Annotated in this window: 56 protein-coding genes and 1 pseudogene (1 of these 57 running past the window's edge); 14 read left to right on the top strand and 43 right to left on the bottom strand. The window is 38.2% G+C overall.

All coding sequences use genetic code 11. The annotated features are described in order from the left end of the window. On the bottom strand, positions 1–968 hold part of the coding region annotated (locus E4661_RS16530; RefSeq protein WP_205728974.1) for a leucine-rich repeat protein (this coding region is incomplete at its 3' end). The annotated region extends 1003 nt beyond the left edge of the window; 968 of 1971 annotated nt are visible. Positions 969–1210: 242 nt separating this feature from the next. On the opposite strand from E4661_RS16530, the pseudogene E4661_RS19675 reads away from it, so the two are divergent. Continuing rightward, positions 1211–1390, top strand: a pseudogene (locus E4661_RS19675) (transposase); the annotation flags it as partial. 56 nt (positions 1391–1446) lie between these two features. Here E4661_RS19675 and E4661_RS16520 read toward each other — a convergent pair. Genes E4661_RS16520 through E4661_RS16490 form a run of 7 tightly spaced genes read right to left on the bottom strand, consistent with a single transcriptional unit; the run spans position 1447 to position 6251 of the window. After that, a complete protein-coding gene (locus tag E4661_RS16520) occupies positions 1447–2562 on the bottom strand; it encodes an alkene reductase (RefSeq protein ID WP_136468570.1) in 1116 nt (371 codons plus the stop codon). Beyond that, positions 2559–2960 carry a cupin domain-containing protein gene (locus E4661_RS16515; protein WP_136468569.1) on the bottom strand — a complete coding sequence of 134 codons (402 nt, stop codon included), beginning with the start codon at positions 2958–2960 and terminating at the stop codon, positions 2559–2561. The genes E4661_RS16520 and E4661_RS16515 overlap by 4 nt, the downstream gene beginning before the upstream one ends. Continuing rightward, the gene (locus E4661_RS16510; RefSeq protein WP_136468568.1) at positions 2960–3973 is read right to left on the bottom strand and encodes a zinc-binding alcohol dehydrogenase family protein; all 1014 of its coding nucleotides are present in this window, start codon (positions 3971–3973) and stop codon (positions 2960–2962) included. Before E4661_RS16510 ends, E4661_RS16515 begins: the two co-directional genes overlap by 1 nt. Positions 3974–3985: 12 nt before the next feature. Next, a complete protein-coding gene (locus E4661_RS16505) occupies positions 3986–4393 on the bottom strand; it encodes a DoxX family membrane protein (protein ID WP_168796396.1) in 408 nt (135 codons plus the stop codon). A gap of 12 nt (positions 4394–4405) precedes the next feature. Further along, complete coding sequence (locus E4661_RS16500; protein ID WP_136468566.1) at positions 4406–5053, bottom strand: SMP-30/gluconolactonase/LRE family protein; 648 nt, start codon at positions 5051–5053, stop codon at positions 4406–4408. Positions 5054–5059: 6 nt separating this feature from the next. Next, positions 5060–5284 carry a hypothetical protein gene (locus E4661_RS16495; protein WP_136468565.1) on the bottom strand — a complete coding sequence of 75 codons (225 nt, stop codon included), beginning with the start codon at positions 5282–5284 and terminating at the stop codon, positions 5060–5062. Positions 5285–5291: 7 nt separating this feature from the next. Further along, a complete protein-coding gene (locus tag E4661_RS16490; protein ID WP_136468564.1) occupies positions 5292–6251 on the bottom strand; it encodes a polysaccharide deacetylase family protein in 960 nt (319 codons plus the stop codon). A 102-nt stretch (positions 6252–6353) separates the two neighbouring features. On the opposite strand from E4661_RS16490, the gene E4661_RS16485 reads away from it, so the two are divergent. Beyond that, entirely contained in the window at positions 6354–7196 is an 843-nt protein-coding gene (locus tag E4661_RS16485; protein WP_136468563.1) for a helix-turn-helix domain-containing protein, read from the top strand. Positions 7197–7205: 9 nt separating this feature from the next. Here E4661_RS16485 and E4661_RS16480 read toward each other — a convergent pair whose 3' ends face one another. From E4661_RS16480 to E4661_RS16445, 8 genes are all read right to left on the bottom strand, one after another. Beyond that, entirely contained in the window at positions 7206–8354 is a 1149-nt protein-coding gene (locus E4661_RS16480; RefSeq protein WP_136468562.1) for a helix-turn-helix domain-containing protein, read from the bottom strand. Between the two features lie 191 nt (positions 8355–8545). Beyond that, positions 8546–9346: a carbonic anhydrase gene (locus tag E4661_RS16475; protein ID WP_136468561.1), complete on the bottom strand. Its 801-nt coding sequence runs from the start codon at positions 9344–9346 to the stop codon at positions 8546–8548. A 64-nt stretch (positions 9347–9410) separates the two neighbouring features. Next, a complete protein-coding gene (locus E4661_RS16470; RefSeq protein WP_136468560.1) occupies positions 9411–10121 on the bottom strand; it encodes a DUF2490 domain-containing protein in 711 nt (236 codons plus the stop codon). A gap of 235 nt (positions 10122–10356) precedes the next feature. Next, positions 10357–11535 carry an IS256 family transposase gene (locus E4661_RS16465; RefSeq protein WP_168796395.1) on the bottom strand — a complete coding sequence of 393 codons (1179 nt, stop codon included), beginning with the start codon at positions 11533–11535 and terminating at the stop codon, positions 10357–10359. Between the two features lie 2452 nt (positions 11536–13987). Further along, complete coding sequence (locus tag E4661_RS16460) at positions 13988–14515, bottom strand: hypothetical protein (RefSeq protein ID WP_136468558.1); 528 nt, start codon at positions 14513–14515, stop codon at positions 13988–13990. Between the two features lie 261 nt (positions 14516–14776). Then, on the bottom strand, positions 14777–16795 hold the full coding sequence (locus E4661_RS19490) for an InlB B-repeat-containing protein (protein WP_417936420.1): 2019 nt from the start codon (positions 16793–16795) through the stop codon (positions 14777–14779). Between the two features lie 345 nt (positions 16796–17140). Then, on the bottom strand, positions 17141–18502 hold the full coding sequence (locus tag E4661_RS16450) for a dihydrolipoyl dehydrogenase family protein (protein ID WP_136468556.1): 1362 nt from the start codon (positions 18500–18502) through the stop codon (positions 17141–17143). Between the two features lie 23 nt (positions 18503–18525). Then, positions 18526–19149 (bottom strand): MarC family protein, encoded by a 624-nt coding sequence (locus E4661_RS16445; protein WP_240751507.1) that lies wholly within the window; start codon positions 19147–19149, stop codon positions 18526–18528. 845 nt (positions 19150–19994) lie between these two features. Between E4661_RS16445 and E4661_RS16440 the strand changes: the two genes are divergently transcribed. Both E4661_RS16440 and E4661_RS16435 read left to right on the top strand, forming a co-directional pair. Further along, positions 19995–23015 carry a sensor histidine kinase gene (locus E4661_RS16440; RefSeq protein ID WP_136468555.1) on the top strand — a complete coding sequence of 1007 codons (3021 nt, stop codon included), beginning with the start codon at positions 19995–19997 and terminating at the stop codon, positions 23013–23015. An 11-nt stretch (positions 23016–23026) separates the two neighbouring features. Next, entirely contained in the window at positions 23027–23788 is a 762-nt protein-coding gene (locus tag E4661_RS16435) for a LytR/AlgR family response regulator transcription factor (protein WP_136468554.1), read from the top strand. A gap of 121 nt (positions 23789–23909) precedes the next feature. Here E4661_RS16435 and E4661_RS16430 read toward each other — a convergent pair whose 3' ends face one another. Next, the gene (locus E4661_RS16430) at positions 23910–24671 is read right to left on the bottom strand and encodes a LytR/AlgR family response regulator transcription factor (protein ID WP_136468553.1); all 762 of its coding nucleotides are present in this window, start codon (positions 24669–24671) and stop codon (positions 23910–23912) included. Positions 24672–25218: 547 nt separating this feature from the next. On the opposite strand from E4661_RS16430, the gene E4661_RS16425 reads away from it, so the two are divergent. Both E4661_RS16425 and E4661_RS16420 read left to right on the top strand, forming a co-directional pair. Then, on the top strand, positions 25219–25488 hold the full coding sequence (locus E4661_RS16425) for a hypothetical protein (protein WP_136468552.1): 270 nt from the start codon (positions 25219–25221) through the stop codon (positions 25486–25488). A gap of 84 nt (positions 25489–25572) precedes the next feature. After that, complete coding sequence (locus E4661_RS16420; RefSeq protein WP_136468551.1) at positions 25573–26340, top strand: LytR/AlgR family response regulator transcription factor; 768 nt, start codon at positions 25573–25575, stop codon at positions 26338–26340. Between the two features lie 458 nt (positions 26341–26798). On the opposite strand, the gene E4661_RS16415 is transcribed toward E4661_RS16420, so the two are convergent. The 8 genes from E4661_RS16415 to E4661_RS16385 form a co-directional block, all read right to left on the bottom strand. Then, complete coding sequence (locus tag E4661_RS16415; protein ID WP_417936419.1) at positions 26799–28388, bottom strand: type IV secretory system conjugative DNA transfer family protein; 1590 nt, start codon at positions 28386–28388, stop codon at positions 26799–26801. 1 nt (position 28389) lies between these two features. After that, entirely contained in the window at positions 28390–29421 is a 1032-nt protein-coding gene (gene mobB, locus E4661_RS16410) for a MobB family relaxase (RefSeq protein ID WP_136468550.1), read from the bottom strand. 2 nt (positions 29422–29423) lie between these two features. Next, positions 29424–29987 carry a BfmA/BtgA family mobilization protein gene (locus E4661_RS16405; RefSeq protein ID WP_136468549.1) on the bottom strand — a complete coding sequence of 188 codons (564 nt, stop codon included), beginning with the start codon at positions 29985–29987 and terminating at the stop codon, positions 29424–29426. Between the two features lie 273 nt (positions 29988–30260). Next, a complete protein-coding gene (locus tag E4661_RS16400) occupies positions 30261–30560 on the bottom strand; it encodes a hypothetical protein (protein ID WP_136468548.1) in 300 nt (99 codons plus the stop codon). 10 nt (positions 30561–30570) lie between these two features. Then, on the bottom strand, positions 30571–31020 hold the full coding sequence (locus tag E4661_RS16395; RefSeq protein ID WP_136468547.1) for a JAB domain-containing protein: 450 nt from the start codon (positions 31018–31020) through the stop codon (positions 30571–30573). An 84-nt stretch (positions 31021–31104) separates the two neighbouring features. Beyond that, positions 31105–31542 carry a single-stranded DNA-binding protein gene (locus E4661_RS16390; protein WP_136468546.1) on the bottom strand — a complete coding sequence of 146 codons (438 nt, stop codon included), beginning with the start codon at positions 31540–31542 and terminating at the stop codon, positions 31105–31107. A gap of 10 nt (positions 31543–31552) precedes the next feature. Next, the gene (locus E4661_RS19130; protein WP_168796394.1) at positions 31553–31690 is read right to left on the bottom strand and encodes a hypothetical protein; all 138 of its coding nucleotides are present in this window, start codon (positions 31688–31690) and stop codon (positions 31553–31555) included. A gap of 365 nt (positions 31691–32055) precedes the next feature. Further along, positions 32056–32298, bottom strand: a complete 243-nt coding sequence (locus tag E4661_RS16385) for a helix-turn-helix domain-containing protein (RefSeq protein WP_168796393.1) — start codon at positions 32296–32298, stop codon at positions 32056–32058. Positions 32299–32416: 118 nt separating this feature from the next. On the opposite strand from E4661_RS16385, the gene E4661_RS16380 reads away from it, so the two are divergent. Then, on the top strand, positions 32417–32656 hold the full coding sequence (locus E4661_RS16380) for a hypothetical protein (RefSeq protein WP_205728973.1): 240 nt from the start codon (positions 32417–32419) through the stop codon (positions 32654–32656). Here the strand turns inward: E4661_RS16380 and E4661_RS16375 are convergent. The 12 genes from E4661_RS16375 to E4661_RS16325 all read right to left on the bottom strand — a co-directional run bounded on the left by E4661_RS16375 (position 32649) and on the right by E4661_RS16325 (position 42196). After that, positions 32649–32951: a hypothetical protein gene (locus E4661_RS16375; protein WP_136468544.1), complete on the bottom strand. Its 303-nt coding sequence runs from the start codon at positions 32949–32951 to the stop codon at positions 32649–32651. The two genes, E4661_RS16380 and E4661_RS16375, sit on opposite strands and share 8 nt — an antisense overlap. Next, positions 32948–33883, bottom strand: a complete 936-nt coding sequence (locus tag E4661_RS16370; protein WP_136468543.1) for a hypothetical protein — start codon at positions 33881–33883, stop codon at positions 32948–32950. The genes E4661_RS16375 and E4661_RS16370 overlap by 4 nt, the downstream gene beginning before the upstream one ends. Further along, complete coding sequence (locus E4661_RS19125) at positions 33828–33986, bottom strand: hypothetical protein (protein WP_168796392.1); 159 nt, start codon at positions 33984–33986, stop codon at positions 33828–33830. The genes E4661_RS16370 and E4661_RS19125 overlap by 56 nt, the downstream gene beginning before the upstream one ends. A 586-nt stretch (positions 33987–34572) precedes the next feature. Continuing rightward, positions 34573–35214, bottom strand: a complete 642-nt coding sequence (locus E4661_RS16365; protein WP_136468542.1) for a porin family protein — start codon at positions 35212–35214, stop codon at positions 34573–34575. 133 nt (positions 35215–35347) lie between these two features. Next, entirely contained in the window at positions 35348–36172 is an 825-nt protein-coding gene (locus tag E4661_RS16360; RefSeq protein ID WP_136468541.1) for a DUF4138 domain-containing protein, read from the bottom strand. Positions 36173–36194: 22 nt separating this feature from the next. Beyond that, positions 36195–37124 (bottom strand): conjugative transposon protein TraM, encoded by a 930-nt coding sequence (traM, locus tag E4661_RS16355; RefSeq protein ID WP_136468540.1) that lies wholly within the window; start codon positions 37122–37124, stop codon positions 36195–36197. Between the two features lie 11 nt (positions 37125–37135). After that, positions 37136–37750, bottom strand: coding sequence for a conjugal transfer protein TraK (locus E4661_RS16350; RefSeq protein ID WP_136468539.1), 615 nt, complete (start codon positions 37748–37750; stop codon positions 37136–37138). A 24-nt stretch (positions 37751–37774) separates the two neighbouring features. Further along, positions 37775–38614, bottom strand: a complete 840-nt coding sequence (locus E4661_RS16345) for a hypothetical protein (protein WP_136468538.1) — start codon at positions 38612–38614, stop codon at positions 37775–37777. Positions 38615–38616: 2 nt separating this feature from the next. Then, the gene (locus E4661_RS16340; RefSeq protein ID WP_136468537.1) at positions 38617–39198 is read right to left on the bottom strand and encodes a conjugal transfer protein; all 582 of its coding nucleotides are present in this window, start codon (positions 39196–39198) and stop codon (positions 38617–38619) included. After that, entirely contained in the window at positions 39195–41612 is a 2418-nt protein-coding gene (locus tag E4661_RS16335; protein ID WP_136468536.1) for a TraG family conjugative transposon ATPase, read from the bottom strand. The genes E4661_RS16340 and E4661_RS16335 overlap by 4 nt, the downstream gene beginning before the upstream one ends. Next, the gene (locus E4661_RS16330) at positions 41599–41883 is read right to left on the bottom strand and encodes a hypothetical protein (RefSeq protein WP_136468535.1); all 285 of its coding nucleotides are present in this window, start codon (positions 41881–41883) and stop codon (positions 41599–41601) included. The genes E4661_RS16335 and E4661_RS16330 overlap by 14 nt, the downstream gene beginning before the upstream one ends. A gap of 25 nt (positions 41884–41908) precedes the next feature. After that, positions 41909–42196 (bottom strand): hypothetical protein, encoded by a 288-nt coding sequence (locus E4661_RS16325; RefSeq protein ID WP_136468534.1) that lies wholly within the window; start codon positions 42194–42196, stop codon positions 41909–41911. Between the two features lie 186 nt (positions 42197–42382). Here E4661_RS16325 and E4661_RS16320 point away from each other — a divergent pair, with 186 nt between their 5' ends. Beyond that, positions 42383–43018, top strand: a complete 636-nt coding sequence (locus tag E4661_RS16320) for an N-acetylmuramoyl-L-alanine amidase family protein (protein WP_136468533.1) — start codon at positions 42383–42385, stop codon at positions 43016–43018. Between the two features lie 87 nt (positions 43019–43105). Here the strand turns inward: E4661_RS16320 and E4661_RS16315 are convergent, their stop codons facing one another. The 4 genes from E4661_RS16315 to E4661_RS16300 all read right to left on the bottom strand — a co-directional run bounded on the left by E4661_RS16315 (position 43106) and on the right by E4661_RS16300 (position 46020). Beyond that, positions 43106–43621: an ORF6N domain-containing protein gene (locus tag E4661_RS16315; RefSeq protein WP_136468532.1), complete on the bottom strand. Its 516-nt coding sequence runs from the start codon at positions 43619–43621 to the stop codon at positions 43106–43108. Positions 43622–43628: 7 nt separating this feature from the next. Beyond that, entirely contained in the window at positions 43629–44756 is a 1128-nt protein-coding gene (locus E4661_RS16310; protein ID WP_136468531.1) for a hypothetical protein, read from the bottom strand. Continuing rightward, entirely contained in the window at positions 44753–45040 is a 288-nt protein-coding gene (locus E4661_RS16305; RefSeq protein WP_136468530.1) for a helix-turn-helix domain-containing protein, read from the bottom strand. Before E4661_RS16305 ends, E4661_RS16310 begins: the two co-directional genes overlap by 4 nt. A 128-nt stretch (positions 45041–45168) precedes the next feature. After that, positions 45169–46020: an RteC domain-containing protein gene (locus tag E4661_RS16300; RefSeq protein ID WP_136468529.1), complete on the bottom strand. Its 852-nt coding sequence runs from the start codon at positions 46018–46020 to the stop codon at positions 45169–45171. Between the two features lie 227 nt (positions 46021–46247). On the opposite strand from E4661_RS16300, the gene E4661_RS16295 reads away from it, so the two are divergent. The 5 genes from E4661_RS16295 (at position 46248) to E4661_RS16280 (ending at position 53349) form a co-directional block, all read left to right on the top strand. Continuing rightward, complete coding sequence (locus tag E4661_RS16295) at positions 46248–47957, top strand: helix-turn-helix domain-containing protein (protein WP_136468528.1); 1710 nt, start codon at positions 46248–46250, stop codon at positions 47955–47957. Between the two features lie 95 nt (positions 47958–48052). Beyond that, positions 48053–48199, top strand: coding sequence for a hypothetical protein (locus tag E4661_RS19120; protein WP_168796391.1), 147 nt, complete (start codon positions 48053–48055; stop codon positions 48197–48199). A 59-nt stretch (positions 48200–48258) separates the two neighbouring features. After that, a complete protein-coding gene (locus E4661_RS16290; RefSeq protein ID WP_136468527.1) occupies positions 48259–49866 on the top strand; it encodes a S8 family serine peptidase in 1608 nt (535 codons plus the stop codon). 8 nt (positions 49867–49874) lie between these two features. Next, positions 49875–52061 carry a peptidase domain-containing ABC transporter gene (locus E4661_RS16285; RefSeq protein ID WP_136468526.1) on the top strand — a complete coding sequence of 729 codons (2187 nt, stop codon included), beginning with the start codon at positions 49875–49877 and terminating at the stop codon, positions 52059–52061. 10 nt (positions 52062–52071) lie between these two features. Then, positions 52072–53349 carry an HlyD family secretion protein gene (locus E4661_RS16280; RefSeq protein WP_136468525.1) on the top strand — a complete coding sequence of 426 codons (1278 nt, stop codon included), beginning with the start codon at positions 52072–52074 and terminating at the stop codon, positions 53347–53349. 168 nt (positions 53350–53517) lie between these two features. Here E4661_RS16280 and E4661_RS16275 read toward each other — a convergent pair whose 3' ends face one another. Both E4661_RS16275 and E4661_RS16270 read right to left on the bottom strand, forming a co-directional pair. Further along, complete coding sequence (locus E4661_RS16275; protein ID WP_136468524.1) at positions 53518–54369, bottom strand: thiopeptide-type bacteriocin biosynthesis protein; 852 nt, start codon at positions 54367–54369, stop codon at positions 53518–53520. Further along, positions 54362–56563, bottom strand: a complete 2202-nt coding sequence (locus E4661_RS16270; RefSeq protein WP_136468523.1) for a lantibiotic dehydratase family protein — start codon at positions 56561–56563, stop codon at positions 54362–54364. Before E4661_RS16270 ends, E4661_RS16275 begins: the two co-directional genes overlap by 8 nt. A 257-nt stretch (positions 56564–56820) precedes the next feature. Between E4661_RS16270 and E4661_RS16265 the strand changes: the two genes are divergently transcribed. Further along, positions 56821–57339: a porin family protein gene (locus tag E4661_RS16265; protein WP_136468522.1), complete on the top strand. Its 519-nt coding sequence runs from the start codon at positions 56821–56823 to the stop codon at positions 57337–57339. Positions 57340–57671 lie beyond the last annotated feature (332 nt).

Below are 57671 nucleotides of genomic sequence, written 5' to 3'. Positions count from 1 at the left end.
GTGACACCATCGGGGATCGTAACGCTCCTCAAGTAGTTGAAAGCAAAAGCAAAACTTCCTATGGAGGTGACACCATCGGGGATCGTAACGCCCGTCAATTGGTTCTCACTAAAAGCACCATCCCCTATGGAGGTGACACCATCGGGGATCGTAACGCCCGTCAATTGGTTCTCACTAAAAGCACCATTCCCTATGGAGGTGACACCATCGGGGATCGTAACGCTCTTCAATTGGTTCTGACTAAAAGCACCATTCCCTATGGAGGTGACACCATCGGGGATCGTAACGCTCTTCAATTGGTTCCGACTAAAAGCAAAACCTCGTATGGAGGTGACACCATCGGGGATCGTAACGCTCGTCAATCGGTTCTCCCTAAAAGCACCATCCCCTATGGAGGTGACACCATCGGGGATCGTAACGCCCGTCAATTGGTTCTCCCTAAAAGCATCACTCCCTATGGAGGTGACACCATCGGGGATCGTAACGCCCGTCAATTGGTTCTGACTAAAAGCACCATCCCCTATGGAGGTGACACCATCGGGGATCGTAACACTCGTCAATCGGTTCTCCCTAAAAGCACCATCCCCTATGGAGGTGACACCATCGGGGATCGTAACGCCCGTCAATCGGTTCTCCCTAAAAGCACCATTCCCTATGGAGGTGACACCATCGGGGATCGTAACGCCCGTCAATTGGTTCTGACTAAAAGCACCATCCCCTATGGAGGTGACACCATCGGGGATCGTAACACTCGTCAATCGGTTGTTAGCAAAAGCATGATTCCCTATGGAGGTGACACTATAGGTAGTGGCGCCTACAACAATCTCGGAGGGAATCACAATGTCAGTGATATCTTTTGCCCTCCCTATTACAGTTGCAGCATCCCCCACTATTCTATACTCCAAATCGCCAACAGTGATTTGGGAAAGGCCCATGACAAGAACACTAATGAGCATTGCTTTTTTCATGATACATCTCTTTAAAAATGATTTGCAAAGGACAGGCCCCGTTTCCAAATCATGGCACAGCACATCCTTCGATGGTCCCATAAAAGTTATATCTGGACTTTAAGTTGTTCTTAAAAGTATTAAATCAGTCAAATGGAGTTGTTACTTTTACTCGGACATAAAATTTAAGATCGTTTGTTACAAAACAAACATCTTAGAAACTTGAAAAAACGAGTTTATAGTGCTGATTAAAGGAACAAGCAGTACGGTTAAGTTATCAACGAGATAACATTAAAGAATTGGCAGATGAATTGGGTATTGATGTCCAAAGGATATATAAATGGCGCAGAGCGTCAAAATCCAACAGTACAACTAAGCCAGAAAAACCAATGGTCCAAGATGCTTTAGAAGTTAAAAGATTACGTAAAGCCCTTATATCTTGAACATTTATTTTCCATATGGCATTATTGAGCTGAATACATATATGATATCATCTTAGCTACTTATCCTCTTTAATAGTCGGGTAGTCCGTATATCCTCTTTTATCACCTCCTCCAAACAAAGTATGGGAGTCAGAAATTTCATTGAGTGGGGCATTCAATTCGACACGCTGCGGGTAATCAGGATTTGTTAAAAAGTTTCTTCCAAAACCAATGAGATCAACCAAATTTTCCTTTAACAGCAATTCGCCTTCATCAGGTGTTTTATTTCCAGTAGCAATAATTGCATTTCCAAATCTTAACCTTAAGGTCTTTCTAAACAGCAATGGGATTTCCGGGGCATCATCCCAATCAGTTTCACATAAATGCAAATAGGCAATATCCAGTGTGTTGAGCTTTTTAGCTGACAACATAATGGTATCTAAAATTTCCGGGTCGTCCATATCCTTAAACTTAATGAACGGGGACAGACGGACCCCCACTTTCTCTTTACCTATAGCTTCAGAAACCAGTTGCGTAATCTCCATGAGCAATCGAACCCTATTTTCTTTGCAGCTACCATATTCATCCGTTCTTTTATTGGCGTTGCTACGTAGGAATTGGTCAATCAAATAACCATTGGCACCATGAATCTCCACACCATCAAACCCAGCTTCTATAGCATTTTTGGCTCCCTCGACAAATTCATTGATGACTTGCTCTATATCTTCATAGGTCATTTCCCTGGGATCTTCCACTGGAACAAATGTGGCATCACCATTGGGCGCTCCATCAAATATGTACACATTGGTTTCTTTTGCAGTAATAGGAGAAGGAGCTATTGGCTGAAGTCCATTTACTTTAGAAGAGGATACCCGCCCTACATGCCATAACTGAAGGAATATCTTTCCTCCTTGCTCATGCACTTCGTTGGTAACCAGTTTCCAGCCTTCAATCTGTTCCGGGGTATAGATTCCAGGTGTTTTGGCATACCCTTTTCCCTGAAGGCTAATCTGAGTTGCTTCGGTTATGATAAGACCTGCCGAAGTACGTTGCCCATAATACTCCGCCATTAACGCATTGGGAATATCACCAGGCTGTGAACTGCGAGACCTGGTCATGGGAGCCATTACAAATCTATTTTTTAAGGTCTTACCCTTTAATCCGTATGTTGAAAATAATCTTTTGTATTTCATGTCTTTAAAATTTGTTTTTTGAATTCTATTGTTGTGAACAGTAAGGTGGTGTTTCCAATATTCTCTAGATTATGGATGAAATAATTTTCTTCATTCAAATCCGGAAAGTGTTTTGTCTCACCTTTACCGTAAATTGTTTCCGTTACCCTGCCATCGTTATAAAATGACCTCGATTTGCCTTCGCTTTGGGCTATGTAGATGTAAGGCTTATCATGCTTGTGAAAAGGAAGGGCTTGTTTCGTTGGCAGGTGAATGGTCCAAACCTTGATATCAACATTTTCAAATACCAGATATTCACCCACATCTGTGTTATTCTTTCCTTTTTTGAGGGCATCCCTGAGCCCATTTGTCCAAGGCTGTGACCAATGGTTTATCGCATTGATTTCTTTTGTCTTCATTAGAATTGTATTGCTATTTTACCAATGGTCTGGTTAGTTTCCAACAGGCTATGAGCTTCTTTTAGGTTTTCAACAGAAAACCCTTTTAGCGTTTTGTTTATGGTAGATACTATGATGCCTTTATCCAATAATTCCGAAACCTTGTTCAGGATATGGTATTGTTGTACCATATCTTCTGTTTGGAACATAGAACGGGTGTACATTAGTTCCCATGAAAAAGACACACTTTTTGATTTGAGCTTATTGAGTACAACAGGTTCGGAACTACCCGTAATGGAAGCAATATGTCCTTGAGGCTTTATAAGTTTCACCATAGTATCCCAATAGCTATTGGTATCCACAAAGTCGACGATGAAGTCAACTTCATTGAATCCAGCTTTATGCATTTCGTTGATTAAATCTTTATGGTTTACCACATAATCTGCTCCCATTTGTTTGCACCATGCCATTGTCTCAGGTCTTGAAGCTGTTGCCAGTACCGTGAGTCCTGCTACCTTTTTTGCCAATTGTATGGCAATGGAGCCGACACCTCCCGCGCCTCCAATTATCAAAATGGATTTGCCCTTATCTTTTTCAGGTGATATCCGAATTCGGTCAAAAAGAATCTCCCAGGCAGTCAATGAAGTCAATGGCATGACAGCTGCCCTTGTATCCGATATGTTTTTTGGTGCATAACCAACGATACGTTCATCTACCAACTGATATTCAGCATTGGTTCCTGGTCGTGTAATATCGCCCGCATAAAACACCTTGTCGCCAACCTTAAAAAGTCCGGTATTGCCTCCAACGGCTTCTACAGTCCCTATGGCATCCCAACCAATAATTTTCGGTTCTTCCAGAATCGTATCCTTAGCACTATTCTGTCGTATTTTAAAATCTACCGGGTTTACCGAAATTGCTGCTACTCTTACCAAAAGGTCACGGCCTGTTGGTTTTGGGGTTTCTGTTTTAAATTCAATAAAGCTTTCTTTATGTGAAATGGGGTGTGATGTTTTAAATCCTATGGTTTTCATACTAATTCTTTTTTAATTGATTTTGAATTTTAAATCCAATGCGTACGCATTGTTTTCTACATTACTGATGATAAAGTAGAAGAACAGGGCATATACCATTTGTCCACCAGCCCATTCCCAATGCCCTGCAAGACACGAGCCCAAAATCAATATCGCTATAAGCAAAGCCCCGGCAATGGCGGCTCGATATGTAAAAATCCCAAGTATCAATAGACCACCAACTAGCAATTCAAGTATTGGAAGTACGCTTCCCCAGGCATAAACACTCCATTGGGGCAGTATGGTGTGTTGGAATTGGGTCATCATCCAATCACGGAACCCTGCAATCTTTGGAAGGCGTACCAGTCCATGGGCAAACAGGTTAATCCCCATGGTAATCCGTAGTAATGCATAAGCTGTTTGCTTATTCGTTGTTTTCATCTGTTTCATTTTTTATTTGCTTAATCTGTATCCCAGTAGTTTTCCATCCAACATCAATGGGATGTACACCATTTTCGTTGCTTTGTCAAAACCAATATCGGCACTGCCTTTAGGTAAGTCCAAAGCTTCCGAAACCTGATTGTTGGCTCCATTGAGATATAATAGTTTTCCTGACAACCAATCGGTTATGAAATGACCATGTATGGTCTTTTCAAGTCCGTCTAGATTACCAATGGATTGGGAAACCGGAGTGATTGATTTATCTTTTACATTGACTTTTAATACGTTGCCCAGTGTTTTTGTAACGTAGGTTTCAGGATTCAAATCAATACCCCAGTTGGCCACGTACAAGTCTTTTTCATCTATCAATAAACCATTGGGCATGTTAAGTTTATCATCTTTCATCCATAGGTAGACCTTTCCTTTTTTTGATAACTTATAAATGCCCGAAAAACCAAAAGTATTGCTCACATAAACATTTCCTCTTTTATCCGCAGTTACATCGTTTAAAAAGGTGGCCTCAGGTGCCTGAAAAGATTGGACTCTTCTTGTTTTAATATTGATTTCTATGATTTCATCAATATCCGCTACGTAGAGCTTCCCCTTGTATATATACATTCCTTTAGGGGCATTTAATCCATCGACCCACTTCTTTTCCACTATTTTTCAGTCCAACCCTACTTTAGATATGTAACCATTACCATCTTTATCCGTAGGGTTTCCATTGATATTGGACACATATAGTACATTGTTCACGGGGTCTTTTACCACACTTTCTGGAGCTTCAAAACCATTGGTCTCAAAAACCTTTGTCAGTTTATATGGAAATTGCTCCTGTGCCTGGGTGAACATTCCAACAAAAGCGACTATTACTACAATTAGATTTTTCATAATCATTTTACTTATTGAATTGGATTTCTGCATTGTCTATTGGTGTATTGGGGTCGTCTTTGACCATATTGGCGATATGGTCCTTTCTCATAAACACTACGCCCTCGTGTTGTTTGGCATATTGGATAAATTCATCCACCACTTTTACCACAGACGGAGCACCACCGATACGGTCGTGAAGGCTTACGGACATCATACGACGCCAGTCGGCACCTTCAGCATACAATTGGTCAAATTCGGCCTTCAACTGTGCCAGAAATTGGTCCGGACTCCAGTTTTTGCCAGCGATATTCACAATGTCATTATTACGCAAAGTATAGGGCATCACTACAAAATTTTTGCCTCGAACCTTGGTAATAAAAGGTTCATCCCTGCTCAGGTCGTCTATATGGTATAGAAAACCCAATTCCTGCAATACCTTTAAGGTATTCGGGCTTCTACGGAGCCAGTTGCTATTATAACCTACGCCGCGCTGTCCTGTAATGGCTTCAACGGTGTCTATTCCTTTTTTCACAAATGCCAATTCATCTTTATAGGACAAATTCCATTGGTCGTCCCAGGCAATACCATGGGCTGCGATTTCATGTCCACCATCAGCTATAGCCTTGGCTACTTCTGGATATTTTATAGCGGCTTCGCCTACCACGTGGGAAGTCACCTTTATGTTGTGTTTGTCCCAAAGACGTAACATACGATAAATGCCTTCTCTGGCACCGTACCTGAACCAGCTCTCTGCAGGCAAATCTGGATTCCCTTTTGGTAACGGATTTCCTGAAAACGGACTTTCCGCCCCTTCAGGCTGTCCTCCTGTTTCGAATTGCATAGAAAAAGAGACTACCAATCTGGCTCCGTTTGGCCAGTGCGATTTACCTTTAGTTCTGTTATTGGACTGCGATATGGCTAAAGTCGTGCTGAGAAGACATAACAGCATCAACAAAGTCTTGAGATTGTTTTTACATTTCTTCATTTGTTATTTTTTAAGATTCATTTACAGGGGCAAAATTATGGGCTGACCACCCCACAGGTATTGTAAAATAAAAGGGTAGTTTTGTAAATAAATTTCATTAGTTTGAAACGGATTTTCAGTAGATATACCCTAAATGTTTTTCAGCTTAAGCTGGATACGTGGCCGTATCCCCAGCATACGCACAACTTTTACGAACTCATCCTTGTCAATGAAGGTTCTGGGAGGCATTTGCTCAACGGGGTTTCTTTTACCTATGACCCGGGACACGTTTTTTTATTGACCCCGGAAGACCATCATTCTTTTGAAATTGATTCCTATACGGTCTTTACCTACATCAAGTTTACCGAACAACTGTTTGCCGAAAAACAAGTTGGTGACCGTACAGCACATTGGATAAAAAAGTTTGAAAACGTGTTGTATAATCCAAACACCGTACCTGAATGCATCATCAAGGACCAAGAGGACAAAAAATTGATTTTTCCACTGGCCGATATGATCTTACAGGAATTTAACGCCCAAAAACCGCACTCCCGAATATTGATGCTCGAACTATTTGGTGCTATTATGGTTTTGATCACCCGAAACCTTTCACAGAAAAACCTGGTTTCGAGCAAGGTGATGCAGAACGAACAGGACAAGGTGCAACGGGTGCTGTCCCATATACGTCAAAACATGGATAAGAAAGCGTTGTTATCCCAAAAGTATATCGCTGAGACCTTTAACCTCTCACCCAAATATATCAGTAGTTACCTGAAAAAGCATACAGGCCTTGGATTGCAAAAAATGATTACCGAAACACGGTTGAAAACTGCTGAACGGTTATTGAAGCAAAGCACCTACACCATTTCACAAATTGCCAATCAAGTGGGATTCAATGACGCCAGTCATATGAATAAGACTTTCCAAAAATATCGGGGTAAAAATCCCATAGAATTTAGACGATAATTTATGCTTCTATCCTTTTAGTTTTCGATAATTAGCTGGAGTATCTCCTTCAAACTTTTTAAAAGCATTGTAAAATGAAGCTTTCGAGTGAAAACCCGCTTCCATTCCGATACCTTCAACAGATAGATTTTCCAGTGAATTATCCTTGAAGAGAGCTTTAGCTTTCTCTACCCTAAATTTGTTGATATAGTTATTAAAGTTTTTCCCTTTTTGCTTGTTCAGTGAAATAGAGATACGTTTGGGATGTACATGAATGGCATTAGCAACATCTATAATGGTAAGGTTATCCTTTAGATAACATTGTGAACTTTTAATATAATCATCAACAATTTTGACTATTTTAAACATTTCGCCAGAGGTCAGCACGTCTGATTTGGTTTTTTCTGCAAAATGTATTGAGTTGGAAGCTGAAGGTTCAGTTATTATGGTTGAATGTGGTTGTGTGTCCAATTGAGAAAAAAGCGAAAAAAGAGATGTGATATTCTCTTGTACTATACCTTTAAATGAAACCCAATAAATTAGAACCACATTGATGATAATCACAAAATAGTACCAATAGCTGTCGTCAATGAAAAAATTGATCATTAATAACAGCTGAAAACCAATGCTGGAATATGTGAACAGTCTGGCCCAATTTAACTGTTTATGAAGAACGAACGAGAATTGATTTTCTATTTCTTTCTTATGATGATGAATCCATTTGATAATTAAAATACCGACCCATATGGAATATCCAAGGCCAATAACAAAGTACACCATTGCATACCAAGAAGCTTTCAATTTTAATTTAAGGTCAATTGGGAGCAAAAAAATCACTATCCCCACTACAACTTCCAAAATACCAGGAGCCAAACTCCAATAGCTTGGAGTGTTGTTCCCGAAAACGGATATTTTTTGAATATAAATATAAAATGAAGGATAGGCTAAAAAATGAAAATGGACTGGTAATAGTTCTAATTGAGGGTATTGATCAAGCAGTCCTAGATTATCCAAAATATTTGGAATCGGCTCTAATGAAAACAATAGGATAAAAATTCCCAAGTATAAAGTAGGCTTGTTCTTTTTAGAATGTAGCAATAAAAGCATGGTTAAAAAAAGCAGTCCTTGTATAACACCAAGAATTTCTATGATACTTATAAAATTGTAATTAATTTCCATGGAAAACCTGTGAATTTTGATCTTGTGTCAAAATTCACAGGCTTCAAAAATACGATCTTTTCAATTTCCAATCATTGCCCAATTGATTCGGTTTTAAAACCAGTTTTTCTAAATAATCATCCGTCACAGCGGGTAAAATTGATAAGACACTGCTTATTTATGGTTTTTCAAACTGATTCTCAATGCCCAATTTATCTTGTCTGTTTTACAATACGGCCGTTTAAAGGTTGTTCATTTCTATAATTGTTGAGAGGCATCAGTTTTTGCAATACTTTTACTTGTTCCAAAGAAATTGTAATCGTTTTTTTAAATACAAACCAATTAACACCTTCGGTACATGGTGGTGTAGTCAAAGAACCTATATAGTTAAAATAACCCTTATCTTTTGGTAGGTTTTTATTTAAGTCAAATGAGGTATTGATCGATTTTGTTTGTCCTTTTGCCAAGGGAAGGTAACTTTCTAAAAATTGAAACGGGGCACTATCTTGACCTTCTTCCACCATTACGGCTAGCACCACAAATTGATTTTTATCACTAACATGTACCATATGAATAACCATTGGGTACCGAATACCATTTATGGTATGTTCCGAGGCTTCGTGGAAATGTATTTGCTTCAATTCGTATTTATCGCCATTATAATTTAAGTAATCCCCAGGTTCGAAGTTATATTGGATCGAATGCCCATTATTGACCACTTCGTGAATTTTTGTCGCTGATGCGTAATGAATGTCCAATGGTTCCATAGAACTATCTACCTTCGCATAAGTACTGATAATATTGATTGGAGATTGATGTTCTCCATCGCAATCTGAATCTTGTTCAATTTCTGCCCAATGTTCCGATCCGGTTTCACCCTGATAACTCCAATGTAAGTTCTTATTATGAACTTGGGATACTTTCTTTGCCCCAGTAAATTTTGTATTGCTTTTACAGGAAAATGTTAAAGCACCTAGTATGCAAACCAGTATTATTTTCGCTTTTTTTCTCATCGTTCTATTATTTGCTTGTAATTGGTGTTTGTGATTCTTAGATGTCATTTTTATTGTTTTTTATTTATAAATGATATTTTAATGTCGTTTGTAAAATGTTATTATTGATAAAGTTGTGATTACTATTGCCCACAGGGGCATAAGCATCCAGGAAGCCTACTCCTATGGAAGCTTTTTTTGAAAGGGGGTATGAAAGTCCGGCATAAAACCAATTTTGGTTGATGCTCCTTGGAACAATGCCCTTGTCCGTATTGAGCCATATTTCATCAAAAGCGGTTATCCCAATATTTTTGCCTTCCGTGATTTTAAACAAGGGCATACTCCATGTAAATCGGTAACGAAACCGCATTTTAAAATCAGTTCCATCTATATCATAATTTCCATTTGGTATTTGCACTACATTTTCAATAAACCGCTGTTCCAAACGAAAGCGATGCTTGAATGAGGATTTGTTCGATTTATGTAATAGTTGCAATTGTTGCCATGTATCATTTTCATTGAAGTTACGTGTGTTCCTGTAATTTCTTGAATAAGTATACCCGACAGCAAAATCTACTGTTTCATTGTATTTGTAGTGAAACGAGGGACGTATAAGAATTTGTTGCCAATCAGAAAGGAAATTGGTACGCCTGAAATGCGTTTCATTTTTGAGATAGAAATTATCGTTGAGCTTATAATCAACAATTAGGGAATTCCAAGAACTATACTTTTCTTGGGTTTGTGCTATCATTAAAAACGGTATGGATAGAAACAAACAAATGATGATTTTTTTCATTGTCTATGTGTTTTTATTTGACAATGCAAAGTTTCCAAATAGTTAACAGGAAAGGGGAGATGAATGGTACGTTGGCGTATAGAAATCGGAAACCTATACGCATTAAAGTTTTGGGCACAATAATTGAAGTATCTTATACGAATGGTTTTTTGCCAGGTAAGTGTGCTATAAGCTGGCCTTTCAAGACACTATCCAAAATTCTGTGTAAATGAACTTAAACGGGTCTAGCTGTTTTTTACAGTTGGATCCTTTTTTCAAATATAACGAGAAACTGGTTAAGTATCAGTCCCCAATTATGTATTGGCTGTGTCCATTTCCTGCTGATCTGCATCAGTGAGAGATAGACGGATTTTTTAAGGGCATCGTCGGTTGGGAATGCCATCTTGTTCTTGGTGTACTTCCTGATCTTCCCATTGAGGTTCTCTATCAGGTTTGTGGTATAGATAATCTTCCTGATCTCCAATGGAAAGTCAAAGAACACCGTGAGTTCCTCCCAGTTGTTGCGCCAAGATTGGATTGCGTATGGGTATTTTGTGCCCCATTTTTCCGCAAAGCGTTCAAGCTCCTGTGCCGCGGTCTCCTTGTTGGGCGCATTGTAGATGTGCTTCATATCCGCTGTAAAGGCCTTTTTGTCCTTCCATACCACATAGCGTGCGGAGTTGCGTATCTGGTGCACCACGCATATCTGTGTGTCCGCATTGGGGAACACATTCTTTATGGACAGTGTGAAGCCATTAAGGTTGTCGGTCACGGTAATGAGGATATCCCCGACCCCACGGGCCTTCAGATCGGTGAGCACGCCCTGCCAGAACGCGGCGGACTCATTCTGCCCCAGCCACATGCCCAATACCTCTTTATAGCCCTCGCGGTTCGATTCAACGGCCAGATAGATAGTCTTGTTGATGACCTTCCCCGATTGGCGCACCTTGAAGACGATGCCGTCCATCCACACCACGCAATAGACGGGGTCGAGCGGCCTGTTCTGCCAATCGAGCGCCTCTTGGTGCACACGGTCGGTGATGATGGATATTGCCGAAGTGGACAGCCTGTAGCCATAGATCTCCTGTAGCTCCTGCTCGATGTCCGATACGCTCATGCCCTTGGCATACAGTGATATGACGATTTTTTCTATTGGTGATGCCATACTTTGCCCTTTGGGCACTTCCACTGGTTCAAAACTGCCATCGCGGTCACGTGGCACCTTCAATTGTGATTCCCCATAAGTTGACTTGAGCTTCTTGTTTGAAGTGCCGTTGCGGGCATTGGCCGAACTGTTCTTGGCGTTTTTGGGATAGCTCAAATGGGCCTCGAGTGCCGCCGTGTGGAGGCCGTTGAGAAGTTCCGAGAGCTCTTCCTGGGTCTTGATGCCATCAAGTGCCCCACTCTCCAAAAATTGTTTCTTGTAATCTTCCATGATAACTGAGGTTTAAAATTATACAAAAATTTAGGCGGGTCTTAAGACCCGCCTAAATCCTGTTTACACAGTTTATTGGATACTACCCCTTTCCAATAAAATTTGAACTTGTTTATAGGTTCTTTGGTGATTTATGTATAAATCGTCCTTATGTATTTAAATACATTATCGTATATCTGCTTTATTTTTAAGGTTTTGAGAAAGATTATGCCACAGCATAGTCTCAACAGTTAGCTTTTCAACTCAAAAACTGGGTAACCAACGAACATGCTTTTATGTGATGTCCAAGCTCTTTTTAGAAGTGGATACCTGATATGATTGAAAAAGAATACTCTGCCGTCTGTAAAAATTGCTCCGATTAACTTTCCGTATCCTACATATTACCTCAAGGGGATATATAATGTCGAACCTTTCCATGAACTAGATAGGTTTCCAATCGTTATTGGAGAAGATGTTCTCGGCTTTTTTAAAATTTCTCAGATTCCTATTCTTTTTCCTCAGGCACTTTAAAATAACCTTTTATTTAAAAGGCACATTCTTTATAGGTTTTTCGCTTTGGAATCAGGCTATCCCTTATTGCCCTTCCCTGTCTATAAATCTGTTATGCATTGATAACCAGCTCATTCTCTAGTTCTTTGATGTCTTCTGTTTAATAACTTAAGTAGACCTAAAATATCCTTACTGTTCTTCGATTTTTTTTGTTAAGGCCAGTTTCTTCATTTTTGTATGATATTTGTCTTGAAATAAGCATCCTTATATTTTGTGCTTGAGCAAATGTAACAACTCTAAAACATCTAATTTTAAGATTTTTCGACACTCTCTTCTTGGTAAGTACCTGAACATGATTTGCTATGCTCACCTTTAACAGAAATCACTGGCTCAATTTCAAAGAATATACAAAGAGTAGTTCTAGTTGAACAATCTGAAAATGACATCCTCTACTTAACTTGCATTGCCTTGCTAAATTCAAAATGGCCCTAGCAGGCAAAAAAGCTTATAATAGTAAATCAATGCATCCCGAATTTACTGCTTTGGTCTCCTGCAAAATCTTACCCATAAGAAAAGTCCACAGACCAAAAGAACACTGTAAATAAGACCAAAATACATATAATCTATCGATTTTACCTTTGAATCAAATAAATCCATAAGCTCATTCATCTCGTGCAAAACAAAAAACAAAGGAGCATCATGAGAGTCGTCATCATAGGTTCTAAACCATTGATAAGTTCTAATAAGTAGGATATAAACTGCTAGACCTAGTAAAGAAACAGCCTTATTTTTACTACGATTTAACATATGCTTTTTAGTTTGCACGTCTTGATTTCACTTCAAATATCCTTGATACATCCAAACATCACCTACCATCAGCCAACAGTTGGTATGATACAAGTAATAAGTGCTTATAAAGCTGATAGAACTTGGTAATGAGTCTGAAAATCCTTAGCTGGCACCATAAGGCAAGTATTAGATTATTGTGAAATATCCAGCTAGTCCCTAAACAAGATTTACAGATACTTCCAGAGAAGTGAGTTAGTTAAACACAGCCTGGGGTTCTTTAAAGCAGTAAAGTGTTTAATTCTGAACAGCAAGGTAATGTTGGAATCTTATACATCAAGACCTAGTCTACCAACTATGCCATGAGCTATATCCATAAAGTGGTTTTCATCTAAGGCGCCCAGAATCTTCTTCGCTTTGAGGTACTCTTGAAGTTTCCATCAGGGACAAAAAAGCCATTCTTATAGTATTTCGTATAGAACTCCAGATTCCCAGTGACGGCCATGGTGAAATCATGGACCTCTATCGGGGGCGAATCCTTGTTCCAGTTCTAAAAAGGTATAGACTCACTATATTGATTGACATAAATTTAAAATACCATCTTGCTGATTTATTAATTTCCCAAAATAGAGATTAAGGCCTAGAAGTATAGCGTTGAGTACAAACAAAAGTTAGTTGAACTGAGTTATTCTCATGACAATATTGTTCAGGTATGCAAAGAGCTAGACAGCCTCAATATCATCTTCGGTAGATGGAAAAAGGGATTAGACAAATATTGCCATATTCGGTTCCTGCATCGTGGCAACCAAAAAATGGTCGATGCCCATCAGGAACTGCGGTATCATCCTGCACCAGTTCCTAACAATCTATGAAAAAAGGGTCAGATTCTAAAAAAGTCCAACCCCTGTTATTCTAATTTACACACTATCTGGATAGTGTTCAGGTTTTCACAAATTAGATTCGAAATTATGTTATTGTCCTGTTGCTCAAAATATTTGCAACAACATTAAACTCCTCTTCAAATTATTCAATCCTGAAGAAACCAACTCGATTATAGCCTATAACATAGTAGATATATCTACAAAGAAATCTGCTTTTGCCGATTCATCCACGGTATTCATTTATATCAAACTAATATGATAATAGAGAACATTAAAAATCATTGCCTTATTGAACATTATAGAAAAGCACTGTTAAAAATATTCTGCCTGATTGCTGAAATCACTACTGCTAATTTCAAAGCTTGGTCTATTGCTCCAGGGTGTTGGCCTAATCTTAGTAAACTTGCCTTATGGCTGCCATAGCACATATACCCTCCATTAATCAATGAAAATACCATGCAGATGTAATGATATGCCAACTCGTCTACTATTCCTAAAGACGGAAATGGCCTGAGTCCTATATCTTCAATTGTTCCACCAGTATCAATCGCACTAACACTTCTTCCCATAAAATACGGATTCGTCACACTCATTCTAGAAGATGCTATGTGCAAAATCCTTTTTTCTTCCTCATCAAGCTCACCTACTTTACTTTTTATCAATGAAACAATTTTTTCGTCTCTGGTAACCATACTTGAAGCCCATGCAATCATTTTTATGTGCTCCTTACTCAACAACTTATTTCCTTTTAAGGTTTCTTCAAACAATTTTTGTTGATCTTCAATTTCAGGTATTTGTTTTATTATCTTATTTAATATTTCCATTGAACCAATATATCAATTTATCACAAAGTTTTTTAAAGTTAATTCTTGACCAAAAAATACTATTAATCAACATTGTATTTAACATTCTACGTTGTAACATTTAGTTTGTCACCCCTATTTTCGTCAAAAAGCCTATTCAATAAAAAAGCCTCTTATGATCTATCCTGTTGAACCAACTCTTTGCCCAAACTTGGATTTTAATTTTCAATAAATCTTCTAGTCAATCACTGCTTACCATTTTACTTGACATGAGATTATTAATCAGTTTAGACAATTTTTACTCTTCGGGTCATAACTTGAACAAACTAAAGTATAGTCAAACTTACTTTCATTAGAAACGGAATATGTAGCAATGGTCAAGCCTCCTGAAACACAACTTCTTTGCTTTGCATTAATTATTTCCGTTCGATTTTTTAAAGATTCATGAATCTTTAAAGTTGATATGGGGTTTATATTATTATCATTACTTCCCTCAACAAAGCTTAAACAAGGAGCCAACAGTAAATTATCTATCCTCCTCATCCCCCTCAAGTCTACATTAATTAACCTATTGTCATTACAGGTCAAATTAACCAAATCCGTATTTTTTGAAACATTCAATTCAGTAAGTTTATTGACTGAACAATTTAAGCTTATCAGGGCAAGATTTGAGCTCAAATTCAATTCAACAATATCATTAGACATACAATTTAATGAGCGTAGGTTTGTATTATCCGAAATCTCAAGCTCAGTCAAATTATTGCCGCTACAATTCAAAGATTCTAAGTCGGTAAAGTGTTCAATCCCCCTCAGCGAGGCAATACCAGAATCCCTTACATCAAAACTCCGTCTCCCAACAACGTCCCCATGGGCCGTATCCATAAGGTCGTTTTCATCAAAGGCATCCGGAATCCTTGCCTTGATGGCGGCCCTGAAGTTTGCATCAGGGACAAAAAAGCCCCATTTGGCATGGAGCTCCAGATCGCCCGTGACCGCCACCGTGAAGTCATGGGCCTTGTTCAGGGACGGGTCCCGGTACCAGCCCCCAAAGGTGAACCCTTCACGCAAAGGGGGCGGAGGGGCATTCGCAGGGGCGCCGTGCACCACCTCTTGAGACGGGACAGCACCGCCACCGTTCGACTTGAAGGACACCGTATGTAGCACAGGGGCCACCATGTCCCACTTCGCATGGAGCTCCAGGTCGCCCGTGACCGCCACCGTGAAGTCATGGGCCTTGTTCAGGGACGGGTCCCGGTACCAGCCCCCAAAGGTGAACCCATCACGCAAAGGGGGCGGAGGGGCATTCGCAGGGGCGCCGTGCGCCACCTCTTGAGACGGGACAGCACCGCCACCGTTCGACTTGAAGGACACCGTATGTAGCACAGGGGCCACCATGTCCCACTTCGCATGGAGCTCCAGGTCGCCCGTGACCGCCACCGTGAAGTCATGGGCCTTGTTCAGGGACGGGTCCCGGTACCAGCCCCCAAAGGTGAACCCATCACGCAAAGGGGGCGGAGGGGCATTCGCAGGGGCGCCGTGCGCCACCTCTTGAGACGTGACAGCACCGCCACCGTTCGACTTGAAGGACACCGTATGTAGCACAGGGGCCACCATGTCCCACTTCGCATGGAGCTCCAGGTCGCCCGTGACCGCCACCGTGAAGTCATGGGCCTTGTTCAGGGACGGGTCCCGGTACCAGCCCCCAAAGGTGAACCCTTCACGCAAAGGGGACGGAGGGGCCTTTGCGAGAGTGCCGTGCGCCACCTCTTGAGACGGGACAGCGCCGCCACCGTTCGACTTGAAGGACACCGTATGTAGCACAGGGGCCACCATGTCCCACTTCGCATGGAGCTCCAGGTCGCCCGTGACCGTCACCGTGAAGTCATGGGCCTTGTTCAGGGACGGGTCCCGGTACCAGCCCCCAAAGGTGAACCCATCACGCAAAGGGGGCGGAGGGGCCTTTGCGAGAGTGCCGTGCGCCACCTCTTGAGACGCGACAGCTGCGCCACCGTTCGACTCGAACGAAATGGTGAACAGTATCGGGTCCCACTTCGCATGGAGCTCCAGGTCGCCCGTGACCGTCACCGTGAAGTCATGGGCCTCGTTCAGGGACGGGTCCCGGTACCAGCCCCCAAAGGTGAACCCATCACGCAAAGGGGGCGGAGGGGCATTCGCAGGGGCGCCGTGCGCCACCTCTTGAGACGCGACAGCTGCACCACCGTTCGACTCGAAGGACACTTCCCAGCTGCCTGGACCGTCATCCCTGCTGCACGAACTCGCTATATATATGCCCACACACATAAGCAATAGCAATATGAATGATATCACAGATGACACCAACTGTCTTTCTTTATTTTTCTCGTACATTTTCTACTTTTTTTACTTTATTTCTGCAGTTTTTATCCAACAAGAATAGGCTGTTCCCTTCTTTACAGAGGGGTTCAACGAAACCATCGGCATCTTTGATGTAACAACTGAAAGCTTATTCTTAGACCATTATATCTAAAAGATAAACCAGAAAACCAACCTTAAATAAACTTTCACTTTCCCATGTAAAGCCATATGAAATGAATATTTGACAATTAGGAAATAGCTAAGGAGTAATTGGCGCTTCGTAACGAAATGAGGTATTATGCAACAACAGCCCTAAGAAGATTTAATGTTTTTTATAATCTCTTTTGCACCTATCATTATTCCTTCGTTCAATGCAGGATGTATGTACAACATGTCACTAAGATGTCTAATATCATTATCTATTTGCATAACAGAAAGTACCTGATGAATTATACTAGAACTTTCAGGTCCTATAAGATGGCATCCCAATATTTCATATGTTTTAGGGTTTACAATGAATTTGGTACGTGGATAATCCAATCGAGTTGACATAGCTTTAGCACTATACGACCAATCCGTAAAAGATGTAACATATTCTAAGTTTTGAGCCCTAGCCTCCTCCTCGGTGATTCCAACACTGGCAATTTCAGGATCTGAAAAAACCGAATGAGCCATATACTTAAAAGAAAATGGCTTTTTTTGGCTCCCATAAAAAAGCTCTTCTAAATATTTTACTTCATAAGTAGCTGCATGCTGTAGTGTATATTTACTGGAAACATCACCTACCGTATAAACACCCTTGGCATTCGTTTCACAAAACTCATTTCTTTCAATATATCCAAAGGCATTCACTTTTATGGATGTATTCTCCAAGTTCAAAGCATCCGTATTGGGCATCCTTCCCGTTGCATCGATAAGCACTTCAGTTTCATGAATATATTTTTCATTCTGTGATGTTTCCAAATGAAGTTTAAACTTCTCACCGTTATAATCAATTTCATTAATCTTAGTTTCAAACTTCACATCTACCTTTTTTGTGAATTCTTGTTTGAATATTGTACGAATGTCAAAATCCTCTCGTTCTAGCACTTCTGAAGAGATAGATATCAATGTTGTCTTTACACCAATTGCATCAAAAAAGTTGGCCAATTCAACACCTATAAATCCAGCACCCACAATTGTTACTGATTTAGGCACATCTCCTCTTAGAGGGAAGATGTCATCACTTGACCAGGCATTTTTATGAATTATCCTACGAGGTCTTGACCCTGTTGAGATAACAATTTTGTCGGCAGTTATCGTTTCTTCGTTGATAAGGATTTCTTTGTCAGAAGCAAATTTCCCTTCTCCTTTGAATATTTTAACGCCTTTAGGGACATTATCTTCTATATAATTACCTATAAAGGATATAAACTTATTGTTTGTATCGAATATTTTTCGAGTATCAATCTTATCTATAGTCGCAGAGATAAAATGTTTATCTGATTCTTCAATTGTTCTTATCACATTAGCATGGCCAATCAGCAATTTTGATGGCACACAACCTCTATTGGGGCATGTTCCCCCTAGTGCAGACTTCTCAACGACAGCCACTTTTTTGCCCCTATTAGCAGCATTTATAGCAAGATTAATAGCTCTGCCGCCACCTACAATAATCAAGTCAAATTTTTTCATATTTTTTTTATAATGTTACGTTTTTAGATGAGATTAAATGATGTTTTAATTCCTGAAATAATCATTCCCACTCCATTTATTGTTAGAATCAATCCCATTAATTTTCCTATTACAGAAATAAAATTTGAACCTATTCCCTTTATGATTATGTCACCAAAAGAAAAAGACAAGTAGGACAAGTAACTTATCAGGCCAAACATCGACACGATAATTACTATATGCTGGTAATCTGCATCACAGGCAAAATTGAAAGCTGTAAGTATCGTTCCTGGTCCAGCAAGAATGGGAACTGCAAGCGGTGTTATCGCAATATCAATTCCATTAGAACCAGATACTCCAGTCTGATTTATCTTTGGCTTGTTTGATAACAGCATTCCGAAACCTACATAAAATAAAATAAGACCTCCTGTAATTTTAAATCCAGGTATGGTAAGTCCGAACAAGAAGAACATATACTTACCGAATATCACAAAGAATGTCACTACAATAAAAGAGATCATTGTAGCTTTTTTAGCAATATCCTTTTTATGTCTTTTAGATTTCCCTTCTACAAAAGAGATGAAAACAGGTAGATAAGCAATAGGGTTATTGATGGCAAAGAAGCTCATAAACACACTAAAAGAGAAAATTAAAAGCTCTATTATCATTTTTTTATGGAAAACTTGTCCAAACTTTTATATTCGATATTTTTTTGGCACTAGAGCTTAGGACTACAATAAAAAACCATAACTCTTTTAAGGCATATAGCTCCAGGTTACCAGTGATGGATTTCGCTCAGGGACGGATCCCGGTAACAGCCACCAATGTTGACTTCACGCAAAAACTTTGGTGGAACCTTTGCCTGAGCACCGAGCACCATCTGCTGGAACGGGACATCTCCTCTCCCGTTCGATTCAAGAGGCTTTTCCCAGCTACTTGGACTATCATTCCTGCTACACGAACTCGCTATACACATACCTATACACAAAGGCAATAGCAATATGACAGATATCACAGATGACACCAACTGTTTTTCTTTATTTTCTTGGTACATTATATACTTTATCCAATAAAATTATACCATTCCCTTCCTTACAGAGAGGTTCAAGGAAACCATCGGCATCTTTGATGTAACAACTGAAAAAAATTACAGCTAAAGATTAATGACCCAATCCAATATTCTTGTACAAACTTTTTAATACAAGGGATATATATAGTAATTTTAGATTGCCATTGGCATCATTAGATGTTTTTAGTAATTCTCGCTTAAATTTTAACAGCTAGACCTTAAACATAATTTTGAAGTCATTGTAATAGCTGTGTTTTAGTTTTTTGCAGTAGATTTCCTAACATTAAAAGCAACCATCTTAACACTTGTTAATAGAAAAGTTTACATCATTCCAATACTCTAACAAAAACATTTCCACATGTAACCAATTTCTTTTTTAAAGGATGTAGAATATCGTTCTTCTTGATATAAATAAATTGGTATTATTTTGCTAATTGATTCACAATGATTAATAAAATACGGTTTATAGCTATATCTTTTTTCTATGTCATTAAAAGTCAATCAACACTTTTTTCTCAGGAAATTAATCTGGTCGACAAAGAAAACAGTGCAACTCATGCCAATTTTATGGCTCTTGATCATAATGGTTTTTTGTGGTACTCTATATTTAATGGCGTGGTCCAATATACAGGTACAAGTCACATAATACATAAGTTTGAGCATCCGGATAATAAAAGTATTTATAAAACAGAGCACTTATTTTTTGATTCGAAGAACAATTTATGGGCTAGTACCAAATATGGAGTATGGTCATTAAATCTAAAAGATGGCGTCACCAATTGGTATACGCCTAAATACAATAGGACAGACTATGTCTCGTTCCTCTCTGCAAAAGAAGATCAGCATGGAAATCTCTGGTTTTCGACCACCACTTCCGAAATCATAAAAAGGGGAGTCGCGGGTAAATGGTCCCGTTTAGGTCAACAGGGTGCAGGGGCATTATTCTCTATTTTTGAGAGAACAGATGAAAAAATGTTGAGCAAAAAAGAAATAGGGATTTATTACAATACCATGTTGAACAAGGAGGATTCCGAATTATCTTATTTTGACGATAAGGTCGATAATACCATTTTAACCGAAAATGGGAGGTTTTTTCCAAAAAAAACATCTGGCCATTATATATATAAAAATCTGCAATATAGATATCACTATCTTCCAAGCTTGGGTAAACAAATTGTAGAATTCCCCTATCGCAATATAAGAGTCACCCCATATTTTGACCAACAAAATCCCTTTAACAACAAGTTTTTTTGGCATAAGTCTAACGATACCATTTTTCGTTCATTCTTACTTGAAGAAGAGTATTCTAAGGTCAATTTTAAAGCTATCGACACGGTTATCACTACCGGTTATCATCATTATTTTTTACCTGGCAAGGACAACACGTTGTTTATTAACGCGAACAAGACCATATATATCGAAAAACCTAATGTTAGCAAGCCTTTTGAAAAGTATTTAGCCAATGATCGACCAATTAGTTGCAGGTCGATAGTCGAGACTAAAAAAGGTATACTAGTAAGCACACACAGTGGATTTTTTATAAAAAAAAAGGGAAACAGAAATTTTGAACAAGTAGTGTTTTCAACAAAAACTGGTTCTGAACAGCTTTTAAAGAATTTTACTTTGGGTACCATTAAGGTTAATGATACTACAATCTTTGCATATGGATATGCCAATTCAATTCAAAAGATTAATTTAAATACCAGAACTTTTTTGGAAGTTAAAATTCCAGACCATTTGACCTTTCCAGGTTTTTTTGTGTCCGATATGGAAACCATATCGGCAAATAAATATTTACTATCAGGAAATTTTGGACTTTACATGCTAGATGTCGAAAATAATAGTTTCAGAAACATAGGAACTCTAGGTAACGCTGTCGACATTTCCGGGAAATATGTACAAAATATTTTTTATGATCAACAGGGAAATGTTCTATGGCTCAGCCTTTTGGATAACGGAGGAGCCTATTCTAAAGATTTAAAAACTGGTGAAATCAACCATTATTCCAACAAAGAAAGTCCCTTCCCTTTACCTGACAATAATGTAAATCTTATTTATAAAGACAAAAGAGGAACAATATGGTTTGGTACCAGAAACGGTCTATTAAAACTAGATTCCGAACCTCGTTATTTCACAGAGAACGATGGGTTATTTAATGACAACATTACCGAAATATTGGAATCTGATACAGGACTGTGGCTAAGCACCTATGATGGACTTGTCCATTTAAATTTTGATGATTATTCCATTGAAACCTTTTTTGAAGAAAATGGCATTACCAATAATGAGTTTAATACAAAATCAGCTATGATCTCAAAAAGCGGTGATTTTTATTTTGGCGGAATAAACGGCATTACCAAATTCAACCCTAACAATTTTAACCACAAAAAAAATAATCCAAGATTATTTTTAGTTGATATGCAAATCTATGACAGAAAGGAAAATAAGAAAAAATATTGGAACTTGGAGCTTATCAAAGTGATTTCTCTAAAATATGATAAAAATCATCTGTCTATGAGTTTTGCCATAAACAGATTGTTGAATCCGAACAAACATAAATATGAGTACAGATTTAAAAATCTATCTGAACAATGGATTGATATAGGAGCTTCAGGCAAAGTAAATCTTTTAGGGCTCTCCCCTGGAAAATATGAACTGGAGGTCAAGGGATTTGACGAGAAAGGAAATCCTTCTAATATCTTGTCGTATTCTATATATGTAGAGGAATTTTTTTTCAAATCAAAACTTTTTATATTTTCTGCCTTTCTGACCATGGGCGGACTTGTCTTTTTTTGGGTTTCGAATTACAATAAACGACTTAAAGATTTTTACAGGGAAAAAGCGTTAGCACTAGAACTTAAATCTAAATTACTTCAAATTCAAATGAGTCCACATTTGACATTTAACATGTTAGGGTCCATTGAAAACGCCATTGTTTTAAAAAAAGGAAAAGTTGTCAATGAATATATCGGAAAATTATCTTCTTTACTTAGGTTGACTTTGGATATTTGTAATGAGGACAAGCTTAGCATAGCCAAAGAAATAGAATATTTGAAAGCTTATCTGTATTTACAGAAAATTAGACTCAACAACCAATTAGAATATAAAATTGAAGTAGATTCCAACCTAGACTTATCGAAAGAAATTGAAAGTATGGTTCTTCAACCGATTGTAGAGAATGCCATCATCCATGGGCTGAAACCCAAAGAAAATGATAGAGTATTACTTATTAAATTCAAAAAAACAGAATCCTATTTACAGGTTGTAATACAAGATAATGGGATTGGTAGAAAGGAAAGCTTAAAATATAAAACCTCAAATAAATCTTGGTCCACTAAAGTAATTAAAGAAAGAATTACCCTTAAAAATAACTTGAACCAAAGAAAAATAACTTATAAGACAATAGATTTAACCCAAGGAGGACATCCATCTGGCACCAAAGTTTTCTTCTATTTTCCAATTTAATAAAAAGTTTAATGAAAAAGATAACAACCTGTATTGTTGATGACGAGCTTGACAGCATTGAATTACTTCAAAATCACCTCAACCAATATTGTGGCGACATCGTTGATGTAGTAGGTACAGCTTTTACCCAAAAAAAAGGAATAGCGATAATTGAAAAACTTAGACCTGATTTATTATTTCTTGACATAATGCTAGATCAAGAAACTGGATTTGAATTGCTTACAAAAATAAATTTGGAAAACCTAAAGATCATATTTGTTACAGCCCATAATAATTTTGCCATCAAGGCATTTAAATTTAATGCCATAGATTATTTGTTAAAGCCAATCCAAATTGACGAATTAATAAATGCGGTAAATAAAGCTAAAAAAGATATCGAACGTGAAAATTATACCTCCTTCCCTCAATTTGAAATCTTAGCTAAGAATACAGAGTTGCAACCACAAGTGGACTTTATTGCCATTTCTACATTTGATAAAATTAGTTTTATGAAACTTTCCAACATAATATTTATTGAATCAGATGGAGCTTATACATTATTCCATTTGGCAGATGGAAAAAAAATAACTTCTTCTAAAAACTTAGGTGAATATTATTCTATTTTAAAAGACAAATCCTTTTTTCGTATTCACCATAGTTATGTGATAAATCTAAGATGTATGATAAATGTCCTAAAGTTATCAGGTTATTATTGCGAAATGGTAAATAAACAAAAATTACCTGTAGCCAAAAGGAGGTTAGGTGATCTTAAAAAGATTATGGGCATTACATAAATTTCTTAGACATAATCCATATATTCCGGTATAAACATAGTTCCGAACGTAACTGAACAAAAAATGAAGTTGATTTAAATTGTTCTTTGGGAGTGCCTTGCTAAGCATTTTTTTAACACAGCTAATCACTTAATTTTTTCAATGACAAAAAAAGTTCCAATTTGTTCATTTTCCTTTTAGAAATAGGAATGTAATCCCCATTCGTTACAAAACAATAGCTCCCATCTGATTTATCAATGAAATCCACATTGTTTAAATTAACTATATATGAATGATGAACTCGAAAAAAAATTGGCGGTAAAAGTTCTTCATACTCTTTTATATTTTTAGAAGCTAACACTCTTCTTTTTGGCATTATAAATTCTGTATACCTTCCATCTGATTTTAAATAAAGGATTTCCTGAGTTTTTATCATTTCAATTCCTCTACTTCCCGAAACAGATATTATCTTATTTATCTGCTTTGAAGCATACGCATTTTTAAATGATTTTCTTTGTGTGTGGTTTTCTATGATTAATCCAATTCCTTTTTTAAAAAGAGAATCAAATTCATTAAAATCCAAAGGTTCTAAAATAAATGCAACTGGTTCATATTGTATTAGCCTAGGTGATAAAGATCTTATCGGTGAAATAAATATGAAATTCAATTTCTCTGTGTCAGGAAACTCGTTATGCCATTTGACCAACCGTTCCAATCTTATCGTATTTAATTGAATTATAATTAAGGCATTATGGTTAACCGATGCAATGCAAAACATAGATTCTTGAACATTATCCTCTAGCTTAATATAGTTTACAATAACATTGTAATCTTTTAAAAGACACGTAATTCTTTCCTGAAAAACATCCGTTTCATCTACAAATAAAATAATGTCAATATCCATTTTTTCATAAAGATTAAAATTCCACTAAAAAAAAGAAACTCTTTTTTTATAAATGGCAGTTTTCAAAAAATAATCACAATAGCTTTCTTACTTTTTCTTCCTTAAATAAATACTAGGAATGCTCGAACTAACTGAATATTAGCCAAACCATTGTTCACAAGAGGTCAATGCCTTATGAAGTCAAAGATAAAGCTTTAATGGATGTTTCTTTAACTGACAGTATTTTCTTAAATAAAAAAGTATTCGATATTACTCTTCTAATTGTCAAGTTTGACAAAGTTCCTCACTTAGAACACATTTTAATTGGTTAGCAATTGGCTCTTAAGTCTAAAATAAGTCAAACCAGCATGGAAATCCCGTTTATTACTTTATACCTACCAGTTATCAATTTATAGTAAAAAATTAGCAGATTGACTCTGTATCTTCGCTACGACTATAGTTGAGTGAGCTAGTTATCCGAAGATTTCTTATGTGAGTTTGTCCATGTAAACCTAATCTAAGGCTTATCTGTTCATTCCTTAGTTAATTTTTGAAACCTTTATCAAATATGGACGATGACTTAGTCAGATTGTTAAACAGATATTACAACCCAGAGATATACCAAGAGATAGTTTTTTTTCTAAAGGAGAAGAAATCTAATTCCATAAATGGAAAAATTTTGGACTTCAATATGGCTCGATTTGCACTTCATGTCATGAGAAACAACAAATTCTTGTTCGTCAATGCCAACTTTTCCAAGAAAGAAAAGTTGGCATTGCTTTATACAGAAATGACTCAAACTTATCCACTATACGGTTCATATTCCAATGACAATTAGAATAAAAAATCTTTATCTGGCAAATAACATCATTATCTGTATCAAGATTGACTCTTGTTTAACACAATAAATTATTATCCAATTATGTGTGAGTTAAGATTAGCTTTTATCGACAATGACATTTGTTTCATCAATCAAATTTCTAACTATATCAAGAATAGTTTTGAAAACATAAAGATAGTCGCTGTAGTTTCAAATTTGCAGGAGATTGAAGCAAAAATAATTTCTACAGCCCCACAATTGTTATTCTCAAATATTACCCTTGACAATTTTGCCACTTTCCCTTATATAGAGAAAGTGCAATCTGTAATCAAATTTCATGCTATCTTTTTCACTGAGTGTATAGATTTAATTTTTAGAACATTGAATGTTAGATGGATTAATCATATAGTAAAACCGGTTGACTATTGTCATCTACACAAGTTGATTTCAAAAATACAGCAAAGGGAATTGCTTAATAAAAATCTCTATGGTATGGAAAAGTCTGATATCATAGATTTTATGGTTTTACCAAAGAAAGATAAAATTCTCTTTATCAAGATAAAAGAGGTGTGCTATTTAAAAGGAATGGGGAAAGGTACAATAGCCCACACTGTGCATGGAGATAGGTATATTACAAATCAATATAATTTAAAGTTTTATCAAAACATCCTATGGCACTACGGATTTTTTAGAGTCCATAATTCTTACCTTGTTAATAAGTTCTTCATTTCACAATTGAAAAATAGCTACTGTGTTGTTAACGGCGATAAAGTTCCTTTTTCCCGAAGAAGGAGAAAAGATATTTTAAACGAAATATCTCTTCCATCTAAATTTGACTATGTGATTTTTAATAAAGATGCGACGATTTAACTCTAAATTTTCAACTAAACGTCTGCACTTAATCTATTAAATCATTTAAAAAACATAGGAAAGAACACTAAAATTATTTAAAATGGATAATCATACCGTTCTAAACACAAATATGACATAGGCATACAATTTTGAAATCATAGGACAAGGTAATTCTCAGGCAATCCGATGTAAATATAGACCTTTGGCAGTTCAGGTTTTTGGATAATGGAGGAACCAGCAAGAAATATTTATAAAGAATAACACTAAAAAGTATAGGTTTCTTTTTGATTCACAAGATAATGCCCTTGAATTGTCATAGTATTTAGATAATCATGGCATCAACAAAATAGAGGGCTTTGAAATCATCCATAGGAACATTAAAACAAAAATATCTACGGATAAAATTTCGTCGCTATTTATAGAAAAAGGATAATCCAAGGTGTTTTAATAGGTAGAAATACTCCACATGTTAGAGCCTAATTAAATATTGACCGTGCTTCCCCATGAATCCTATCAAAATTTGCTTTTAATTTATCCCAACCAATAATCTTGGGATACGGTAAATCCTTTATAATCTGAGGTGTTTTAAAGCATACCTTCTTGTCCTTCCCATCAAAGAACACCACAAATTCCCCTTGCCGTAATCCATAAAAGGCATCTGCTCGCGTCTTGGCCACCTCTCTTTCACTTTGAGTGACGCGAGTATCAAAATTGAGGTTATATCCTTTGTTGACGCTTTTGGATTGTTTTTTCACAATTTCAAAAAAACGTTCATAGTATTTGGCCGTATCGGGATCATTGGCCTTTCCAAAGAATTGGTAGGAGAGATTGCCCAATATGGCCTTGCTTGCCTTGTCCCCATAGAGCATATCGTTCTGAATCTTGTCCTGTAGCACATAGACCGTTGCTATATCATAGCTCCTCAATGTTGCAGGAATCCGGTGCATGTTCAAGAGCCGTATGGTGGAAGCCTCTTCTATAAGGAAGAAAGAGGTCAAACGGTTCCGATCGCTCATCTGTTTGGAAACGGTGTGGATGATGGTCGCTATTACTGGGGATAGGGAGGTTTCTTTTTTTGGATCGTTCACAATGGAGATGACCGATGGGTTTTTAGGATTGTTCACGTCCAAGGATACCTCATCCGCAGATAGTGCCATGAATATTTTCTGGGTGCTGATCTTCTTGAAGGCATTGGCCAAGGTACTCTTTACCCCAGCGGTCTGTCTATCGGAATCCACTCCACTGATAAAGGCATCCGCCATAGCCTTGGAGGTTAAATCTGCACTTAGAAATTGAACTAATTGTTCCGTGTCTAAATGTTGGTAGAGCGCAATCATATGGGGAATGGTACAGTAGTCTGGGCAATCTGTTTTCAAACGCCAAATCATTCCCCCCATAAGCCCCTCTACCGCATCTTGAAAGAATTTAGAGGTACCTGTAGTTCCGCTTTCTTTAAGTTCGAGTAAATTTTCCAAAAGGACACGGGAAATCTCGTGGACACTTTCCTCATCGGGCAAATATCGAGGTGCAATGGGATTCACCCGATGGTAGATGGGGTCAAAGGAAACGATATGGAACTTTCGGTCAGTCCCTTTGAAGAGCTGATAGGCCATTTCCGTAATCTCAAAGTTTTTGTAATCGTGCATGACCCCACAAAAACGATTGGCCGCAAAGTGTTGGAAAAGATTGTAGACCACACTTTCGGTCTTTCCACTCCCTGCTGCCCCTATAATGGAAATGCCCCTTCGAATGTTGTCCAACACCACTTTGGCCCCCTTAGTCTGTAGCACCAATCGATATTTTTTATCAACGGTATTGGCCTCTCTGTTTGGGATAAAAACATAATACAATAGGTTTACAAATCCCCAGGGCAACAATACATAGAGTATTGTTCTCTGAAAAACGCCCATTTCCAATAGAAAGAAAAGAGTAGTCCCCATTCCAAGGACCAACATCCATGACAAGGCAAATCCATAACGGAGGCACTTGACCAAAAGCAAAGAAATCAAGCATCCGATTGGCAACAACAACAAAACGATATGTATAAAAGTAATGGTCAACATCATCTTAGATTTCAATGGCCCCCGATCTGATGGCCCGTTCTACACCTTGCTTGAGTTTCATGATGGCCTTATAGGCCAATTGTATCTTATTGGTTGGAATGTTGGGGATTTGGATTCCACCTTTGTGCAACAGTTTCAGAGCAATCTGTTTTTCATTGGTGGGCAATCCCATCAATACGACCATGAACTTTTTGGGGTCTTGACGGTATAGCTTTCTGGCAGTGTATCGTTCCACATAATTCCGGTCATATGAAAACATGCGGTCAAAGGTCTTTTCGGCAGATTGGTAGAACCCGTCACGATGAAACCCTTGTTTGACCTTTTTCCCATTAAGGATGGTTTCCGATTCCTTGAACTTGGCCCCAGGGGAAAGACTGTAGGTATTGGTCACATCCTTTCGACTCACGATGATATGGATGTGGGATTGTGTCCCCTCCTTTTTCATTCCCTCGACCACCATTTTACCATTGATCTTATGCGGGGCTTCTTGAATCAAGCGTTCGATTTCCTTTTGGATGGTTTGTAGATTGCCCTCCAGTTCTCCACGCTCCACTTTTGCCACGTCATTGCGGAGCTTGGCAATTTGTTTTCGGTAAGGGGCATTTTCAAGCACCTTTTTATCAAAGCCCCTAAAAGTGCGCTCATGTTCGATCTTTGCATAGTACTTGATATCGTCAACCGTCACTTTTCGGTCCCGATAAAAGGCAGCGGCATAATCCTTCATAATCTCACGGGTATATCGCCTCAGTGCTTCGGAATCATTGCCTATGTGTTTGAGTTCCCGATGGCTTGGACTGACCACAATGGAATAGAACTTGGGCTCCCTCTTTTTGAGCTTGGCGGTATTGCCATCGATTTCTGATATGGTCCTTTCAGGGGCAATGGCATTTTCATTTTGGTCAAAAAAGGTCTCTTGCCGATCATCAGGTTCCAAATCTTGGTTCTCCTTTTCGAGATAAACCACATAGTCCCGTACGCTGCTGTTATAGGTCTCGAAACCTCTGCCGATTTTCTGTGCTGTGATGGTGATGTACATATCTATAGGTTTTGAAGTGTTCTCTTATAGTTTTCCAATTCCCCTGCGGTAATGTCCAACCGCAGATAGGGTTTTCCGAAAGAAGGCTTTACAAGGGTGGTGTTTCCCACCACATATTGGCTTTCCCTTTTGAGCATTTCCATTTTGTCCATGAGCCTTTCATATCTAATCTTGGGAACGGTGGTCTCTATCAGCGGCTCTTGCCTTAAAGGTTTGGGTTCCACTTTCGGTCTTTCATGCTTGACCTTTTGTTCGAGCAAGGCTTCCAAAATGGCATTGGTGGGCTTGGTCTGTGTGATTTCAATATCACGGATTATGGCTATGGATGCCTCTGTACGTTTGATGGAAGTCTCGGTAAGTTTCCGGTTGTTGATGATCTCTTGCAGGAAACTTTGGCCCAGCCTGTCCGATGGAACAAAACCATGCCACTCAAAAAAGTCCATAACTGCTATAAGGGTTCCGGTGTGGGATTTAGCAGTTTTTTTAGAGAAACTGCGGAATCGTTTGGCTACCCTACTTTTTATATTAATGGCCGAAAACCCATAAGTCTTTCTATTCTTTTTCATTTTTTACAGCAACTTTTTTTAATGTTTTCAGGGTTTTCAAGGGGATTTACAGCAAATTCCGAAACCCGATTCCGTATCACCATTCTTGGTAGCCCTAGTGTTTATGGGCTTTTGCGGAGCAAATCATACTCGTAGCACCGGCTTGCCGTGCTACCCTCTCGCTATTCCGTTTCCCCACGCAAGCGGGGAAAACTCCATACCAATCCCAAGGTATTGGCCTTGGGTCATCCTGTTGGAGAAACAATGGATTTTAAGAGTTTGGGAAGGAAGGTTTTATAAAAAATGCAACGATACTGATGGATGGGATGGAAAATCTTTAAAAAGAAAAAGGGAACCAAAAATGGCTCCCTGTGTTTTTGCCGGATAATGTCCGAACCAAATATTGAACACATGATTATACGTGTACAAAATCTTTATGGCCTCTTCGTCCATAAGTTTGTTATTGTCCCCACCATTTTTATCACAGTGTGATCGCATGGAATCCTTATAAAGATGTTCCACATGTTCACGGGCCATTGGGAAAAGCTCATCCTGCATCTCTTGGGCAGGCTGTGAAAAATTCAAATGGATCATGATGAGGAATTTAAATCTGGCCGTTGTCCGCAAAACTATAGTATTCCCCAGTAGGGGCAATGATGATATGATCCAATATCTTGACATCGAAAAGTTCCGCTGCCTTTTGGATCTTATCCGTGATCTGTCTGTCCTGATCACTGGCCTCCAATTTCCCGCTGGGGTGACAGTGGGAGAGGATCACGCCCACGGAAAGTGTTTTTAATACTACGGCAAAAAGGATCCGTAGGTCGACCAAGGTTGCCGTAATACCGCCCTGTGATATCTGATAAATGCCTTTGACCTTGTTACTGTTGTTCAACAAAACAATTTTAAAGGATTCATGTACCGCTATGTTATCCTTGTTCCATGTTTGGAACAAGAGTTCCGCTGCATCCTTGGAACATTTGATCTGTTTCCAAAAGGGAGCGGGAATCCGTTCTTTGTATCGTATGCTTATTTCGTTAACTTGTGTTCCCATTGTATTTTCTTTGAGGATCTATAATGAAAAAGAGGGCGGGACAATTAGGTGGCGTGCGCCCTCTTTGTGTTCATAGCTGACCGATCAAGCAGCTTTTTCTACTTTTCCATCCTTGGCCTTGGAAACGGTCTTTTGGTCTTTCCTATTTGTAGAGGCCTGTTCCCCATTTTGGGATTCCCTATTACTTTCCTTGGCACCCAATAACAGGATCTCGGTGGCCACGATTTCGGTAACGTAGCATTTCACATCCATTTCGTTGGTGTAGCTCCGTGAGATCAACCTACCTTCAATGGCAATTTCCTTGCCCTTATGGGCATACTGCTCAATGACATCGGCCTTTTTGTCCCAGGCCACCACATTGTGCCATTGGGTGGACTGCACCTTTTCCCCTTTGGCGTTTCGATAATACTCGTTGGTCGCCATGGAAAAGCGAACTGTTTTGCTTCCACTTTCTAGAACGGTGACCTTGGGATCGCCCCCTATGTTCCCGATCAATTGGACTTTGTTTCTCAATGTACTCATGATTAAAAATTTAAAGATTACTGTATAGTGAAGCCCTATCCGTCAGGGCATTGAAAACTGATTTACTTATTATATCCAGAGCGTTTTCCTTTTTGTTTGTTTTTAACTTTTGAAGTGCTCCCGTTTTATTTTTTTCGTATGATTTCATCGTTATTGTTTTAAATGATTTACTTCCCATAGTGCCGTCACGTATCCTTTTTGTTGCTTATGGTGGTACAACATCCAAGCTTGCAAGGGGCGTATAAAAAGCAGAGCGGCTTTATGCCGCCCGCAAGAATGGATGTTGTTGTTTTGCTATCAAAAAAGGAGTGCCGACGGCTTGGGAAAGTGGATCAATATCGGGAAATCCGAAAGGAATGGGAGCAATACAAAATGACGTGGACCATCAAAACCAATATGACTTGAATGGGCATCGAAAAATATAGTCTTTGGAAATCTCTGCTTTGTTCAAGCATTGGTCAATCTGGGAACCGGGAAAAGAAATTAAATACAGAAAGCGTTTTTTGTCAAATATTAATCACTACTGTTCTCAGTCCCACCAAAATCAAAAAGTTCCTTTACAGGAACATCCAAGGCTTTTGCCAGTTCGGCAACTGTGGACAACTGGATATTGACCATCCCCTTTTCAATTTTTGAGATATCGCTGTAATCTACCTCGCACCGTTGTGACATTTTCCGGTAACTAAGACCTCTATCCAATCGCAATAGCTTAAGGCTTTCTCCAAACGCCTTTAGAAAAGCGTCATGTTCTTTCATTCCATCCATCTTTGGTTGATGGAACAAGGTGGAGAGATTTATCAAAAATATCGTGGGTTAATTAACCCACATTTTATATTTTTATAATGGAAAAAGAATTTTGAAAAACAGTAAGCCCGTGAAGCTTTATGATTATTTGATGCTCAAGGAACAGGAACAAGTGCTCCTTTTGGCCCGCAAGGGAGAATTTGTGGCCAAGTTCGACAATGTTGGGACACATTGTGTGCTCTATTCACTCAGCAGTATTTTTGTGGAGATAGAACATGAAAAGGGAACGAACAAGGTTGTCAATAGGGCCATTTTCCAATCCGGTGCAGATTTGGAAAAATATCTCCCCAGTGGCGAAATTATCATTTGACATTTTCCCGACGTTGAGCAATACCATCAACAATCTCCAGATACATGGCATGCTTACTGGCATCGTCGTCCAACTTTCCATGCTTGGCATGCCACCCAAACGTATAACTGGAGGCAAACTCGCAAACATCCCCGACCCCTTTTTTATCATAGTCCTTAAGGACTTCTTCCCAATCTATGCTATAGGGTTTCGCATCCACGATTCCCTGCAATATCATATTTACCCGTTGCAGGGTTTTCTCAAAGAGCAAACCGGTCGCTCTGATAAAGTTGAATCTGCTTTTGTCAATTTTCATAATGCTCCAACATCCTTATTTTCGGTCAATACTTCAGTCTTTGGGGGAATTTTGTTGTTATAGTAGAATTTAAAGGCCAAAAGGACACTCAGCACCAATGTAATGTACAGTTTGATGCTTGGGCTATTGAACTCTGTCTCTCTCCATGACATGACGATCATCACTACATGGTAGAGGCTCAAAGCAGATGGCACCAGTAAAAAAGGCCTAAAACGACTGCCTTTGGAATCAAAGAACCACCCAATCCATCCCAAATGGGCAAATAGGTATGTACAGAATAGATATACCAATATCCTATAATTCCCAAGACCCCTTACATATCCATCGGAATCCGTCATCATGGTCTCCATGCCAAGATTCGGAACCCATATCCGTAGTTCACCACTCCGTTCGGTGAGCACATCATGGTAGAACGGAAGAACCGCTATCAAGAACAAGGGTGCCAAGAGCAGAACGTTACGAAGATTGATTCCATGCTTTTTCATGGAAAAATATCCCAACACCAGCGCGAACACAAAAAGCATGATCAACTTTTGGGTGGGTTCGTTCCAAAACGTCCTTCTAAGGTTCAACAATATCAAGGCCAACTGGTACAAGCCTGATAACAGCACCAGCAATAAGCCATGGCAATAAACCCTGTCCTTTGCACTTTGGTACCATCCGGCCCATCCAATAGTCGCAAACAAAAAGATCAAAAAGGTATATAGGAAAACCCGATAACTGGAAAATCCGAGTATATAACCATTTGAATCGGTAAGTAAATTTTCCAACCCAAAATTGGGAACCCATTCCTTGAGCCCATTTGGGTCGGTAATGATATCATGGAAATAAGGCAGCGTTGACAATCCTATGATCATCAACGCTGACCAAAATGTATCAGGTATCCTGATTCTTGATTTCCTTACCGTCAATTGCCTGTTGTTCTGTTGCATTATAAAGTGCTTCATCCTCTTCCAGATTGCTCTTACTGCAAGAGGTGGATAAGCCAAGGGCAAACAATACGGTCAATGCGAAAATGAATTTTTGTACATTCATGACTAAAAATTTTAAGGTTATTATTCCTTAAAATTAGATAGCCATTGGACCGGTTCGGCCTTTGCCCCTTCAAACTTCTACAAGATATATCAACATTTATAGGGATAAATTCCTACTTTGATATAAACTTTAATCGGACAATAAATATATGATAAAGATTTCCTTATGTGACGCTTACACCTATTTTTTTGATAAAGTGCATATTTTTTAGACATCCCATTTGTTTCCGAAGCCTATGATTCACCACCGGAACATTACCGAAATATCCAAGCCGAAATATATCTCAGGCATTCCATAATCCAAACGGGGCACCGAAAATAATTGGCCTATCAACCCGTATACTTGTCCAAATAAGGTAAACCTTATTTATTGGGATGTTGATGTTTTGCAGTCAAAAAGGAAAAGCCGACGGCTTGGGAGAGTGAATCAATAACGGGAAATCCGAAAGGAATGGGAGCAACGGAGCAAGAAAAAAATAGATTAATCTAAACTTTGATTTAGATCAACTCCCTCAAAAAAAGAACATGGGATTTAAAGTTGTTTTAAATCCCATACACTGCCGAATAGATTGAGATAAGGTTTTCCGCTAATTCAAGTACAAAGAAAATCCAACCTTCAATTGGACACCAGAAGTAATGGTTCTTTCATTGGCCGGATTATCATCTGTGTTCTTATCCGTAAATGAATTATAGACAAGGACAGTATCGAAACTGATCTTATTGCCCAATTGGGCAGCAAGACCGATACCTCCACCAAATGATGAGATATTTGAATTGATAGTGCTGTCAAAACCATCGGGATTCGGGTCATCAAATTTGAATTTGCTCCGCCCCAACAAAGCACTTACTTCGGCAAAAGGCCTGACGTTTTTATGACCGTAGTAGTATCGGGCAAAAGGACCTCCCATGAAAATGGAGCCATTTATGTCATCCCCTGAAAAACTATCTTTTTTTACACTTAAAATACTTAAATGGCCCTCGACCCCAACTGTCAAATTATCCCAAAAGAACATGCCGAATTTCGGGGACAGGTTGACGGAAAAAGTTTTTTCGGATTCAGATTCGAAACCATCACCCTTTCTTTTTTCCGATTGGAATCCAAGCTGCGTCAGGCCAGTATTGCTTACCGTAGAAGTAATGCCTATCAAAAATTTCCCTTTTTCAATTTGTGAAAAAAGAGGGTTATAGCTTGTAATGAACAAAAAAACTATCAGGAGAAATCGTAACATTGGATTGTTTTGAAAGAATTCAAGATTAAATCTACATTTCCATTAATCATGTGGGAAATTATGCCTTAAAGAAAACGTAATTTTAAGTAATATCACAGATTTTATTTCCTTTTGTTGTACAATCTCCAAATAACTATTCAAAATTTAATCGAACAGTTCTCGTGGTATTGTTTTCAGAAAGGTTTGCCATGATTCTTTCTCCTTTACCAAAATGAAATTTCGGAAACACATATACAAACCTAACCGTCTGTCCATGACCGACATTATTCGGGATATTATGGCTGTATAGGGGCAGAAGTTCCAATTCCTGATAAGAGCTTTTCCTTCCCTTTTTCCCATTGACCTTGGACATTTCCAATCTGCCAAAATCAAAGGCCACACCGGAATTGTTCCTTACTTCAAATTGGACATACACTTCGTTTTCCAAAGTGTACATGTTCTTGACAGCCAAAGAGAGCCCTTGGTCCCTTTTCCTGATATTTTTTCGTGCGGGGAGTTTCAGCAATGCTTCGCAGGACTTATGAAACTTGTCCTCGACCCCTTTAACAGTGATAGATGAATCCCTGACAGTTTCCCTTGGAACCACGTTTTTGGAAATTTTTTGAATCCCCTGTCTTTCTGTCCCGATGCGTTCCTGTTCAGTGATGAATCGATTGGGATATTCAAGATTATTGGCATAGCTAATGATGTAGGAATAGATGCTACCGTCATCGGTGATTACCAACAGGTTGCTGTCCTTCCCTGGTACTGCCTTTAGAAGCCCCAAGGTCTGTTGGTTCTCCCGATTATAGGTAAAGACAAAATTACTGTTCCCCACAATGCCCTGTTTGATTTGTGAGGGAAAGAAAAGGGCCATGTTCATATGCTCGTTGGCATAAATGGTATCCAGTGGTTTGGGGTTGTTGGCTTGGGCCGTTACCATCAGTAACGATCCCAAAGTGATAAATATGCTTTTCATGATGTTTCTATGTTAAGGCCTCTTATGGGCCAACTTTTAATAGGATTTTATAGTTTTTGTTTACCGTTGCTTTGACTTTCCGGTTGGAACGTTTAAAGATGTTCTTCAGCCCCCTGATTTGGGGGACACCTGGCACATTGATTATGGCACCGTCCACCATCTCTTTGGAGGCCTCGGCCCTAAAAGTGTTCCTGATATAAAGCCCTTCGAGACCGTCCCGATAGTCATACGCTTTCAGTTTAATTGGGATATGGTCGATGTTTTCAACTTCCAGGACAACCCTGTTGGGCTGGAAGGCCACTAAACCAAATATTACGGTATTCTTTGGAATGGTCCTACCACCTATGACAACCTCCTTTAGGGTACGGAATTCCAATCTATCATTGATCCTAACGGTCTGTTCCCTTTCCACTATGGCCAAAATGACCCTATTGTCCACTTTTGAATTATTCAACAGCGGGTTGGAGGCAAAGAACAGTTGTTGTTCCAAGGCCATTTCCTGTAGCGTAGGTTTTGCAGCTCCTTTTGGTTTTGGCACGGTTTCCTGTTTGGACTTTTTCTCTGGAGCTCTCACCTTCACCTCATTTTCCTTGGCAGGCTTCCGGTATGTTCCCTGGGTATAATCAATCCTCCCCAACCTGTAGATACTGTCCACAATCCGGGCTTTCTCCTTATCGATAATATCTGGGTCAAAGAGCCCCGTGGAATCCAAAAACTTCTCATCATAGATACTGGGAGCATTGGTGGTCTTCACTTCCTTGAGGTCATTGATGGCCTCCAACTTGGAGGCATATTCCTTTTGTGCCCCATCCAATTGCGGTACCAGGGGCTGGTCCAGCTGTGCACCATTATCATCCCCATCGGTCAGGAAGACCATGGAATAGACCACCATAAAAATGATGACCAGACCAATGACAATCCCAAATACGATTTTCTTTTTGTCCAATTTCATACTTTTATTTTTTAATGTAGGTCATCGACCCTTCTCAATGAATTTTCAAAATAGTTGCCTATCAACAGCCCATGGGCGTTGTTGGGAAAGTTCCGGTCCACCTTGATAAGTTTGCCGGAAGTCTTAAGTTCATACACATCGGTCACAGTCCCACGGTCAATTTCAAAGACCACAACGGTCCTGAATGACCATATTTCTTCTTGGAGGGTAAGCTCGGATTCCACGGAAACAATCTTCTGCACCAATGAATACTGTAGGAGCCGATTGTAGACCCCATCGGCTTTTTTCTGCCGGTATACATTGTCCACCGAACTGTCCCCGAGCCAAAGGGCCTTTTCAATGTTCCTGTCATAATTACTGGCATCGATGCCATAGAAATAGTTGTAGAACAGTTCCAAATGCGCCAAGGCCTCGACTTCAAGGTTTTCATTCCTATCGGCCCATTTCAAGGGAATGACCGACCCGTCCGTTCCAATGGCGAACGTCCCTCCCTTGGTCTCTTGGTACATCCTGTACGATACCAGACCAGTAATGGTCGTGGTAATGGACGATGCGGCGACCACGGCCAGGACCACAAAGCGGTTGGCCCTCAGTATCCCATCTATGTTTTTATACATTGTCTTCATATCATTTGAGTTTTATAGAGTGCCTTAGGCACCAAAAAGTTTAAGTGAAAAGGAGGTTGCCCTTCGGTACAGTTTGAACTTCAAAAAGACGATGAACCCAATGGTGCCCAGTTCTACCAAGGGGGCAAAGACCGTACTGCCATAATCCGTTCCAAATAGGTTCACCCAAAAATCCGTGGTCAGTTCCGTATAAAGGGCATTGATAAAGATGTTCACCAAAAAAAAGGCGGGCACCAACATATACACGGTGGCATAGAGTTTAAAAAAGGAATAGGCAAGATCCCTGAACTTCTCAAAGACCGCCAAGCTGATGACCAAGGGAAAGAAAGCCCTCATGATGCCGAGAAGGAAGAACCGTTCCGCCAAAAAGAGCGGATAGATGAACAGGTCCAATAGCCACAGGAACACGCTGATGATAAATGCCATGATCCGCATTCCATAAAAGGGACTGACCAGGGCCTCGTACAAAAGGGCCAATCCTTTACTCGCGGCATCCAAAAGACCGGTATCCTCCTCAATTGAAATATCCTGTAACTGTAATGGTACAAGGTCCGGGGCCGTATTGCGATATTGGGTCTCTATGCTCACCAAAATATTGTCGAAGACCTCCAAGACCTGATCCGAGAATATGACCAAGATGACCACGGCAAAGTTCTTGGCCAGTTCCGTTGGGGTCAGTCCCCAGGTATGACCATCCCGTTCGGCCACTCCCTCATTGTACTTTTTCATGATGTTGATCAAGAAAAAGAGGATGGCCAGGGCCTTCATTCCCACAATGGTGTACTGGGAAAAATCACTTCCAGTGATAGTATCGTACACCGCATCCACATACTCCAAACCGATGCTCAATGCAAAACCCGCCATGATCAATAATTTGTTTTGCGATTATTGATAGTTGCCTGCATTTCCCGAAAGGAAATGATGTCCCTGTACCTTTTGGCCTTCCGTTCAATCTCGCCCACCATTTCCTTGGAGCGCATTTCCTTTTCCTTGAGCACGGTGGCCCTTTCCGCATCGGTCATTTTTAGAAAATCACTGGAAAGGATCTGCTCCACAAATTCCAGATCTTCCAATGAATTTTCGATGATGGCATTGAAGGATTCCGAAATGCGCTCCACCTCTTCGGGATGGATATGTGGTGAGTTCAAGATTTTCCTAAGGTCGTTCCGTACCACATCGAAAAGGCGTTGGTTGTTCTTTGCCAATTCACGGACGGCCTTCAATTGTTTGATGACATCGCTTACCTTTTCGATGCGCTCTTTTTGTTCCCGTAAAAATTCCACGGTCTTCAAGAGTTCGGTGGTCTGTTTGGCCGATTCAATGATTTGTTTGCCCAAGGTGATGAAGTTGGTGTTGTCATACACCGGCATCCCCTGGGCGGTAGTACCGCCGGGCAATAAAAGGGCTAAAATCAGTGCAATACTTAATGTTGTAATCTTGTTTTTCATGATGTTATTGATTTTTGATGAATGAATTTTTTGATGGCCGTTTCCATACAGCCCGTTTCTTGATATAGTTCCATTATGGCCTTGTTGTCGGGGCCATCGGTCAGATAGGCGGCATATACTTCCGGGGGAACTTCCAATCTGAAAATGTTGCTTTCCTTCCCGATCTTTATGAAGATTTCGGTGTACTTGCGCTTTCCCGAAAGATTGTTCCTGATGGATCTCAGTTGATTCAGATCATGGGAGGAAAGGTGGAGCCTTTCTTTCAATGTACCATAGCCTTTTTCGTTGCGAAGACTATAGATGACCTGGGTATTTTCCAAGATACTGGCCGAGGTCGAGTTTTGGGGCAGCTGGTTGATGGACTGGAGGATGATGCCAATGGCCCCTTCCTGTTTTCGGATGGCCTGATAATAAAACTCCACGCTCTCCAGTACATTATCGAACTTGAGCTGCTTGGCGAACTCATCAAAAAGGATAATGCCACGCTCTTCGCGGTTCTTCCAAATGGTTCGCTGTATGGCCGTTTTGATGAGCTTGAGCATAACAGAAAGGATTTCCTTGTTGTCCCTCACCTCATCAAGTTCGAACACGATGAGCCGTTTGTCCTCAATACGATAGGATTGGTCTTCGGTGGTCCCGAACAGAAAACTGTAGAGACCGTCCCCGACATATTCCGAAAGAATGTGAAGAAATCCTTGGATGTTGAAATATTCTGGATGGATCTGCAATCGGGAAAGCAGGTCTTCTTGATGCTTGCCGACAAATTGGTAGAAACTGTCCAAGGAATGTGAAGTGTCACTTTGCTCCCTGTAATAGGCATGCAATATTTTCTTCAGGGCGACCGAGGTCTCCTTTTGGGGCTTTGTCCCCATTCCCATCAACTCGAAGAGGAAAATGGAAAGGTCCTCCAAGCGTTCGGGGGTGACATCATTGCTATCCGTTATGTAAAAGGGGTTGATGCCAAGGCTTTTACCATTTTCATAGCGTAGCACGGCATATTGTCCCGGATACAGGTTGGCAAACTTGGTATAGGAACCGCCCAAATCGATAATGACCAGCCGTACGCCCTGCTCAAAATACTGCCTCAAAATATTATTGGCCAAAAAGGACTTCCCTTCTCCTGTTGGGGCAAAAATGGCAAAATTCCGTGCCTTGATGCGCTTTTTCTGTTCGTCCCAGACATCCTTCAACACCGGAATGTTGAATTCCCTGTCGTTGAACACAATTCCCTTTCTGTCCGTTCTGTAATTGGTTGTATTGATCCATGGACAAAGGGCATGTTTGAGATCGGTCACATAAAGATCTTGATTGGAAAAATTGGGGGCAGAACAGGGAAAACTGTTCAGGACATAGTTTTTCCGCTCCTTCCCACAAGGATAATACGGTACAATATCCAGTTCCTTGAACTCGGCTTTTATCCTTGAATTGGTATTCTCCAGTTCTCGTTTTTCCTTGTTCCAATGGATTACATTGAGGTGCCCACGAACGATCCTAGAACTGTCATCGTTGTTGATCTGGTCAAGGATATGTCCGATCTTTTTGAGAACGACCTTGTTCTGGGTTCCAAAATTGGAGCTTTTCTTCAATTCCTCGACTTTCTTCTCCAATTGCTTTCTCCATTGATGCTTGTCATCCAAATAAATGATCTGGTTCACCACATGGTTTTCCTTTAGGGAAAGCCCCAGGCCATCGATGAACCCCTGATGGAACGTAAAATCATCCGAGGTGAAATACTCATTGACCTTACTGGTCTGTACGCTGTCCCCGAAGCAGGACTCACTGTTGATGGCAAGTACATCAAAATGGTTGTTCCCAATGGTCACATTGGCGCCATCCAAAACGATGTCGGTATCGCAATTGGAACTGTAACCATTGAACTGTTCTTTGGTCAAGGACATAATCTCATCAGCCCCTATAGGTCCCAACTGGATTTTTGTTCCATTGTTGATATAGTTCACGGAATCGGTCACCGAGGCCAAAAAACGTTTCACGTTATCATCCAGCTCCTTGTGCAACCCTTTAGATGTCTTTCTAAAGGGATTGACATATTTGGGATTGTTCAGTCCCTTGTTCTTGGGACATGTAAAGAACAGATAGCTTCGGTGGTCCAGATATTCCCTCCCCTGGAAATAATCATGGGTCGCTTTGGACAAAAATGTACCATTGGGCAGGTGTTCCGAAGTGAAGGATGATTTAAGGTAAACATCCTGTTTATGGACCACGGTACCGACATGGAGGGATTTCAGGGCCTGGAACCAATTGCTGTGCAAATCCTCAAAATCCTTTTCGGAAAGGGAATGGATCTCAGGGAGCAAAACCTTGTAACAGGCTAGCACATTGCCGTTGTTGGCAAAGATGATATTATCCTGAATGTCCAAAATGGGATGATGGGAGGCGATGTTAATTTTCGACATGGTTCAATAGATTGTCCTGTTTATTACTGACACAGTCTGGGAAGACCTTGTTTAAGTGCAAAAGGTTCCTGTTGTATGACATCTTGGTCAGGACGGCATACCAACATAGGTTCCATCCCATGGCCAGGATAATGACCATAAGGCTAAAGGAAAAGATGATGATCAGCAGGGATGCCAGGATGGAGAGCATCAAAAGGGCAAAGAGGGATATGGGAAGCCCCCATATCCTGGCTCCTTTGCAGATGTCCTTATATATCATGTACTTTCTCATTGGTGATGGAATAGACATCATTTGATTAGACCACAATTCCAATGAGATAGGTAAAGATGCCGACAACGGCTCCTGCAATGAGCACGAACACCAATACCCGAGTGATGCCTTTTTTGAGGTCTGCGTTCTCGCCAAAAAAGTGGCCCGCATTGAAAAGGAAGCCGACCAAAAAGATGACCCCCAAGAGTAGGGGAAAAATGGTCCGGATGGTATCAGAGATGTCGTTGACCGAATCCTCGATGCCCCCGATCTGTGCAAATGCGGGGATGCCCGTAAGGAGCATTGCCCAAATGAATACAACTGTTTTTTTCATGATTTTTTGTTTTACGGCCGATTGAGCCCATTGATGAATAAACTTTTTCGAAAAGTATCGTGATGATGGTAAAAGGATGGTAATGCCCTAAAAATTAACGGACTGTGGTGTTAAATTTTGATGAATCACAGCTGTTTTTGCGAAACCATTGAAGATTGCACAATGAAATTTTAAATATTATATGACATGGAACCAAGAAAAATCCTTCTCTTATTTGGCCTGTTCACGGCCTTCCTCAATGTGATTGGACAGGAGCCCCCTGACCGAAAACAGATCATTATTGTTGATCCCGGACATGGAGGAATTGATAGTGGGGCAGTTGGGATAAATGGCTTAAAGGAAAAAGACTTGACCTTAAAGATTGCGCAGGCAATTGTACATTATAACAAGGTATTGTTGAATCAGCAATACGACATATACCTGACCCGATACGGGGACACATTGATCTCATTGGGGCATCGCACAAAACTGGCTAAGATTCTAAACCCAAAAATCTTTGTCTCCCTTCATTGCAACCATGCCGATAACCCAAGGGCTTCTGGACTTGAAGTGTATGTGTTTAATGGCGCGATCCGTAAACAGAATGAGACCATGGGGAAGATTATGGATAGCTACTTGCAAAAACAATTGGGATATCGGAGTCGTGGGGTGAAACGGGCCAACTTTCAAGTACTTCGGGACAACAGGGAGGTATGTCCAGCCCTGTTGTTAGAACTTGGTTTTCTGTCCAATAAGGATGAGGCAATGCACTTGGAAAGGGAAGAGAAAATCAATGCGTTGGGGTTGGCCATATTGATGGGAATCAAAACTATAATGGAATGAAAATGTTACTTGTAAGTTTATATAAGGTGCTCAAAAAAATAGTCGTTGAGGTAAGCAAGGAACTATGGGATGTTCTCAGGAGGCTGTTCAGGATTTGAAATCAATTCGCTTTCTATCGTGCTGTTCTTTCTCCATAATATCCTTATTCAATAAATAATTGAGAGCATCAAAGACATCCTTAAACTGTCTATCGTATTTTTTTTCCAGTTCCTTAAGTTGGATAGTGAGTTCCTTATGGGACAGAGCATATTTTCTTAGGAATACAAAAGCTCGAATTATCTGAATGTTGACTTCAATGGACTTGGGAGTGTTCAGGACACTGGATAACATTGCCACACCCTGTTCGTTGAAGGCAAAGGGCAGATACTTGCTGTGCCTACCACGCCCAGAAAATTTTAAGGTCGCAAATTGCGTCCTTAGAACCGCATGCTCCTCTTTGGTGAGTTCAAACATAAAATCTTTTGGAAAACGATCTATGTTTCGACGAACAGCTTCCTTCAGCCGTTTGGTTTCGGTACCATAAAGTTTAGCAAGGTCAAAATCCAAGAGTACCTGTTGGCCTCGGATTTCAAATATTATCTGTTGAATTTTCAATAGTTCCATGGCCCAATCATATATTTAATTGGCACCATAACAGGGGATGCTCACTAGCTGCATGTTTTTCATTATTAATACTGCCAAAAATGTTCCATTTCGGCTGTGTTTTATACCACATTCCCTTTCTGACCAACCCACAATTTTTAATAGTTTTAAAGAGTCCGTTGGACAGCATCAGATAATCTCGTTGTTTGATGTTTACTCCCATTCGGTAAGCTCCCAATCTATAATAACCAGCATCTTTGCCCTTGTCCAGATCGACCGCAAAATTGGGATGCTTTGTAATGTCACTTAAACCGATATTTTTGATCATAGTTGAGATAGCATTACTATAAGCGGGGGCGTTCAGAGTACCCATAAATACTGAATGGTTATAGGTATCTATTTGCTTTTTGACAAAGAGCTTGGCTATATACTCAGATTGTTTTTTTTGGCGATCTACAAAAAAATCTGGCGTGTAATTGTTATTGGCAAAGTGTGAGCAAAGAATATCAAGGGGCAAACCAGAACTTGTTCTGAACCTATATTCTTGTAGATCCATATCAAATATGGGGTTGCCCTTGTCATCTAATTCGTTCACATGGGTCTTAATGTACTCAAGATCAAAACCCTTTTTGGCCAATACACCAATACCACGACCAAAAAGGTCATTGGTTTCCAAAAATACGGTTTCAGTATAAGGAGAGTTTTCTTTGGATGAAAGGAAATGTCTATTGAACTGAACCAATGAAGCCCTGTTCTCAACCTCCAAAAGAATGAGAATATCTGGCTCCACTTCCTTGATGACCTTGGCCTTGTTCAGAATGGGCACTTCATCGATAGGCATTGAGTCAACTTTTGCCCATCCTTCCCAATTTGTCAGATATGATGCCTTTGGGGTTTCTGTGTCCAAACCCTTTTTGAGTAGTAACTCTCCCATGGCGTTTTTGATGGTGAAATAGGAAGTTTTTGCTTTGTTATCAAATCCTAGAAAATAAGAAAGTATCCGCATCCTGTCATAGTCTTTCTGGGTGCGATTAGGTTGAATCAAAAGAGTTTCAAATTCCTCTATCCAACCAATCTTATTATCAGCATTGTTCCGCTCCAATAGGCTTATATGGCGGCAGAAGATATTCTGTATGTTGAAGAAGGCTATTTTCATGATTTGTCCTTAAGAAAAAGGTTCTTGTTGTCCATAAGGATTTTATGGATTTCCTCTTCATCATAATAGATGATTCCTCCCAATTTTGAAAAAGGGATGGTTTCATTGATTCTGAAATTTTGAAGGGTTCCTGGGCTTATCCCCAACTTGTTCATGACAGCATTGGACTTAATCCAACGGTCCAAAGTGATACGGTCATTTTTTAATAATATTTCCTTGATTTCATCCAAAAGGGACTCCTTGAAACCCTCTAGATCCTCCTGTGTTAAAATATTTGCTGGCATAATGGAACAATTTGGTTAAACAATTAGTACGTTATAGCAAATATTAAAATCCATCCCATTTAATTTTACAAGGTTGGTAAGAACCTAGTATTTTATTACAGGAAACATTGCTATCTATTTAAGATTTATTAGGCTTCATGTTCTTCCATTTTCCGGATTAAATTCGCTCTGATTTCATCAAGAAACTTTGTTCTATTAAATTTTCTTGATTTTAACTGAATGAAAGAACCATAGTAATCTCCTAAATCAATATTGAAGTATTTTTCAAATTGGGCAACAATTTTTTTGATTTCAATATTACCATTGTTTAAAGCCCCTGAACAATATATTCCATAAATCATTTCAACTAAAGCTACCTTGCTTCTTGTCCATTTTAAAGAGTCAAATGGCCTTGATTCTCCAATGACATTAATTCTCTTAATTTCTAAGATTCTTTGTCTTAAGTAGTCCAAAAACAACTCGAGAAAATGCATTTCAGCCCAGGCACTATCACAAGCTGTATTAAAAATAGGATCCTTGTAATCCTCTTTTAGTTGTTCCTCCTTAAATACCCTATAATCCTGATACCTACGTGTAAAATATTGTGTATCAAAGGAAGATTCGTTTTGACATCTATACTGTAATAGGTGAAAGAATTTTGCCAATCGTTTATCAATTCTGGATAATTTCTTATTTAAGAAATCCAATTTGTTCTCAACGGAGGATTTTGGCATGCTGATTTCAGCCACTAATACAGCAGAGAAATAAAAATGGTACATTAAGGGAACTTTTTTAACTTCCTTAAAAAATAAGATTTCTTCTAGTTTAGACTTAAATCCGCGTTTCTCTACTTCTGATTTTAATTTTGTAAGTGTTAATTTACACAGACTCAAACCTTCTTTAGCACTCTGACTTTTAATGGCGCCCGAATTCTTTATATCCTCTAGAGACTCCATAAATTGATGTAGTATATTTCTGTAAACCATAGTTTTTAAATTCAAACATGAATTAGTTGAACGATTCTTTGAATACGTTGAACTAGTTTTGTTTCCTTAAATCAATATATTCCTTAATCTTTAAGAACAAAAACGCTATCATCTAACATTCAGGGAATTACGATTTAAATTCTTTGAATTTGAACCTGACTAAGAAATAAAGGCGTGGAACAAATAATCCTTTTTTTACAAAAGGTGTGTATAATTCTTTATTTTAGAATTTTTGGAAGAGAATGAAACTCATAAATAAGGCTTCGACATTAATAATCATTTTTATTATATCGTCTTCTGCTACGGGTCAGTCCAAAGTAGATAGCCTAAGTCAACTAAACATGCTTACCGAGATTTATGAAAAGTATATTGAGAATGTTGAAGATTCAGTACTTGCTAAAAAGTATGCCTTTCAATTTAAATCAAAGGCGGTTGAGTTGAATGTGGATGAATATATCTGTTACGGATACTACTATTTGGCTAATTCAAGTTCTGGAGAAGAAAAAATCGAACATTTAGATACAATTATATATCAAGTAAGCAGTAGGCTTGAACAAAGGCCATATGTTCAGTTTCCAGAATTGGCTTATGAGTCCAAAGCTGATTTCTTATATGAAAACCTTGAATATGACAAATCTCTAGATGTTTTACTTGAAGGTCTTGAAATCGCTACTCAAAATCAAAAAACAAATTACATCAATAGGTTTAACTTGACCATTGGTCTGATAAAGTCTGAGAGAATAAATCAGGAAAAAGAGGCTTTAAAGATTTTCAAACAGGTATATCTATATTTTGCTCAAAACGAAAAACATGTAGAAGAAGAAACTGATTATCTGTCCTCAATTTTTGCACTGGCTGATATTTATAGAAAACTCAACCTTAACGATTCAGCCAGTTATTTCAATAAACTTGGATTCAAGGAATCCCTTAAACTAGGCGATTCCACTTTCAAAAATTACTTCATTTTCAATGAAGGGTTAAACAAATCATTTGAAGGTAATTCTCGGGCAGCTATAGATAGCATATTACCTTCAATTAGTTTTTTAAAAAGTCAAAATGATTTTGGGAATATTGGTCTTTCTCAATACGCCCTTGGAAAGTCTTATTTGAGTCTTGGGATGGGAGATAAAGCATTAAAATATTTTGCCAAAATGGATTCTCTTTTCAAATCCGATAATGTGTTCAATATAGAACAAAGACCAGGATTTGAGTATTTGGTCAACTATCATAAGTCTAAGAACGATAAAATAAGCCAGTTAGAAGCCATTGAAACACTAGTTAAGCTTGACAGTATTTATATGACCCAATACAAGGACATTAGAGATTTGATGGACGTTAAGTTTGACAGAATGAATCTGCTCAGGGAAAGAGAAGATCTAATAATGACATTAGATGAGCAAAACAAAAAATCTAGAAAAACCATATATCTATCTGTTGCTCTAGGGATTCTATTTCTATCCAGTACTATTGTTTATTATCTAAAACAACGAGCCTATAAGTCAAGATTCGATGAAATAATGAATTCCGGGTCAATGCATGCCTCTGCCGAAGAAACGAAAGATGAGAGTGATGGAGATATAGGCGTACCAGATAAAATAGTAAAACAAATTTTAATGAACTTGTCCAAATTTGAGAAAGAGGAAGGCTATTTAAACTCTAATATGAATACCCATGTTCTTGCTGAAAGAATAAGTACCAATTCTAAATATCTTTCTAAAGTTATAAATCAACACAAAGGCCAAAGCATTATAACTTACATTAATAATCTTAGAATAGATTATACTATCAAAAAATTAAAAACAGATAAGCAATTTAGAAATTATACCGTTAAGGCCATTGCTGAAGAGATGGGCTTCAATAACCCAAACTCATTTTCAACAGCATTTGAAAAAAGGACTAAACTGAAGCCATCCTATTTTATCAAACGCATTTCAAGTGCCACAAATTCCTAGAATCTGGATTACTAATTATACACACCTTGCATAAATTTTAATAGTTTAGAACATAATTTACTTGTATAGATTAATATAACTTAAATACTCTGATTATGAGAAAAGAAAAAAGAAGGCTATCCTTGGATAATTTCACTGCAGCAAAATTGGAAGAAACTGAAAAAGTACAAGGAGGTGATGGTGGCGGGGATACTGTTAAGCCGCCTAAAAAAAGTAGAGGCTGTTTCCCTCCAAAGCGATGAACAATTATTTTTTTAATCAATTGAAGCCTTGGTGAATTCCAAGGCTTTCTCTTCTAATTATGAAATATTTCCTTCTTTTTGTATTACTCCTTCAAACTTGTCAAGCGCAAAAAACTACGCCCACGGAAATGAATGATGCCAATTATTGGCATTTCAATCAATTTGCTCAAGACTCTGTTCCAGGAATAAATGCCAAGAATGTATCACCAGAATTTCCGAAAAGCAATAACATGGACAAAATTGTAATTGCGCTTATTGATTCAGATGTTGATATTAACCATAAATATTTGAAAAATAACCTTTGGTATAACAAACATGAAATTGCAGATAACCATTTGGATGATGATGGTAATGGATATATAGATGACAAACATGGCTGGAATTATTTGGCATCGGGCAGCACGAAGCTTGTTCGATTTGCAAACAATACTTCCATTCGATATATAAGAGAGTTTAAAAGCAAATTCCAAGAGTTAAATAAAGAAGGAAATGAATTAAGCTTTGAAGAGGAAGCGTTTATGAAAACATATAATAGTGCACTTGAAAGCAAGAATAGTGAATTGTCTCAATTGGCAGAATATAAGGAATATATTAGCTGGTATGAAAATTCTTTAGTTTCTTCTGATAGTCTACTAATGACTTATGGAATTGAAAGACCATATTCTGAAGGTCTTTTGGACAGTCTGTTTAATAAGGTCTATACTATTGGCAATGATGAAATAAGAGGAAGATTAATCTATTTTGCATTAGATGATTTACAGAATAATCGAGCCAAAGAATATGAAGACTCAAAGGTGTATTTTGAGCAAAATTCTAAGTATGCCTCTAACAAAGATTTTGATGAAAACGAAAAAAGAAATTTGTTAAAACAATCTACAAACTCAACCAACGCTGGTTCACCAAATGTGAATATCAACATTGAAAATGAAGTACATGGTACGGAAATGGCTGGCGTTTTGATTAAAACCTTTAGTTCCATATACAACGAATCCCCTAATAGCGATAATTTAGAAATTATGGTTTTATCCATTTTCCCAGAAAATGGAGCAGAACATGATGAAGACCTTTCAAAAGCAATCAGATACGCAGTTGACAATGACGCACAAATAATCAATTATAGTTCAACATTAAATTATTTAGTTAAGCCCGAATCAGTTTATTTGGCTTTAGAGTATGCCAAAAACCGAAATGTTCTATTTGTTACCTCAGCTGGCAACACAGGCGACAATCTGGATGAGGTCATGACGCATCCGAGAGGTAGTTTCGGGGAATTCGAATTATCAAACGTAATCATGGTTGGTGGAGTAGGAGCCAAATTGACAGCAAACTTAAAACCTATTTGGGCCTGCTATGGCAAAAATACTGTGGACCTATTTGCGCCAGGAACTAATTTCACTACCACTAGTCCTTTAAATCAATATCATGAAACCTCTGGAAGTTCCATTTCCACAGCATTGGTAACTGGAGTAGCTGCATCAATTAAGTATAGATTTCCCAAACTTTCCTCTCGAGAGTTGAAGGAGGTAATTGTTAACTCAACTTCAAAATATAATGGAGAAGTTTATCTTGATGAAGACAGCGAGAAAAAGGTTCCCTTTGAAGAACTAAGCAAGTCGGGTGGAATCTTGAATGCAAAACGTGCCTTTGAATTAGCTTCTAAATTGTAATTCACTTTATGAGTTCACGCTTTCCTCACTTTTTACAAAGAGACAACAAAGATTGTGGGCCGATATGCTTAAAGGTAATTGCAAAACATTATGGGAAAAATATTTCTCTAGAATATTTGAGAACCATTAGTGAAACTACCAGGTCGGGAAGCAATCTTAAATTTTTAGGGGCTGCTTCCGAAAAAATAGGCTTCAAATCCCTTGCGGTCAAGATAACGATAGAAGAACTTAAACAGGCTCCATTACCTTGTATACTGCATTGGAATCAGAATCATTTTGTTATACTGTATAAAATTCGAAAAAATAAGTTCTTTATATCTGACCCAGCTACAAGAAATGAGGTCATTGAACAAAAGGAATTTTTAATCCGCTGGATTGGAAATTCTAAAAATGCTAATTCTCAAGGAGGTATATGTCTACTTCTAGAACCGACTTCAAAACTTGATAAGAACGAGTATGATACCGAGAATGAAATTAGTACTTGGGGTTTTGTTTACCCATATCTAAAGAGGCAAAAAAAAGTAATCGTTCAATTGATTATTGGCCTACTTGGTGCAAGTCTCATACAATTGGCATTCCCATTTCTAACACAAAATTTGGTGGATGTTGGCATAAAGAACCAAGACATCCATTTTGTATACTTAGTTCTTATTGCACAAGTTTTTTTGTTTATCGGCAGAACTATCATTGAAGTAATTCGTGGTTGGCTGCTATTGCATGTTGCTTCTCGGCTAAATATCTCTTTGCTATCAGAATTTTTGATTAAGCTTATGAATTTACCATTAGCATATTATGATAAAAAGCAATCAGGCGACATTTTGAGAAGAATAAAAGATCATCAAAGAATCGAGATATTGCTCAAGAATTCATCTTTAAATGCTCTCTTTTCATCAGTTACATTTATTGTATTTGGTATTGTATTAGCATTATATAGCCTTAAGATTTTTTCTGTATTTCTAATTGGCACTGTATTATATTTCGCATACTTATTGTCTTTTTTAAGCAAAAGAAGAAGACTTGATGACACTATGTTTAGAGAAGAAACGTCAGAGCACAATAAACTTTTAGAAATCATTGAGGGGATGCAAGAGACGAAACTCAATAATTCGGAAATTTATAAACGAAGAGGTTGGGAGTTTATTCAATCGAGAATTTTCAATCTGAAGACCAAGTCCCTTTCACTTACGCAATATCAGCTGGTTGGTTCTGATTTCATTAATGAGCTAAAAAACATCGTTATTACAATTCTCGCTGCGAAATTAGTTATTGATGGAGAAATTACCTTGGGTATGATGTTAGCTATTAGTTTTATTGTTGGACAACTCAACTCTCCTGTTTCTCAATTAATCGAATTTATATTGAACCTTCAAGATGCAAAGATCTCAATATCCAGAATTTTGGAAATTCATAATATGCAAGGGGAATATAGCATTAATGAGACTAGGATTTCCGAAGTGCCTGTGAAATCAGATTTATTATTGGAAAAGGTTTCATTTAGGTATTTTGGAACTGATAAATTGGTACTTAATGATTTATCCATAACCATCAAAAAAGGTGAAGTAACAGCTGTTGTTGGTAAAAGCGGTAGTGGTAAAACCACTCTTTTAAAATTATTCCTTCAATACTATGAACCTATAAAGGGAACCATTAAAGTTGGTAATACTAACCTAAACATGATTGCCCAAGATAAATGGCGTTCTTTATGTGGGATAGTTATGCAGGACGGATTCATATTCGATGATACCATAACAAGAAATATAGCATTGGGCGAAGAGGAAATAGATTCCAATAAACTGGAATATGCTATTGAAGTAGCTCATATAAAGGAATTTATTGAAGGACTGCCCTTGAATGTAAATACAAAAATTGGAGGCAATGGCCTGGGCATAAGTATGGGGCAGAAACAACGCATTTTGATAGCCAGGGCCATTTACAAGGATCCTAGCTTTTTATTTCTTGATGAAGCTACTTCCTCACTAGATGCCAATAGTGAAAAGGAAATTATCAAAAACCTGGAAAAGTTTTATCAGAACAGAACTGTAGTCATAATTGCCCATAGGCTCAGTACTGTGCAAAATGCCGATAATATAATAGTGATGGATGAAGGTAAAATATGTGAGCAGGGAACCCATAGAGAATTAATAGCCACTAAGGGCGAATATTTTAAGTTGGTCAAGAACCAATTGGAGTTATAAAGTTTGAGAAATGGAAAACCAAGAATTCATTTCAGAAGATGTTCAAAGTATAATGAATAAAACCCCATCATGGACATTGAGGTGGGGCAATACAATTACAGTATTGGTCATTGTACTGTTGTTGAATTTTACTTGGCTTGTCAAATACCCAGACGTTGTAGAAGGAGAAGTTACACTAACGACCACAATACCTCCCGAAAAACACTTTTCTAGGGTTTTTGGAAAAATTGACACACTCTTGATACCGAACTACGGTCCAGTTAATGATGGGGATATCATTGCGATAATTCAGAATACTGCAGATTATAAAGATGTACTCTTATTATACTCAATATTAGATACTGTTGATTTGGGTAGTGAGGACTTTTCTTCCATGTTCAACTCTTTATCAAATTTGAATTTGGGGAATTTAGAAACTGCCTATGCTGATTTTGAGAACAGTTATCTTGAATATCAAATAAATTCAATATACTCTCCAGTAAACACCAAAACCAAAGCAAGGAAAAACTCCATATTAGACATTGAAAATCGACTTAGTTCACTACGACTTCAGAGGAGTAAGCAGCAAAAAGAGACAGAATTTTTCAAAAAGAACCTCGAGCGCTATAATCAACTACATAAAAAAGGAGTTGTTTCACTTTCTGAATATGAGTCTAAGCAAATTGAATATTTGGATTCAGAAAGACGATTAGCTGATATAGCCTCGGAGATTCACAACGTACGGGAATCAAGAAATTCTGCGATGGTAAGTTTTACAGATTCGGATTTTTTACTGAAAAAACAAAGTACATATTTAAGGAACACGCTTATCCAAAATTACAACAAACTAAAAGCCGCTATCCGAGACTGGGAAAACAAATTTGTTATTAAAGCCTCTATTAATGGCACAGTTAACCTCAATAAGTTTTGGAGTTCAAAGACAACGGTAAATCAAGGCGATTTAGTCTGTGCGATTCTGCCAAACAATACAGATTATATTTTAAAGATTAAAACCTTTCAAAAAGGATTAGGTAAAGTCAAAAGAGGGCATAAAGTTAATGTCGATCTGGATAATTTTCCTGCATATGAAAATGGGTATCTACAGGGCTCTGTATCCAACATTCCTGTTCTTCCTGAAGAAGATGGAAGCTATCTAATTGACGCTATACTTGTTGAGGGGTTGGTAACATCCTATAAAAAAGAAGTGGTCTTTTCCCAAGAAATGAAGGGAATGGCAGAGGTAATTACAGATAAGACTAGCCTTGCAGAAAGGCTCTTTTTTTCAATAATGAGTTTGAACAAATACTAGTGTTATGGCACTGATTAGAAAGAATTATCATCTAGACAACAAGGATTTGGATGAATTAAGTACCCTTAATAATAGGTTGAATCAAAAAAGATCAATTGCATACCACATTCGTATGGCAATAAAAGAATATAATAAGAACTTAAAAGAAAGAATCGAAGCATAACTTTATCATGACCCTCTAGCCAACTTTGATTTACAAGCCCTCAAAATAAAGTCATAGCAAACAAATTCCTGCTCTCTATTTTTATTGGAGAACAATCGGTTTAAACTCATATGTATTAGGCTTGTCAGAACGGACTCTCTATCACTGTCTGTGATTATAGATTGATACTTCTTCAGTTTTTCTTTCAGACTACTATGGGGTTCGTCGGAACTCTTGCCATCAATCGGAATAAAGTTGTCTACACAATTTTCAATTTCGCTTCGAAGCGAACGATATTTTTCATTTAACCTGATTCTGGAATCCTTATTAAGGTTAAACTCATTAGCATAAGCATCACGCACCCTTTGAATAAAATCCAACTTAGCATCAAATTTTGGATAAAAGAGATTAAGATAAAGCAAAGTCATATAAATGCCTGACTTCCATTCAAAGTCTTCTGTTTTGAATTTAGGATTTTTCAAAATCGAGACTATCATTTCGCTGTCAAAAAAGAACACTTCTTCAGCTAACTCCATAGTTCCTCTCCCATAGCGTTCTATTTCCGGTTTGTAGGTGTTAATTTGAATGTTCCAAATCGCTTCTCTACAAAATGGCTGATTAAAGCATTCGCTCATTACTTGAATTACTTTACCCAAGCACATTAAATCCAGAAGCTCAAACCTGATTCTTAAATGATGTTCAGGGTCACTATACCTTATAAAAAACCACCTCTTTATAAGTTTTTCCTTAGAGAGGGTGAAAATCCTTGGATATAAAAACTGACAGAGAAATTTGTTTGCGTTTTGCAAACCAATATAGACTTGGTAATACAGCCATTTATCGCCGGGAAAATACGAACATTGAATTTTATTATCCATATTGTTTTCTCTCTTCTTTTTTGTAATATGTTACAACAACTTCGTTGGCGTGTACATTATCGTTTTGGTACGTATGGGAATCAAAAAGAAACTCGTGAAGTAGAACTTTCGATTGGTTCTTTATCAATTGCAAAAAATACTTCAGACAATCAACGTTTTCAAGGTTTACAAGTATCTCACTATCCCCCTGTATATACAAAACAAGCTTTGGAATTCGATATTCTTTCCTCAACTTCTCTCCTTCAGACAATAACTTGTGATTATCATCCAGATTCTCATGGAATATTTTGAACAATTCTTTTTCCAAACACCACAAAGCAGGAGAGACAATTATACCTTTATAAACTATTCTAGGGATGTGCAGGAATATTTTTCCTAAATAGTCGAAGTCGGGACTCAACGCACTATTTTTATTTTGCGATTGCAGGTCACATAAAAACCTGTAAATAGGCAAACTACTTGACTCAAAATTATGAGAAGTGTTAATGCTTGGAATTATCTCACTTTGCAATCTTTCTGACCATAAAATTATTGTTCCGTTATTAAGGAAAACCGACAAATCATCCAATTGGATACAGTTTTCATGATTCAAGTCTGCTAAAATGGGGATTTTATACTTAATATAATCAGATCTGACAAGTATGGTTTCAAGTCCAGATTCTGGTATATGGACAACTTCTGCAATGATTTGATCTTTTCTTAGTTTTTGTTCTATATTGGAAATTTTTTTTGCATAATCACAAAAAGCATCACTTCCAATTGTGAAACGACTTATTAAGTTCAAGGCAGAAGACCCTCCTAAACTTCTCAATCGAACAAGTTCTTCTTCCTTCTTTTTAATTATCTCAAATATGCCAGAAAATGTATCTGGAATATTCTCATGATTGTTTCTATAATGGGTTAAATCAATGTCATTGATTTCGATTTCCTCTTCATTATTTAAATTCGCATGGGCAACCTTTCTTGCAATCATTAAATCAATTGAACCTAGATTCATTTCCGGATAACTTTCTTTTTCAGACATGAAACTGGTCATGATTTTTGATACCCCCAGATTAGATGATACAGAAAGGTAATCTATTCCGTAATCGGGGTCTAATAGATTAAGTAATCTTACCTTCCTGTCTCCATACCTTTTTTCAAATTGAATCTTGAAATCCTCGAGTCTCTTTTCTTTGTGCCCACTGTTCAAGATTTTCATAATCTTCACAGCATTAAGAAAGTGTTGTTTTGTTTTCTTCGATAATATCAGTCCCGTTGTATTGTATGAAATGACATTGAATATTATAGGAGATTGATTCAATTCATCAACCAGAAGTAATTTATTTAAAACCCTTTTGTATTGGGGGATTTTGTCAAATCTACCCGAATCAATTTCAATCAATTGGTTGTTGGCTTCTTCTAAAACTTTAGCAATTGAATTTTGACCAATACCTTTTAACAATAATGATACATAGCTCAATGGGTTTTGTTCGTACAATGAAGGTCGAATGTCCCTATTGATAAGTTGGATTTTGATTAATTCCTCTATAAATTCATTAGCTTCTGAAAGCGTAACACCTCTGTGTTGAATCAAATTCCCTAATTCTGAAATATGGGCTCCAGATTTTGCCTTATTCAAAATTTTACTGAGCTCATCACTCTTGGATAATTCCTCAATGACAAACGAGGTAGTTCCTTTGGAATCAATTTGTCTTACATACCTGAGCTTATCCCCTATCTCATATAATGTATTGTTGGTCAAGTATGTACAATTTTTAAACCTTTTGGCAAATATCTTTTTAAGGAGATCTTCTAAACATGTATGACTTATAAAGGTTTTTCTGGTTACTTGAGGGGCAGTTCTGTCAGGTTCATTTGGAGAATCAAAATATTCTATGGAACACCCCGCAAAAAGACCAAAAGGTGTGGCCCTAACGCTAAGACGAGCTAAGTATTTAAGGATTGACATTTTAACCTTTTCCGCCTTTTTGAAATCGGTACAATTGTCATTTTCCCATTTTTCTACTTGATTCCAAAAGGATGGAGATGCAATGAAAATAGCCTCTCTTATATCCTTATTCTGTAAATGCTGTTTGATTGCCTCATCACTTATTTGACTACCCGAGGCTAAGTCAAGAAATAAATTAACAGGCATCAACGGCTCTCTTAAAACGAAAGAGTCTAATATGTGATAATCAAATTCTACTGACATTGGTTGAATTAAGTTATCAATTAGCAACAAATTAGACTATATTTTATCAAATGACTTCAAAACACCCCAAATTCTATGAATTTAAAGTACAATACTCCTGTAAATTCATGGAATTTGAACCAATAGCGATTATTTTGCCGATGGTATAAATATATTGAAGGGTACTTTCGAAATCATTAACCACATCTAAAAAAATATTTTAAATCTTTTTAACCTAAATACTCACAAATCTATCTGAACATTTAATCAATAAAAAAATGAAAAAAATCATCTGTCTATCTATTCTATTCCTATTCGGATTTTTTTACGTAAAATCTCAAACATCAAAATTTGGTGTTCACGCTGGTTATTTAAACGGTCATGTAAGAGTGATTGAAAATAATGGAAGTGCTTCTACATCAGATTCTGGTTATTTTCTTGGAGCTTTTTCTCAATTTGAACTTTCGGATAAAATTGCTCTAACACCTCAAGTTGATATTGGAAGTATCAATAATAATGGTTTTGGTTTTCTTTCCGTTTTATTCGGTTATTATATTCTTAATGATTTTAAAGTTGAGGCGGGCCCACAAGTTTCTTATTTTTTGGAAACCACACCAGAAGATGTCAATTCTCTTGGTTTGGATATAGGTTTTGGAATGAGCTACGATATCACAGATAAGTTTATTATTTCAGCAAGGTATAACGCAGAATTATCAAATAGGGCAAGTAACGTTGATTCAGAAGACATAAAAGCCCGTTATAATTGGTTGCTTATCGGTTTGGGGTACAGCTTTTAACCAAGAAAACTCTAAAAAGTTCCCCTAGACATTGTGTCCCTATCAATTTGCAAAAAGGGGTATTAATTACATAAATAGCTAAAAATCAAAATGTTACTTGATTATCAATATAATCAAGCATGGTATCTATTGTCTAATTTAAAATTTACTGCCTATGAACTAACACCCCAAATACGCGGTTAGACCGCATATCTATTAATGATTAAGGGTCATGACAACTTAAGCGTTTTTTAATTTTGCTTAAGTCCAGTCATATCAATGTCTAACAAGTATTTATACCGTTCAAGGATTTCAGAGGCTAAATTTAGGGAAATAATCCGCTTGTTCTCTGT

This window comes from Flagellimonas onchidii, assembly GCF_004804315.1.
Classification (GTDB): domain Bacteria; phylum Bacteroidota; class Bacteroidia; order Flavobacteriales; family Flavobacteriaceae; genus Flagellimonas; species Flagellimonas onchidii.
The sequence above is the reverse complement of the archived record's forward strand: the minus strand, read 5'-3'. Positions and strand labels throughout refer to the sequence as shown.

Coding starts and splice junctions, on each gene's coding strand:
- E4661_RS16520 (WP_136468570.1), bottom strand. CDS start 2,562: ATGAAATACAAAAGATTATTTTCAACATACGGATTAAAGGGTAAGACC.
- E4661_RS16515 (WP_136468569.1), bottom strand. CDS start 2,960: ATGAAGACAAAAGAAATCAATGCGATAAACCATTGGTCACAGCCTTGG.
- E4661_RS16510 (WP_136468568.1), bottom strand. CDS start 3,973: ATGAAAACCATAGGATTTAAAACATCACACCCCATTTCACATAAAGAA.
- E4661_RS16505 (WP_168796396.1), bottom strand. CDS start 4,393: ATGAAAACAACGAATAAGCAAACAGCTTATGCATTACTACGGATTACC.
- E4661_RS16495 (WP_136468565.1), bottom strand. CDS start 5,284: ATGAAAAATCTAATTGTAGTAATAGTCGCTTTTGTTGGAATGTTCACC.
- E4661_RS16490 (WP_136468564.1), bottom strand. CDS start 6,251: ATGAAGAAATGTAAAAACAATCTCAAGACTTTGTTGATGCTGTTATGT.
- E4661_RS16480 (WP_136468562.1), bottom strand. CDS start 8,354: ATGGAAATTAATTACAATTTTATAAGTATCATAGAAATTCTTGGTGTT.
- E4661_RS16475 (WP_136468561.1), bottom strand. CDS start 9,346: ATGAGAAAAAAAGCGAAAATAATACTGGTTTGCATACTAGGTGCTTTA.
- E4661_RS16470 (WP_136468560.1), bottom strand. CDS start 10,121: ATGAAAAAAATCATCATTTGTTTGTTTCTATCCATACCGTTTTTAATG.
- E4661_RS16465 (WP_168796395.1), bottom strand. CDS start 11,535: ATGGAAGATTACAAGAAACAATTTTTGGAGAGTGGGGCACTTGATGGC.
- E4661_RS16460 (WP_136468558.1), bottom strand. CDS start 14,515: ATGGAAATATTAAATAAGATAATAAAACAAATACCTGAAATTGAAGAT.
- E4661_RS19490 (WP_417936420.1), bottom strand. CDS start 16,795: ATGTGTGTGGGCATATATATAGCGAGTTCGTGCAGCAGGGATGACGGT.
- E4661_RS16450 (WP_136468556.1), bottom strand. CDS start 18,502: ATGAAAAAATTTGACTTGATTATTGTAGGTGGCGGCAGAGCTATTAAT.
- E4661_RS16445 (WP_240751507.1), bottom strand. CDS start 19,149: ATGATAATAGAGCTTTTAATTTTCTCTTTTAGTGTGTTTATGAGCTTC.
- E4661_RS16440 (WP_136468555.1), top strand. CDS start 19,995: ATGATTAATAAAATACGGTTTATAGCTATATCTTTTTTCTATGTCATT.
- E4661_RS16435 (WP_136468554.1), top strand. CDS start 23,027: ATGAAAAAGATAACAACCTGTATTGTTGATGACGAGCTTGACAGCATT.
- E4661_RS16430 (WP_136468553.1), bottom strand. CDS start 24,671: ATGGATATTGACATTATTTTATTTGTAGATGAAACGGATGTTTTTCAG.
- E4661_RS16425 (WP_136468552.1), top strand. CDS start 25,219: ATGGACGATGACTTAGTCAGATTGTTAAACAGATATTACAACCCAGAG.
- E4661_RS16420 (WP_136468551.1), top strand. CDS start 25,573: ATGTGTGAGTTAAGATTAGCTTTTATCGACAATGACATTTGTTTCATC.
- E4661_RS16415 (WP_417936419.1), bottom strand. CDS start 28,388: ATGATGTTGACCATTACTTTTATACATATCGTTTTGTTGTTGTTGCCA.
- mobB (WP_136468550.1), bottom strand. CDS start 29,421: ATGTACATCACCATCACAGCACAGAAAATCGGCAGAGGTTTCGAGACC.
- E4661_RS16405 (WP_136468549.1), bottom strand. CDS start 29,987: ATGAAAAAGAATAGAAAGACTTATGGGTTTTCGGCCATTAATATAAAA.
- E4661_RS16400 (WP_136468548.1), bottom strand. CDS start 30,560: ATGATCCATTTGAATTTTTCACAGCCTGCCCAAGAGATGCAGGATGAG.
- E4661_RS16395 (WP_136468547.1), bottom strand. CDS start 31,020: ATGGGAACACAAGTTAACGAAATAAGCATACGATACAAAGAACGGATT.
- E4661_RS16390 (WP_136468546.1), bottom strand. CDS start 31,542: ATGAGTACATTGAGAAACAAAGTCCAATTGATCGGGAACATAGGGGGC.
- E4661_RS19130 (WP_168796394.1), bottom strand. CDS start 31,690: ATGAAATCATACGAAAAAAATAAAACGGGAGCACTTCAAAAGTTAAAA.
- E4661_RS16385 (WP_168796393.1), bottom strand. CDS start 32,298: ATGAAAGAACATGACGCTTTTCTAAAGGCGTTTGGAGAAAGCCTTAAG.
- E4661_RS16375 (WP_136468544.1), bottom strand. CDS start 32,951: ATGAAAATTGACAAAAGCAGATTCAACTTTATCAGAGCGACCGGTTTG.
- E4661_RS16370 (WP_136468543.1), bottom strand. CDS start 33,883: ATGCAACAGAACAACAGGCAATTGACGGTAAGGAAATCAAGAATCAGG.
- E4661_RS19125 (WP_168796392.1), bottom strand. CDS start 33,986: ATGAATGTACAAAAATTCATTTTCGCATTGACCGTATTGTTTGCCCTT.
- E4661_RS16365 (WP_136468542.1), bottom strand. CDS start 35,214: ATGTTACGATTTCTCCTGATAGTTTTTTTGTTCATTACAAGCTATAAC.
- E4661_RS16360 (WP_136468541.1), bottom strand. CDS start 36,172: ATGAAAAGCATATTTATCACTTTGGGATCGTTACTGATGGTAACGGCC.
- traM (WP_136468540.1), bottom strand. CDS start 37,124: ATGAAATTGGACAAAAAGAAAATCGTATTTGGGATTGTCATTGGTCTG.
- E4661_RS16350 (WP_136468539.1), bottom strand. CDS start 37,750: ATGAAGACAATGTATAAAAACATAGATGGGATACTGAGGGCCAACCGC.
- E4661_RS16345 (WP_136468538.1), bottom strand. CDS start 38,614: ATGGCGGGTTTTGCATTGAGCATCGGTTTGGAGTATGTGGATGCGGTG.
- E4661_RS16340 (WP_136468537.1), bottom strand. CDS start 39,198: ATGAAAAACAAGATTACAACATTAAGTATTGCACTGATTTTAGCCCTT.
- E4661_RS16335 (WP_136468536.1), bottom strand. CDS start 41,612: ATGTCGAAAATTAACATCGCCTCCCATCATCCCATTTTGGACATTCAG.
- E4661_RS16330 (WP_136468535.1), bottom strand. CDS start 41,883: ATGAGAAAGTACATGATATATAAGGACATCTGCAAAGGAGCCAGGATA.
- E4661_RS16325 (WP_136468534.1), bottom strand. CDS start 42,196: ATGAAAAAAACAGTTGTATTCATTTGGGCAATGCTCCTTACGGGCATC.
- E4661_RS16320 (WP_136468533.1), top strand. CDS start 42,383: ATGGAACCAAGAAAAATCCTTCTCTTATTTGGCCTGTTCACGGCCTTC.
- E4661_RS16315 (WP_136468532.1), bottom strand. CDS start 43,621: ATGGAACTATTGAAAATTCAACAGATAATATTTGAAATCCGAGGCCAA.
- E4661_RS16310 (WP_136468531.1), bottom strand. CDS start 44,756: ATGAAAATAGCCTTCTTCAACATACAGAATATCTTCTGCCGCCATATA.
- E4661_RS16305 (WP_136468530.1), bottom strand. CDS start 45,040: ATGCCAGCAAATATTTTAACACAGGAGGATCTAGAGGGTTTCAAGGAG.
- E4661_RS16295 (WP_136468528.1), top strand. CDS start 46,248: ATGAAACTCATAAATAAGGCTTCGACATTAATAATCATTTTTATTATA.
- E4661_RS19120 (WP_168796391.1), top strand. CDS start 48,053: ATGAGAAAAGAAAAAAGAAGGCTATCCTTGGATAATTTCACTGCAGCA.
- E4661_RS16290 (WP_136468527.1), top strand. CDS start 48,259: ATGAAATATTTCCTTCTTTTTGTATTACTCCTTCAAACTTGTCAAGCG.
- E4661_RS16285 (WP_136468526.1), top strand. CDS start 49,875: ATGAGTTCACGCTTTCCTCACTTTTTACAAAGAGACAACAAAGATTGT.
- E4661_RS16280 (WP_136468525.1), top strand. CDS start 52,072: ATGGAAAACCAAGAATTCATTTCAGAAGATGTTCAAAGTATAATGAAT.
- E4661_RS16275 (WP_136468524.1), bottom strand. CDS start 54,369: ATGGATAATAAAATTCAATGTTCGTATTTTCCCGGCGATAAATGGCTG.
- E4661_RS16270 (WP_136468523.1), bottom strand. CDS start 56,563: ATGTCAGTAGAATTTGATTATCACATATTAGACTCTTTCGTTTTAAGA.
- E4661_RS16265 (WP_136468522.1), top strand. CDS start 56,821: ATGAAAAAAATCATCTGTCTATCTATTCTATTCCTATTCGGATTTTTT.